Source organism: Streptomyces sp. NPDC037410 (assembly GCF_055602235.1).
Genome location: NZ_JBVJWR010000004.1, coordinates 254899 through 309084 on the forward strand (window position 1 = coordinate 254899; position 54186 = coordinate 309084).

Genomic DNA, 54186 nt, shown 5'->3' on the forward strand with positions numbered 1-54186 from the left:
CCGGGGTGCGGACGCCGCACGGGCACGGAGTGCTCCCGATCTCCACGAGATCACCCGTCCGGTAGCGCACGAGTGGCCGTGACGGCAGATCCAGTGTGGTCACCACGAGTTCCCCGGCATCCGCCCGGCCTTCCTCGACCGGCCGTGTCCCCGTCTCGTCGTGGACTTCGAGGAGGTAGCTCTGGGGCTGCGTGTGCAGCGAACCGAACTCGCAGGTCACCGCGACGGTCCCGGTCTCCGACGAACCGAAGGTGGCGACGCGGGCGGTGGCGCCGGTGAGGCCCTCCAGGTGCCGGAGGAAGCTGGCGCCGGTCTGCTCGGCGATGAGCAGGAGCTTGGCGAAGTCGGGCGCCGCCTCCCCCTTCGACAGGGCGAACTGCAGGAGCTCGGTGAGCCGCGAAGGAGCACCCACATAGGTGGTGACGCCCAGCTCCCGCACGATGCGCAGGACCCGCGAGTAGTCGCCGGTGACCTGATCCACCCACAGCCGGACCGACGGAAGCCCCAGGTATTCGAGGACCTTCTCGAACTGGTACCCGGCGGGTGCGAACGGCCCGTTGATCAGAATGAGGGCCGAATCCCCCTCGTGCAGGACGCGCCCCCACATTTCACCGATGTTTACGGTGTTGACGATGAGGTCGTCGACGGCCTTGGGTGCGGCGACCGGGTCTCCGGTCGTGCCCGAGGACTCGTAGTAGTGCAGGAAATGCTGCATCGGTCGCGTCAGCGCCCCCCGGGGAGACATGCGCAGAGCGGAACGCGGAAGAAGCGGAACCGCGGAATAGAAATAATTCAGCAGGCGCGTCGGAGCCTCGTGAAGCATCCCCTGAAGAAATTCTTCATCCCGCCATTCCCTCAGGCTATCGCCGTGAATTTCCGAGCGGGCGGCCTCGTGCAGAATCCGCGCCAGTTTTCTCGCCTGAAGCTCTGGAAGATCGCTCCGGCCAGCCAGTGTCGAACGTACGTCGGCCAGGTGGACCTGCATGAGATCCGAGGCGGCGACAGCGGACGTGCCATCACGCATGAGCAGCATGGGCCTTACCTCCTGCCTGGAATCTAGAGCATCAGACCAGGCGAAATGCAAATCGCCGTCAGTGGGCAGGCTGGAGGGGGTGAACGCAATTCCAGACCATCACACCGTCACCTTTGGAAAACATCTGATGTCGAGCGAGGGGGGCGCGCGGGGAGCGCGGCCATGGCGCGTCGGGGGGCGCGAATAACTGATACGGAAAGACGATGTGGCGCCTGTCCTACCGTTTTCGGGTCGCCTTGTTTTCGGTTGGCTGAAAAATGGGCGGCGGCGTTTCGTGTATCCGATTCCCGGTTAGCTAGCCTCGGGGCGAGGGCGATCAGGTGTTTGCTTATTCACCGCAATCGTCGTTCTCGCTCTGCCCCGAAACCCCGAGCAAAAGGAGAGATCCATGGCCACTGCCACCGCCGATCCGCTGGCCCGCAAGTACCAGCGCGTCTTCGAGCACCTCGACGCCGACGGCAACGGCTTCATCGAGCAGTCCGACTTCGTCTCCTTCGTCGACCGCCTGGCGAAGGAGTACAAGCTGCCGAAGAAGGACCAGAAGGTCCACGCGATCACGGCGGCGTTCGACATGCTCTGGAACGAGCTGGTACGCCACGCGGACACGGACGGCGACAACCGCATCTCGGAGGAGGAGTACATCGCGTCGGTCCGCCTGACGGTCGACGACACCACCCGCTTCAACGCGACGGACGCCCTCGCGAACGCCCTGTTCGACATCATGGACGTCAACGGGGACGGCCAGATCAGCAAGGACGAGTTCATCCGGCTGCAGCAGAACGTCTGGCACATCAGCGCCCCCGACGCGATCGACACCTTCATCGCCCTCGACACGGACAAGGACGGCACGCTGTCCCGCCAGGAGTGTGTGAAGGGCTGCCGGCAGTACTTCAACTCCAACAACCTCGACGAGCCGGGCAGCTGGTTCTTCGGCCGCTTCTGAGGGTCTGGACATTGACGGAGCCCCAGGTCCCCGACCTGGGGCTCCGCTCACGAGCGGATGAGGGGAATCGCACGGAATGGCAACGGAATGACGGACGACGCGGACAGCCGGCTGCAGACCTCCGCGCGCGGCTGGCTGACCCTCCAGCTCGCCACGCTGGGCTTCGCGGGCCTGTGCGGGGCGCTCAAGAGCGGCGGTACGGGCGGCTCGGGCGCGCCACGCGCGGTGGAGGCGGTGGCCGGGGTGCTCGTGCTGCTCGCTCTCGGTGTCGCGTGCGCGGCGACGTACCTCGTGGCGCGGATCGCCTGGCCGGTGCACGCGCCGCAGACGGCGGACGCACCGCGGACGGCGGACGCGGTACGGGCAGGGCGGCGGCTCCGCCTCGGCATCGGCCTCACCTTCCTCGCGGTGGTCCTGGTCGCGGTCGCGGCGAGCACGGCGTGGTGGCCGCAGGAAGAGCCCTCTCCGGCGGGGGCCGGGGCGTTGGTCGAGGTCTCCACCACCTCGGGCACCTGGTGCGGCACGCTGCGGCCGAGCGGCGGGGACGTCCCGGGTCTGGAGGTCGCGGACGGCGGGCAGACGGTGGACATCCCGCTGGGCGAGGTGACGGCGCTCCGCCCGGTCGGCACCTGCGGCGCATGACGTGCCCATGTGATCCAGTTCACTTCACCGGGGCCGATGAGTTCTGCTCCCTGCCGTCGGTCATAGGGGCGACACCACCGAAGCGAGGAAGGCCCCGCCATGACCGACATGCTCACCGCGCCCCGCCCCGTCGTCCCCGCCGCACCCGTGCCGCGAGCGGCGACGCGGTGGGCCGTGGCCGGCGGCGTGCTGGGGGGCCCGCTGTTCCTGGCGGCCGGGCTCGCCCAGGGGTTCGCGCGGGACGGCTTCGACTTCACGCGGAACGCGATCAGCCAGCTCGCCCTCGGTGAGGCGGGCTGGATCCAGACGGCGAGTTTCGTGCTCACCGGCGCGCTGCTGATCGCCGGGGCGACGGGTCTGAGGCGGGCGCTGCGCGGCGGCCCCGGCGGGACGTGGGGCCCGGCCCTGGTCGGCGTCTTCGGCGTCTCCTTCTGGATCGCGGGCGCCTTCCCGGCGGACGCCGGTGCGGGCATTCCGGCCGGGGCGCCCGAGCAGACCGTGATGAGCGGGCACGGCGCCGTCCACATGTTCGGCGGAATGATCGGCTACCTGGCCCTGTGTGCCGCGTTCGTCGTCCTGGCCCGCCCGCTCGCCGCCCGGGGCCTGCGGGTCTTGGCCGTCGCGTCCCGCGTCGTGCCCGTGGTCGTCCTCGCCGGTTTCATGGCGTCGGCCGCGTCGGTCCTGGCGTTCACGGCCGGTGCCGGTCTCGGCCTGCTGTGGCTGAGCGCGGTGACGGCCCGTCTGGCCGACGCGGCGGCTGACCGCTGGCCGACCGCCGTGCTCTGAGGCATCATCACCACCACGACCAAGATCATCACCATCTGGAACGGGGCACCCATGACCGACGCCGTGAAGGGTCCTGCCAGCTACTTCCCCTCCATCGAGAAGAAGTACGGCCGTCCGATCGCCGAGTGGAAGGACCTCATCCGCTCCTCCCCTCTGGCCAAGTACATGGAACTGGTCAACTGGCTCAAGTCCGAACACGGCCTCGGTCACGGCCACGCCAACGCCCTCGTGGCCCACACGCTCGCCGAGGACAGCGGCAAGTGACCGGGGCTCCACGACGCGGCCCGGCCCGAAGGTGGCCCAGCCGTATCGCCTGCAATTGGCCTGTGGAGTCGGCCACTTGCGCACTACGGTAAGCGCAATGACGACAAGATCTGCATCGCCCGACAAGCCCGCCTCCGCGCGCGTGCCCCTGGCCGAGGCGCCGATGCGTCAGGCCCGTAACTCCGCCGCCCTCTGGATCGCGACCGGCCGGTCCCGGGGCCATGAGGTCGTCCGGCGCCGCGGGTTCGTCGCGGTCGAGGGCGACGAGCGCGCCGGCACCCGGATCCTGATCCAGGAGCCGGACCTCGACGCGGGCGAACGGGACGAGGCGAGCGAGCTCGTACGCCGCGCCGCGGGCCCCGTGATCGCCGAGGACCCGTTCGGCTCGACCGACCTGAGCCACCTCGGCATGCGCAACTGGCAGATGCCGGTCATGCTGCGCCCGCCCGGGCCCGTCGCCGCACCGGCGCTGGACGTGATCCAGGTGAAGCTGCCCGAGGACCTCCCGACGGCCGAGCGGATCGTGATCGAGGGCTTCGAGCTGGACGGGTTCACGCCCCACCGCCCCGGCGAGCTGTTCCCGGCGGCGTTCCCCGAGCAGCCGGGCGTGGACGTGTTCCTCGCCCTGTGCGACGGCGTGGCCGCGGGGGCCTGCGTCAGCGTCGTGGACGACGGCATCGGCAGCCACTACTGGGTCGGTACGTCGCCGGACTTCCGCTCGCGCGGCGTGGGGCGGGCCGTCATGCTCGGCTCCATGGCCCACCTGGCGGACCTCCCGCTCACCCTCACCGCGTCGAAGCTGGGCAGGCCGCTGTACGAGTCGCTGGGCTACACCGTCGCGGCGCCCTCGACCTGGTGGGCCTCGCAGTGACACTCCCGGGCCAGGGCCTGTCCGGCGGATCAGGGTCGGACAGGCCCTAGCCCGCCGCCCCTGCGGGCAGTGCGCCACCACCATGCCGTGCGCGGGAGGCTCAGGCCCCCGCGACCAGCATCGCGCCCATCGCCAGCATGGTCGTGGCGACCAGGCCGTCCAGGACCCGCCAGGCCTTGGGGCGGGACAGGACGCCGGACAGCAGGCGGGCGCCGAAGCCCAGGGCGAAGAACCAGCCCAGGCTGGCCAGGGCGGCGCCCGTACCGAAGGCCCAGCGCAGGTCGCCGCGGTCGGAGGCGAGCGAGCCAAGGAGGAGAACGGTGTCCAGGTACACGTGCGGGTTCAGCCAGGTCATCGCCAGGCACGTGAGGACCGCCCGTCGGGCGGACCCGGCATCGGGTCCGCCGCCCGTGAGAGCGGCCGCCGGATCGGGGCGCAGCACCCGCCGGGCGGCCAGGAATCCGTAGCAGAGCAGGAACGCCCCGCCCACGAGACCGACCGCGGTCAGCGCCGCCGGCCAGGCCGTGACCACCGCGCCCACCCCGGCGACGCCGAGCGCGATCAGCACCGCGTCGGAGACGGCGCAGATGGCGACGACCGAGAGGACGGCGTGGCGGCGGACGCCCTGGCGCAGGACGAAGGCGTTCTGGGCCCCGATGGCCACGATGAGGGAGAGGCCCGTACCGAACCCGGCGAGTACGGCGGCGGCGATGCTGCTGGTCATGCCTTCGACCGTACGAACCACCCGGGAATGAGTACAGCTAAGGATTCTTACGTACCCTTAGCCGTACTTATGGACGAGCTTCCCCTGGACCAGGTCAGGACCCTGCTCGCGGTGGTCGACGAGGGCACCTTCGACGCCGCGGCCGCCGCCCTGCACGTGACCCCCTCCGCCGTCAGCCAGCGCGTCAAGGCCCTGGAGCAGCGCACCGGGCGGGTCCTGCTGATGCGTACCAAGCCGGTGCGGGCCACCGAGTCCGGCGAGGTGGTGGTCCGGTTCGCCCGGCAGCTGGCCCGGCTGGAGCGGGACGCGCGCGCCGAACTGGGCCTCGCGGCGGAGCGGGGCCCGGCACGGGTCCCGGTGGCGGTCAACGCGGACTCCCTCGCCACGTGGTTCCTGCCCGCCCTCACCCGGGTGCCGCAGGACCCTCCGGTCTGCTTCGAGCTCTACCGGGAGGACGAGGCCCACACCACCGCCCTGCTGCGGGAGGGGCAGGTGATGGCGGCCGTCACCTCCTCGCCCGATCCGGTCGCCGGCTGCACCGTGCGCCTCCTCGGGCTCGCCCGCTATCTGGCCGTGGCCACCCCGGAGTTCACGGCCCGGTACGTGACCGGCTCCCTCGCCGAGGACCTGAGCGAGGCCCCCACCGTGGTGTTCGACCGGCGTGACGAACTCCAGGACACCTTCGTCCGGTCCCTGACCCGGGGCCGGTCGGGGGCCGGCCGGATCCGGCACATGGTGCCGGCCTCGGACGGGTTCCGGGACGCGGTGGCCGCGGGCCTCGGCTGGGGTCTGGTGCCCGAACCGCAGGCCGCGCCGCTCCTGCGGACCGGCCGGCTCGTGGAGCTCGCCGCCGGCCGGCCCATGGACGTCCCGCTGTACTGGCAGCAGTGGAAGCTGGACTCGCCCGCCCTGTCCGCGGTCGCCGAGGCGGTCGCGGCAGTCGCCGCCGAGTCGCTGCTGCCCCGGGGCGGCTGAGCGGCCGCGCGCCGCGAGAGGCCGGACCGCTATGGGGGCGTGGCGGGGAGCCAGTGGTGCTGGACGGCGAGCGCGCCGGCCTGGAAGCGGCTGCGGGCGCCGAGGCGTTGCATGAGGTCGGAGGCGATGCGGCGGGCGGTGCGCTGGGAGATGCCGAGGCGCTTGGCGATGGCGTCGTCCGTGTGCCCCTGGGCGAGGAGGGTGAGCGTGGTGACCTCCTGGGGAAGGGCTGAGTGAGGGGGCGGGCAACGGCACCTTCGGCGCCCGTGTGCAGGCCGGCACCAACTGGGACAACATGCACGACCTCGCCGGCGCCGACGTCAACTAAGGACGGCAAGGACGACATCCTCGCCGTCGAGTCCTCCACCGGGAACTACTACGCCTACCCCGGCAACGGCAACGGCGGCCTGGGCGCCCGCGTCCAGATCGGCACCAACTGGTAACCCCTGCACCGCCCGACCCAGGCCGTCTCGCGCGGTTGGCAACGCCCGCAGAGGCTGCGGGCAGGTGTCGGTGCCGAAGATGCCGACCGCGGACCGTTACCATCGACTACGGATAGTGAAGACCGGCGCTGAACTCCTTCTGACCCCTGAACCCGGATGACGCGCCGGAGGACCTGTGCGCAGCCAGGCACCGTATTCCTCGAAGCCCGTGCCCGACCTGCTGGTCGCCACCGCCCTCGATCTGCCCGTCGGCAGCCCGGGCGGCAGCGTCGAGCTCTTCCTCGACCTCTACACCGGCACGGACCCGCTGATCCCCGCCCGCGCCTTCATGCTCGCCTCACGCGGCCGCCGCCGGCTCCCGGCCGGTCTTGACCTGCTGGCCGTCTCCGGGAAGTGTCTGGACGGCGCCGCCTTCCACCGCTACGTCGCCGCGCTCCGGCGGGCCGTGGAGAAGAGGGTCGATCCCGGCCGGATCGGCGTTCTCCACCTCCAGCACCTTACGTTCGGCGCCACACCCGCCCTGATCCGAGCCTTGCCCGGGCACCCGCGGATCGCCCTGGTCCACGGCACCGACCTGCACCACGCGGAGTCGCACCGCGACCAGCTCCAGGTGCTTCGCGAGACCGTCCGGCTCGCCGACGCCGTCGTGGTCCCCACCGGCGCGATGGCCGACCGTCTTCTCCGTCTCGCACCCGCCACCGACCGGCGTGGGATCGTGCACATCCCTTGGGGCATCCCCGACCACCTCGTCACCGGCCCGCCGCGCCCGCCCCGCCCGTACTCCGGCCGCCTGAGGCTGCTGTACGCCGGGCGGCTGACCGCGCAGAAGGGGGTGCAGATGCTGCTGCGGGGGCTGTCCGGCATCAGTGGTGTCGTGTTGAGCATCGCCGCGCCGCAGGCCCAGTTCGAGACACTCTCGCCCGCTGTGACGCGGTCAGGAGTGGCGGTGCGGTATCTCGGCTGGCTCCGGCGCGCGCGGCTGTGGGAGACCTTCGCCGACCACGACCTGCTCGTCATGCCCTCCACCGCCCATGAGGCGATGGGCCTGGTCGCGCTGGAGGCGCAGGCGTGCGGCCTGCCGGTGCTGTACCAGCCCGTACCCGGGCTCCGGGACGTGCTCGGCTCCGCCGGGAGCGCCACGGACTTCGCCGATGCCGAGGCGCTGGCCCGTGACCTTCGCCGGCTCTGCGACGCGCCCGGCCTGCTGCTCGCCCTGCGGGAAGCCGGCTTGCGCAACGCCGCCCGCTACCCGCTCAGCGCCACCGCGAAAGCCCTCGCCGAACTCGGCTGCCGGACCGGCTGACACCGCCGGGTACGCCGCGAGACGGCCGACGCGGTCTCCGTCGCCTTCGACGTGCCACCCGGCCTCGTCGCCGAACCGCACAGCCGCTGCACCGTCGGCCCGGCGGTGCCCGTCCGGACTCGCGGGCGGGCGGTACCGAGAGGACCGGGTAACGTCTTTGTCATGTTCTTCCAGGCGCCGATTCACGGGTGAGAGCGTGACGGGCCCCGCCGACGCCCTTCGTCGTCGTACCCGTCCCCCACCGTGAACCCGTAGATCACTTCACCTCATCACCGGGAGAACCCGTGACCGACAGCAAGAACATCAACAACCCCGTGGGCCAGGGCGGCGGACAGCGCAAGAGGCTGTCCCGCGCCGAACGGCAGAACAACGGTCCGCACCGCAACCTCGACCGCCAGGGCGCCGCCGACCGGAAGGCGGAGCTGGTGCGCAAGATGCGGGAGAAGGCTCGCGCGGCGGAGGACGCCGCGCAGACGGACGACGACACCGCACAGAACTGACACACCGGCGCCAAGCTGAACGACCTGATGGTCGCCGAGCGGATCCCACCTACTCACATCCCCTGCGGTTCCAGTGGCGCCGTACCTCCTACCGGGGGAATCCAAAGCAGCAGTTCACCCGGGAGAGTGGTCGCCGCGCCTGTCCAAGATCGCCGTCTGGAACGGTGGTCCGGAATGCCGCGCTAACGCGGCAACGGACGCGAGCAACAGGGAGAGCCGTGTACGAGTGGCTGCGGGAAACGCTGGTGGACAGGCTCAGGCTGCCGGGTGACGCCGTGACTGCCGAGGCGACGTCGGACGCGGCGGGGCTCGACTCCCTGGCCGTGACCGAACTGAGCATGATCGTTCACGAGCAGTGGGGCGTCGAGATCGACGAGGACGAACTCGCCGCGTGTGCCACGGTCGGCGAGGTGGCGACCCTGCTCCAGCAGCGCTGCCAGCAGCCCGCGACCCGGTGACGGCCGCGCGGAACGCCGGTGGGCCGGCGGCGGTGCTGTGCGGCCTGGGCGCATGGCTGCCGACCACGGTGGTGCCCAACGACGAGATCGCGGAGCGGCTGGGGGTGACGGACGACTGGATCCGCCAGCGCACGGGGGTACGCGGCAGGCGCCGGGTGGACCCGGGGACGGCGACCATCGACATGGCCGTGGAGGCGGGGGCGCGGGCCCTGAAATCACAGGGGCACGGGCAGGTGGACGCCGTTCTGTTGTCGACGGCGACGCCTGACCGGTTGATCCCTTCGTGCGCGCCCGAGATCGCCTCCCACCTCGGGCTGTCGGGTGTGGCCGCGCTCGATCTCGGCGCGGCGTGCTCCGGCTTCGTGTACGCCCTGTCGGTGGCCGCGGGCTACATCGCCGCCGGAACCGCGGAACGGGTTCTGGTGATCGGGGCGGACACGATGTCCGCCGTCACCGATCCCGGGGACCGGACCACCGCCGCGATCTTCGGTGACGGTGCGGGGTCGGTCGTGCTGCGGGCGGGGCGTGCCGACGAGCCGGGCGCTCTCGGGCCGTTCGTGCTGGGCAGCGACGGAACCGGCGCGGAGCTGTTGGGCACGGAGCGGGGAGGTTCTCGTACGCGGTACGGCTACACAGCCGAAGAACCGCGGCCTTACGTCCGTATGGAAGGCCGGCAGGTGTTCCGGCACGCGGTCGCGCGCATGGCGGAGGCGATCCGCGAGGCCGCCGACAGGGGCGGTTGGGGCCTGCCTGCCGTCGACCGCGTGGCGATCCACCAGGCGAACGCACGCATCTCGCAGTCTCTGTCGACCAGCCTCGCCGTGCCCGGGGACCGGTGGCTGTCGAACATCGAGCACGTCGCCAACACGTCCTCGGCGTCCGTTCCCCTGCTGCTGGACCACTCGGTACGGGACGGTTCCCTCGCGCCGGGGCAGCGCCTGGTGATCGCGGCCTTCGGCGCCGGCCTGACCTGGGGGGCCACCACCGTCGTCTGGCCCGAACTGACTCCGGGTGAATGAGGTGAACGTGACGGCGGACACGACGCGTGCAACGGTCTCCTACCCGGCGCTCGACCAGACGATCAGCGGGATGGAGGAGTCCGCCCACTACCTCCACATCGGGGCGGTCATGGAGATGCGGGGCGCGTCCCCTCGTATCGACGCGGTCCTTGACCACGTACGCCGGCGCCTTCCCTTGCTGCCGCCCCTGGCGGGCTGTCGCGATCACCTCGCCTCCCACGTGCGTGAACTTCCCGTGCCGGGCTGCCGCTCCGGCGACTGGACACGGGCTTACGACGCCTTGGTCAACGGTCCGGCGCCCGAGTGCGCGCAACGGCCCTGGGGAGTGTGGCTGGTCGCCGGTGAGGACGGGGACGGGTATCTCCTGAGCTACCGCTCCCACCACTCCCTCCACGACGGGGTCAGCCTGATGCGGCTGATCCGCCTGCTGTTCGCGCTCACCGAACCCGCCGCGCCCTCCTCGGCGCCGGAACGCCACAAGGAACCCCCCGCTCTCGGCGTACGCGTCAGCGGACGCCTGCGCACGGCGGCTGCCTCCACCCGTCTGCTGGTGCGGGCACCACGGCGTCCTCTGCTGCCCGGCGTGCCGGACAACCGGCGCGTGCTCACGTCGGCCGTTGTGCCCGTCACACGGCTTCGTGCGGCTGCGCGATCGCTGGAGTGTTCCGTCCTGGACGTACACGTCGCCGCCCTGACCCGGGTCGCCGAGGAGGCCGACCCCACGGGCTGGACGGCGGAGGGCCGGCGGACCCGTGGCATCGTCCTGCCCGTGTCCCTGGACCCGGGCGGCGCGACCCCCTACACCGGGAACCGCTTCGCCCTGGCCCTGGTCGACCTTCCGTGGGAGCGGCGCGACCTCGGCGCACGCGCCAGGACCATCGCCGGCCGCACCGGGCGGCTTCGGGACCCCGGATTCCGCTGGGCCATGGGAGAGGCGATGGGACGGCTCGGCGTCGCCGGTGTCGGGACGCTCTCCGGGCGGGTGTTCGCACGTGCCGGCATGCAGACCACCGTCCTGGGCTTCACCGCGGACCTCGGCTTCGCCGGCCACCGGGCCCGGCGTTTCACCAACCTGAACTGCCTTCCGGCCCCGTTCCCGTACCAGTCGGCGCTCACCCTGTGGCGCAACGAGGCAGTCTGTTCCTTCACGGCGGACACCGCGCTGCCCGCTGCCGAGAAACTGGCCGACCTGTGGCTCCAAGCGGTCGACGTGCTGGCCCCGGCCGCGCCCTCCGCCTCCACCACCACGTGACGCACCGACCGCCGCACCTCTGCTACCGCACCGTGCGCACCGCCATGCGTCTGATCAGCCGCACCCACTGCCTCACGACGGTCACGGGCGTCGACCACATCCCGGCCACCGGCCCCGTCCTCCTGGCCGGGAACCATCTCGCCGTCTGCGACACGCTCTTCCTCTACGCCGCCGTCCCCCGCGGTGTCGTCATCCTCGGCAAGGAGGAGTACTTCACACGACCCGGCGTCCGAGGGAGACTGCTGGCGCAGTACTACCGCCGCCTCGGCGTCCTGCCGGTCGACCGGTACGGAGGGCCGTCGGCCGCACGCACCGTCCTGGACACGGGCCGCGGGGTCCTGGACGGCGACGGCCTCCTCGCGCTCTACCCCGAGGGCACCCGCTCACCGGACGGCAGGCTCTACCGAGGCCGCCCGGGCGCCGCCGCCCTCGCCCTCATCAGCGGCGTCCCCCTCATCCCCTTCGGCATCAGCGGCACCGATCACGTGCAGCCCATCGGCACCACGAGGCTGCGACGCCACCCCGTCCGGATCCGCTTCGGACCGCCGCTCGCCGTCCAGGCCCACGAGCGCCGCGCCGACGGCTTCCCGACCACCGCGGCGCTGCGGGAGACCACGCTCCACCTCATGCGGCGCATCGCTGATCTGTCCGGGCAGGAGTTCGTCGACCTGCCCGCCCCTCGCAAGGCGCCCCCGGCCTGGCGCTCACCCCACGAGGAAGGCTGACTCCGTCCGTTCCCCGACCTCGGTCCCCGCCCACGACAGCACGCGCCATCCGGTCGCCGGCGTGCCCTCCACGACGACGACACCCGTGTTGGGCACCTCGTTCTCCAGGGCGTACCCGATACAGACGTTGTCGGTGCGCGCCGCGGCCCAGATCCGGATCGCCGTGCCGTGGGTCACCAGCGCGGCGACGCGGGCCCCGCAGCCCGCCGCCTCGGCCATCACCGCGTCGAAGCGGCCGAGGAAGTCCCTCCCGTCGGACGCCCCCGGCATCGGAACGTCGGGACGCCCGCACGCCCACGCCGAGGCGACCGCCGCGTACCTGCTGACGTCGTCCCCCTCGGTGCTCAGCTCCCAGACACCCGCCTCCAGCTCCCGGAGACCGTCACGCACGGCCGGCCGCAGCCCGAGGGCCGAGGACAACGGATCCGCCGTCTGACGGGCCCGCGTGAGAGGCGAGACGAACACCGCCCCGATCGGCTCCTCCCGCAGAACGTCCACCAGCGCCTCGGCCTGCCGGTGACCGGCCTCCGTCAAGGGCGATCCGGGAGCCGCCGTATCGAGGGCGCCCCCCAGGTTCGCGGCCGTCTGGCCGTGGCGGATCAGCAACAGGCGCATGTGCCCTCCCAGGACGATCGACCACCATCAGGCCGCTCACCCCTCTAACGGCACCCACGACACCGGACGTGGCGCTCCCCATGGGGAATTCACTCGGAAAGACCGGTTGCCGACGACGAAGCCCCGGGTCCATGACCTGGGGCTTCCGCGTCTACTTGGCCGGGCGGATCTCGGGTGCCACCGCGTTCAGGCCCAGGAGCCGGAAGTAGTTCTCGCCGAGGGCGATGTGGCGGAACGCCTCGTTGCCGAGAGCCTTGTTGATACGGCTCGTGACCTCCAACTCCTCCTTGTAGACGGCGTAATCCTTGTTGGCGGCCGCGACGAAGTCGGTGCCGGGGATGGCGCGCGTGGGGTAGGCGTCGAGGAGGGCGGCGTGCTGTGCGCGGACTCCGGGCTTGCTGAAGCAGGCGTCTTCCAGCACACGCCAGCTCAGGTCGAGGGTCAGGTTCGGGTGCCGGTCGAGGAGCTTGCGGACGATGGAGATGTGGTGGGCCGGGTCCATGGTGGTGAGCTCCTTGGAGAGGCCCATGTGCGCCCAGACGATCTTGTTCCGGGGGTAGCGGGTGAGTACCTCACGGAACAGATACAGGTACTTGGTGGGTTCGGCGTCGGTGCCGAGGTCGGCGTGGATGGTGAGGGGGATGCCGCGCTTCTCCAGCTCGCTCATGAAGGGCGCCCAGCCGCGGATGTCCTCCAGCGTGGCGGGCTCGTGGTGGTTGGGCAGGAGAGCGCCCTTGACGAGGTTGACCTCGCCGGCCCAACGGAACAGACCGGGGAACTCCTTGTCGTACAGGGCGATGTCGCGGGGAACCGTTTCGGGGTTGGCGACGTCGAGGGAGGTCATCGACAGGGTCAGGTGCGGGTCCGTGGGCTTGGACTCGACGTAGTTCTCGCCGTTGACGATGTCGTTCCTGACGCTGGGCAGGACCGGGGTACCGGGGCAGTCGAGGTAGTAGGTGCAGGTGCAGGTGCAGGTGCAGGTGGAGGAGGCGGGGAGTTTCTGCCCGATGCCGAAAACGTTGGCGTACCGTACGCCGCTCTTGCGCAGGGAGACGGGCACGCTGCTACTCCGGAGGACTCGTTCCGCGATGCGAACGAAATGGCGGAAATGCGAACAAATCTCCATGGAGTGTGCGTAGTTCTCCTCCGGTGCGTGCCCCGGACGCGCCGGAGTCGCCGATTTCTCACCCGGCCGGACTTCCGGACGGGCTCGACGCTCCCCTTGATCACCGGGGTGACCGGGTCACCTGTCTCCCACGGCATCTCGGGGGCGGGGACGCCGGCCCGGGCCGGTTGAACGGTCGATGCCCGACTCGCTGGATGCCGCCGCCTGCACCGGCCCTACGGACGGAACGCACCAAGCCCCAGGTCGCTGACCCGGGGCTTGGCCATTGCTCGGGAATCATCCGGCACTTGGGCCCGTGCGTAGCCTCCGCGCCGGCCCTTCTCGGGGGTGAGACCGGAGGTGAGTCCGGAGGGACCGAATCGACCGGCGGTTCGGCCGCGGCGAGGTCAGGCCGCCGCGTCCACCCGTGCACCGCTCCGGGTCTCCTGCCGTACGACACGGCGCTGCCGGGACGGCATGCCCATGGTCGGGTTGGCGGCGCTCCAGGCCGCGCCCTTGCAGATCATTTCCTTGACGAAGGTGGCCATGCGGCCCGTCATGGCCTTCTCGACCGCGCGGTCGTCGGCGGTGACGGTCTGGATCAGGGCGTCGCTGCGGCCGAGGGAGATGCACTGCTTCGAGTAGTGGATGGATACCTGGGGCACCTTGGTGCCGGCGAGCCGGGCGGCGAGGGCGTCGGCGGCCTGCCAGGCCATGGGGATGCCCGAGGCGCAGGACATGCGGAGGGGCTTGTCGCCGGGGCCGATCGCCATGGCCGCGTCGCCGACGGCGTACACGTCCGGGTGGGAGACCGAGCGCATCGTGGTGTCGACCACGATCCGGCCGTCGTCGGCGAGCTCCAGGGTGGTGGCCGCGGCGATCGGGTGGACGGCGAAGCCGGTGGTCCAGACGGTGACCGCGGCCGGGACGGTGCCGTCGGTGGTGGTGATCCGGTCGGCCTCGACGCCGGTGACGGTGGTGTGTTCGCGGACCGTGACGCCGAGCTTGTCCACGACCTTCCGCAGGTGGGTGCGGCCCTTCTCGGAGAGCCAGTCGCCGAGCGCGCCGCGGGCGACCAGGGCGACGTCGAGGTCCGGGCGGGCCTCGGCGATCTCGGTCGCGGACTCCAGGCCGGTGAGGCCGCCGCCGACGACGACCACGGACTGTCCGGCCTCCAGGCCGGCCAGGCGCTCGCGGAGACGGAGCGCTCCGGGGCGGCTGGAGACCTCGTGGGCGTGCTCGGCGGTGCCGGGGACGCCCTGGTCGTTCCAGCCGCTGCCGAGGGCGTAGACGAGGGTGTCGTACTCCAACTTCTCGGCGCCGTTCGCGGCCTCGACCGTCACCGTCCTGCGGTCGGCGTCGACGGCGGTCACCCTCGCGAGCTTCAGCTCGACGCCGGTGCCGGCGAACATCTCGCCGAAGGGCCGGGGAGCGAGCTCCTGGCCGGCCGCCAGCTGGTGCAGCCGGACGCGCTCGACGAAGTCGGGCTCGGGGTTGACCAGAGTGATGGCCACGTCCTCGCGGTGCAGCCGCTTGGCGAGGCGTCCGGCAGCGACGGCTCCGGTGTAGCCGGCTCCGAGGACAACGATGCGGTGCTGCATGGGCCTGCTCCTGTCTGCGTGGGTTCCGCCGCTGTCTTGCGCGGTTTCGCCACTTGAACCGGGCAGCCCGCAGTTTCCTGACAGGATCGGGATGTGAAGCAGGTCACACCGGGCCGGAGGGTGCGGAGCGGGGGATTCCCATGGCCCGCGGCGCCCCTTGCTCGGTCGCGCGGACGAGCTCGTCGGGGTTGACCGGAACGGTGTCGTTCAGGCGGATTCGAGGATGGGGCGGATCTCGACGGTCTCCGGGGTGGGGAGGCTCCTGGCCAGTTCGACGGCTTCCGCGCGGTCGGCCACGTCGACGACGAACCAGCCGCCGAGGGTCTCCTCGCCGGCGTGCGCGGGCCCGTCGGTCACGGTCGACGCCCCGTCGGCCGTCCTGCGCACTGTCGCGGGAAGGACGTGCTCGGTCTCCAGGGCCTCGCCGCCGACCAGTTTCCCGGCCGCGGCGAGGCCGCCGATCCAGCCTTCGTACTCCTTGCGGTAGGCGGCCCGGTCGGCCCGGATCCGGCGGCGTGACTCGTCCGTTTCGAAGATCACGAGTGCGTACTTCATGGAAGTTCCTCTCCGGCCGCCGCACGGGCGACCACTGCTGACGCTGCGGGAAGGGGGGGGCAGTCTGCTCAGGTGGTGCTGTCCGCCGGGGCGATGCGGGCGAGTACGCCGATCTCCAGCGCGGTCCACACGGCGCCGTCGGGACCCGGGGTGATGCCGTGCGGTTCGGAGTGGGGGGTGGGCAGGTCGTGGACGGTGAGGGAGCCGTCGGGGGTGATCGTGCCGACGCGGTTGCCGCCCCATTCGGTGAACCAGGCGGTGCCGTCGCCGTCGACGGTGACGGCGTGCGGTCGGGCGGTGCGGTCGGGCAGCGGGAACTCGCTGATCCGTCCGTCGGGCGTGATCCGGCCGATCTGGCCGGCGGCGATCTCGGTGAACCACAGCGCGCCGTCGCGGCCCGCCGCGATCCCGACCGGCGCTGCCGCCTCCGTCGGCAGGGGATGGAGGGTGACGGCGCCGTCCATGCCGATCCGCCCGATGGCGTTGGCCTGGTTGAGGGTGAACCACATCCCGCCGTCGCCGCCGGCGGTGATCGCCGAGGGGAACGCACCGGTGACGGGGAGCGGGAACTCGGTGACGTGGCCGTCGACGGTGATGCGGCCGATGCGGTCGGCGGCGGTCTCGGTGAACCACAGCGCGCCGTCGGGCCCCGCCGCGATGCCGAACGGCCCGCAGCCGGGCGTGGGCACGTCGAATTCGTCGATCACGCCGTCGGTGGTGATCCGCCCGATCCGGTCCGCCTTGTATTCGGTGAACCACAGCGCGCCGTCGGGACCGGGGGTGATGACGGTCGGCCCGCTGTCGGGATCGAGGCGGTGGCTCGTCGGCTCCTCGCCGGGGACGAGCCGGCCGATCCGGCCGCCGTGGACGAGGGTGAACCACAGCGCGCCGTCCGGTCCCGTGGTGAGGGCGTAGGGGCCGGCCGCGCCGTCGGCCACCACGTGCTCCTCGACGGACATCCGGGCCACATGATGCGCATGGTTCAAAGGGACTTCCCCCGTCCGTGGTCGGTGGCGATGCGTTCGATGTCGGCCGGGGTTCCGGCCATGATGGTGCGGGCGTGTTCGGTGACCAGTTCGGCGGGCCAGTCCCACCACGCGGCGTGCCGCAGCCGCTCGACGTCGGCGTCGTCGAAGCGCTGCCGGATCGGTCGGGCCGGGTTGCCGCCGACGACGGTGTAGGGCGGGACGTCGGCGGTGACCACGGCGCCGGCCGCGATGATGGCGCCGTCGCCGATCCGTACGCCGGGCATGACGGTGGCCCGGTAGCCGAACCAGACGTCGTTGCCGACGACCGTGTCGCCGCGGCTGGGCATGGCGGTGACGATGTCCAGCGTCTGCTCGGTCCACCGGCCGCCGAACATGGTGAACGGGTACGTCGACACGCCCATCGTCGGGTGCTCGGCGCCGGCCATCAGGAACGTGGTCCCCGCGGCGATCGCGCAGTACTTGCCGATGACGAGGCGCTCCGGGCCGTAGGCGTAGAGGACGTTGCGGTGCTCGAAGTCCGTGGCGCCGTCCGGGTCGTCGTAGTAGGTGTACTCGCCCTCGGCGATGTTCGGCGAGGTGACCAGCGCCTTGAGGAACACCACCCGCTCGTGGGCGGGCAGCGGGTGGAGGGTGGTGGGGTCAGGTGACAAGGGCGGGATCCTTTGCTGGGTCGTGGGATGTGGATATCGCATACGGTCCGGGCCGGGCGTTGCCGGGGCATGGCCCGGATGCGGCGAGACGCGGTGGGACCTCAGGCGTTCTCGGGGGCGGCCGGGGTGGCCCATTCGACGAACTGGACGATCACGCCGTTGGGGTCGGTGACCTGGAAGAGGCGCTCGCCCCAGGGCTCTTCGCGCAGCGGCATGGTGATGTCGACGCCCTCGGCGCGCAGCCGCTTCTCCTCGGTCTCGATGCCGGTGGTGGTGAAGGCGAGGATCAGGCCGGAGGCGTGCTGGTCGCGCTGGTCGGCCGGCAGCACCTCGGTGCCGCGCGCGAGCAGGACGACGTCCATCGCGGCGTCGTCGCGCGTCAGGGAGGCGAATCCGTCGGCGGCGGCCTGCTCGGTGTAGCCGAGGTGGGCGGTGAAGAACCGCTGGGAGGCGGAGACGTCGTCGACGGTGAGCGAGACGGTGGACGCGGTGATCTGCAAGACGGTTCTCCTCGGTGGTTTCGGGAAAGCGGGCGGGGTGCCGAGGCGTGGAACACGACCAACCTCGCCCCGTATGAAACTTACGACGGGGGTAAATTTAGACCGAGCGCCATCGGGGTGTCAATGTAAAAATGCTACGAGGGTAAGATTGCTCCATGACTTCTCACGCCACCTCGCCCGCACCCCCTGCCGGCCTGCGGGAATCCAAGAAGCAGGAGACCCGGCAGCTCATCTCCGACGTCGCCACCCGCCTGTTCCTCGCCCAGGGCTTCGAGTCGACCACCATCGCCGAGATCGCCGCCGCCGCACGGATGGCGAAGAAGACGGTGACCAACTACTTCCCGCGCAAGGAGGACCTGGCCCTGGACCACCAGGACGCCTTCGTCGCCTCCCTGGCCGTCACGGTGACCGGCCGTCGGACCGGCGAGTCGGCCCTGACGGCCCTCCACCGCGCCTTCGTCGACGCGGCCGGGAAAGCCGACCCGGTCGTCGGCTTCTCCGGCCCCGACTTCGCCCGCATGATCGCCGACAGCCCCACCCTCTCCACCCGGCTGCGGGACCTGCACGACCTGCGGGAGGTCGCCCTCGCGGACGCCCTGGCCGATGCCACGGGCGCCCCCCGCGACGACATCACCCCGCGCGCCGCCGCCGCCCTGCTCGGCGCGGTCCACCGCACCCTGTTTCGCCGCATCCAGGAACTCACCCTCGCCGGCCAGGGCGACACCCGGATCTCCGCCACCGTCCTCGCGGAAGCGGACAGCGCCTTCAGCCTGTTGGAGCCCTCGCTCGCCCACTACGCCGCGGCGTGAACAGAGGGACGTACGTCGGCGTTCCGGCGGTACGCGACCGGAAGTGCGGCGATGCGCGCGATCGGCGGCTCCGTTCCGCCTGTGCATCGGCTCGCTCATGGCGCGCAACTGGCACGGCCTCCGAGGGGCCCAGGAAACGACGAAGCCCCAGGTCGCTGACCTGGGGCTTCGTAAGAAGAGCGGATGACGGGAATCGAACCCGCGCTATAAGCTTGGGAATCACCCGGCCCTGGGGTGCGCGCACGCCATCTGACCTGCGGAAACAATCTCTCCCTGCTCCGATCTGGCCACCTCGTTGGCCCCTTTGCTGACCGCTGTTTACCGCCCCTACTGGCACGTTGCGGCACGGCTTCCCGTGCGAGTCAGGCGAGGTGCTGGCCGGGAGCGTGATCGCGTTGGCCGATGCGGGCGATGTCCAGCGCAGGCCAAAGCGACCTCGCCGCCTGTTTCGGGGGCGCGTGTTGTTCGCGGTTGCCTGCCTCGGGCTGCCATGGTTACAGTTATTGCAGATGGTTGCTTCGCTGGGGTAGTGGATGGGAGGCCGACATGGCTCGAACGAGCGTTCTGGCCCGTGCTGAAAAGGTCGAGCCGAACCCCTCGCATCAAGGTGCGCTCGCCGCGACCGCCCGGATGGCGCCGGAGCAGGTCGAGGTATTGGTCCGCACCCCTGATGGTGTCGAACTGGTGCTGCCAGCGGAGCTGGTCCGGCTTCTTCTCGCCTCAGCCGGCGAGCTGGCCCGGGGGCATGCAGTCACAGTGCTGGCGTCCGAGGTGCAGCTGTCGCCCACTGAGGCTGCTGAGCTTCTGGGCTTGTCTCGACCGTTCGTTGCACGCCTGCTTGATGCCGGTGACATCCCCTCGACGAATCTGCCCGGCAGTAGTCACCGCGTGGTGCGCCTCGCGGACGTCCTGGCGTTCCAGCAGCGGCGCGAGCGCCGTCGTGAGGGGCGCCGCCAGATCGCTGATGTGCTTGACGATGCCGGGTTGCCGTACTGATCGCGATGGCGCGGTAAGTGTCGAAGGGGAGGAAGAGCGAACGTGGCGGCGCGGGTCTTCGTGGACACCAACGTCCTGTTTCCGTTCTCAGTGATGGACGTGATGCTGGCCCTCACGGAGGACTCCATCCACGAGATCGTGTGGTCCGAACGACTCCTGGCGGAGTGGGAACGGGTCATCGTCCGGGAGGGTAGACGTTCTGCGGACTCGGCTGCCGCTGTTACTCGCGCCATCCGGCGGTTCTTCTCCGACTGCGAGGTCCCGGCAGCCGCCTACGCGCACCTTGTGGACGAGATGCCGGGTGATGATCCCGACGACCGGCACCACGCGGCGGCAGCGGTGGCCGCCGGGGCCGGCGCGCTCATCACGTGGAACCTTGGTGACTTCCCTGCCGACGACTTGGCGAAGCGCGGAGTGCAGGTGATCGACCCGGACGAGTATCTGTGCGCACTGTACGGAGAGTTGCCGAGTGAGGTCGTGCAGACCGTGGTCAGGCTGGCGGCAGAGAAGCGGAATCCGCCGGTCGCGATTGCTGATGCCATCACCCGACTTGCGAAGGCCGGTGTGCCACGCTTCGCCGACCTCTTGGCCGGACATCTCGGGTAGCGCGCGGGGCGAGATGCCGTTCAGTGTCGGGCGCGAGGTGGTGCACAGGTGGTGCGCGGCTTCCGAATCGGTCTAGACAACGACGAAGCCCCAGGTCGCTGACCTGGGGCTTCATTCAAGAGCGGATGACGGGAATCGAACCCGCGCTATAAGCTTGGGAATCACCCGGCACTTGGGCGTACAGAGTGTCTCTGACCTGCGAATACGCGCATCAGGATGTCCGTTGTGGGGTCCCGCGGTGCACCGCTGTTGACCGCTGAATTCTGCTCTGACTGGCACGAAATGGCACGGCGGGGGCACGTGTCTGGTGAGGTCCGGGTGTGAGACGGGTGCTTGGCCCGTCGGGTCCGGCTGATCAGCTGTTGCCCGTGGGGCCCAGCCCGGAACCGGGGACAGGCGTCGCAAGCATCAGCGCCGAGTCCGCATGGATTGTGATGCGCACCGGTGTGAAGGTGGTGGCGTCCACTGGCGACTCCCCGGTGCCGGGATTGCGGGCGTAGCGCGGATGGGCGCCTCCGCTGATCTGCCAGCGCATGCGGTGACCGACGGCGAAGCGGTGGGCGGTGTGACTCATCGGCACAGTGATCTGCGACGGCTCCTGCCCGTCCGTCCGCAGTCGGCCCAGCCCGTCGCAGATGTTGACGGAGCGGCCTTGCGCGTCCACGTCGCACAGGCGGGTGAAGACGTCGGCGTGGCCGGTGTCCGTGGAGATGCTCAGCCGTGCGGAGACCGGGCCGAGGATGTCCAGGGGCTCGGTCAGCGGGGGACCGGTGAAGGTCAGTACGTCGTCCCGAGTCTCCAGGGTGCTGTTGTCGCGAGGACCGGCCGTACGGGAGAGCAGCGGGCCGCCGAGCGAGGGGGTGGGGTCGCTCGGGTCGTAGCGGAACGACGCCGATGGTGCGGATTCCGTGTGGGCCTGTTGGGTGAGGTGCCCCTGCGCGGTGGGGAACCACTGGCCGCCGACCGTGGCCGGCGGCCAGTCGTCGAGGTCCCGCCAGTCGTCTTCGCCGCCGACGTGCACGCGCACCCTTGTGGGACGGAGGCCAGAGGGATCGGCGTACAGGTGCGCGCGAAGCCAGGCGAGGCTCTCGGCGAACACCTCGGGCCACCCCTGCTGCAGCGCGGACGTGTGGGTCCAGGGGCCGACGAGCAAGGCGGTCTCGCACCCGGCCTCACGTAGTCGGCGGTACTGCTCGAAGGTCTGGTCGGCCAGCGCGTCGTGCCATCCGGTGATCAGACTCGTGGGCACGCCGTGCCGCTCCGCCACCTCACCCAGGGACGCGCCGTGCCAGTACGCGTCCTTGGCGTCCGGGTGTGTCATCACATCGTCCAGCCAGGGCACTTCGCCCCCGAGGGCCGACGCGTGCGCCCCGCGCAGCGGCTGCGCGGTGGTGACATCACGCAGGCGCCGCTGCAGACGCAGAGTCGCCTTCACGAACGGTGCCATGCCCTGGTGCTGGTAGGTCATGCCCACGCCGACGGCGAGGGCGGTCTCCAGGTTCAGCGCACCGTGCGCGTGGAACAGGGCGTGGGGATCGTGCAGCCCCACCTGCACCACCATTGCCTTCAGTTCCGGCGGCGGGTCCACGGCGAGGGCCCACTGCACGTATCCCAGGTAACTGGGGCCGACGGTGCCCAGCGTGCCGTTGAACCAGGGCTGCTCGCGCAGCCAGGACACCGTGGCCCGGCCGTCGGCGGCCTCGTTGCGCCACAGGTCGAACGTGCCTCCCGAACCGCCGGTGCCGCGGCAGCTCTGCACGATCACGTGGAAGCCCTGTTCGGCGAAGAGCAGGCCGTACATGGGGGACCACGGCAGGCCCCTGCCGTACGGCGAGCGCACCAGGAGGGTGGGGAAGTCGCCCTCGGCGCGCGGAAAGTAGTGGTCCGTGATCAGCGGGCTGCCATCGGCGGCCGGCACCACCAGTCCCGGCTCCCACCCGACATCGTGCAGCTTGGCCGGGAGACGGCGCCACGTCGCCCTCATCATCCGCGAGGAAAGAGGCGGCTTCCCGGAAGGCGGTGTCCAGGTCGGACTCAGCACAGAACCCTGCGTGCGTGACGTCATCGTTCCCCTCCCTGATTCTCGTACTGTGTACGAGAATAGAATAGTCGACTGAGGCCCACAAGGGCTGTCGATCAAGGAAGGAGCGTGGAGCATGCCGCGTGACGGCGGGGCCGACGCCCCGGGCGTCGACCCCCAGCAGCTCTGGCTGACCTCTGGCCGGCCGCGCAGGGGCCGCAAGCCCACCTACAGCCGGGAGGCGATCACCGAGGCGGCCGTCGCCCTGGCGGACGCCGAGGGGCTCGAAGCGGTCACCATGCGGAAGGTCGCCGAACGGGCCGGAGCCGGCGTCATGTCGCTCTACAGCTACGCCCCCGACAAGGAGACGTTGCTGCACCTGATGGTCGACCACGTCAGCGGCGAACTGCCGACCACGGGCGCGCTCACCGGCGACTGGCGCGCCGACCTGAAGGCCATCGCCCGCCTTCAGCGCGCCCACATGCTGCGACACCGCTGGCTGCCCGCCGCGCTGTCCACCCGGCGCGTCCCCGGACCCAACACCCTGGCCTTCCTGGAACACGCGCTCTCCGCCCTGCGGCCCGCCGGGCTGGACGGCATGGCGAAGATGGAGATCTTCGCCCAGCTCACGGGATTCGTAGCCGGGCACGTCGGCCATGAGATCGCGCAGGCCGAAGCCTCGCAATCCCCCGACCGGGCCGCGGCCGAAGCCCGCTACCTCGTCGCCGTCGCCACGGACGGCCACCACCCGGAACTCGCCGAAGCCATTTCCGCCCCCGGGCGCCCCGTCACCCCGGAGGCCACCTTCACCCGGTTCCTCAATCGCCTGATCGACGGCCTCGACACCGACTGATTCGCCTGCGCCCCCACGGCTCTGTTGCTCCTGGCTGTCGCCCTCGACGACCCGGGCGCGGGAGATGCCCAACTGCGCGTAGGGGCCTGTCGGATGTCCACGCTTTGGTTCTGCGTACGTTCTGCGGACGCGGGGCGCGCAGAGGGCGCGGCAAGGGGCGGGGGGGCTGGGCAACGAAGAAGGCCCAGGTCGCTGACCTGGGCCTTCTCTCTAGAGCGGATGACGGGAATCGAACCCGCGCTATAAGCTTGGGAATCACCCGGCACTTGGGCCCGCAATGCGCTTTGACCTGCGGAAACGTTAGCCTGGCGCTGCTTCTTCGCCGTCTCCTCGGCTCCTTTGTTGTCCGCGGCTGACCGCCCCTACTGGCGCGTTGTGGCACGACGGCGGATCAGCCGCGCCACTCGACCAGGACGAGAGTGGCGTCGTCCGAGGTGGCTTCGCCGCGTGCTCGCCTGAGCGTGTGGGACAGGTCCCGTGCCACCGCGCGGACGCCTCGGTCCGTCTTCTCCAGCTGGTTCACCCAGTCGATCAGCTGGTCCTCGCCGAACTGCTCCTGCCCGCTCTCGTGTTCCTCGACCAGGCCGTCGGTGAAGCAGAGGATCCGGTCCCCGGGCGCGAGCGTCACCTCGCTGACCTGTGGTTGTGCTCCGCCGAAGCCGACAGGGAGGGTGGTGGGGCTGTCCAGGCGGCCCATGACGCGGTGCTCCCGGATCAGGACGGGGGCGGGGTGTCCGGCGTTGACCCACTGGAGACGGCCGGTGGTCGTGTCCAGCCGCAGCATCTGCGCGGTGACGAAGTGGTCGGGGGCGAACTGCTCGGCCACCGCCCGGTCCATGAAGAGGTAGATCTCGGACAGCTCGACGCTGATGCGGCGGGCGTGCCGGTACGCGCCGATGGCCACGGTCGCCATGGTCGCCGCGTCCAGGCCATGACCCATGGCGTCGATCATGGCGAGGTGGAGGGTGCCGCCGTTCAGGGCGTAGTCGAAGCTGTCGCCGGCCACGTCATAGGCGGGCTCCAGGACTCCGGCGACGGCGACGCGCGGCATGGTCATGGTCAGCGGGGGCAGGAGCGACCACTGGATCTCCGCGGCGACGTTCATCGGCTCGCTGCGGCGGGTGCGGAAGAAGAGGTCGGTGTAGCCGTTCTTGGTCTGCAGGAGTTCGCCGACCAGGCCCGCGATCCGGCGAAGGATGCGGCGGACGTCGTCGTCGACCGTGTCCAGGGTGACGGCCAGCACCCCGGCCTGGTCGCCGCCGTCGAGCAGCGGTGCGTGGACGCGTACTCCGTCGGTCATCGCCAGCTCGATCGGGAGCGACGTGAGGAAACACCTGCCGGCATCCGAGCCGTCGATGGACAGCGGCTCGCCGCCCGTCAGCCCTTCGGAGAGCAGGGGAACGAGCCTCTGCTGCTGATAGTCCTGGAGCAGGATCTGCGGATTCCTGCCGCCCAGCCGGGCCACCGCCTCGGCGACGACCAGCCCGATCCGGTGGGGCGGCAGCTCGTGCGCCCGGTCCAGGATCGTTCCCAGGAGCCCCTCCCCGAAGCTCTCCGAGCGATCGGGATTCCCGAGCCGTCCGACGGTCATCCCGTTGCCTCCAACCGAGCGGCGATGACCTCGCCCGGTCCTGCCTTACGGGGTGGGTGCCGCGACCGCGCGGCGACCGGTACCGGAGCGGCCCGCACCAGCGATGTGGCCTCCAGGATGCTTCTCGGCGGCAGGTCACGCCACCCGGCCACCGTGCGGGGACACCGGTTGCACGTCCCTCTCCGGGGACTTTCGGGCCCGCCGGGTTCGGGGGCGGACCGTCTCAGTCGCCTTCTTCCTCCTCCTCCGCTTCCATGAGGCGGATGCCCTGGTGGGTGAGCGAGACCATCGCGGGTGTGTTTCCCGGCTCCCAGTCGACGGTGACCAGTCCCTCGCCCGCGAGGTAGGAGCAGGCGGCGGCGAGGTCCTGCTCCGGGATGCGCAGGTCGTGGTTGAGCGCGGCTCCGGTGATGCCGAGCAGGCGGTTTCCTTCGGCGGCCGCGTAGAGCGCCTGGAGGATCTGTCGGCGGTACCGCTGCCGCTCGTGGAGTGTCGCCATGGCCGCGTGGTCCTGTCGTCGTGCGGTGGTCGTTCTTGGCCGGTCAGGGTTCCTCGGTGTGGGGTCCGGGGCCGGTGGGCTGTCTGCTGGTGGCGAGCCAGGTGCGGGCGGGTCCGGCGGCGGTCTCGGTGTCGACGGTGAGGTGGAGCCGTGTGCCGCCGCCCGGCGCGGGGTAGCTGCGCTGCTCCGCGCCGGCGAAGCACCGGCGGATCACTTCGGCGACCGCGCGGGCGGCCTCGGGGGCGGCGGAGACGATACGGATCTTGGCGTGTCCCCCCTGCGGCAGGGGCTCGTTCTCGGTGGGGTGCAAGACGGCGTGCTCCGTTCGGGACAGAAGTTCGGGACAGAAGTTCGGGACAGAAGCGAGAGGCCGGCGGGTGGGTTGTCCCGGGTGCCGGGTGCCCCACCCGCGGCCTTCGGCCGGAGGAGTGGTCTGAGGTCAGGGCCAGGTGCCCGTAGGCCGGCGATCGGCGATTCGCTCGGGCGGCCCGGGGTGGCTGTGGCCGGGGGGACGGCGGAGGGAGGGGTAGGGGCCGTCGAAGTGGTGGGCCGCTATGCGTGCGTCGTGCTGGGCGTTCAGCCGGTGGATCAGGCGTGTGCCGAGCGCGATCAGAAGTGCGGCTGCCACGAGCGTGATCACGGTCTCCATGTCCTCACCTCCCGGTGTGTCCCGGCAGCGGAATCATCCGCGCGCCGACGACGGGGTGCGGCTGGGGAGTCGGGGCGGCCCCGCCGTCGGTCTCCCAGGCGTCTTCGCTGCTCCGTGCCTCCCGCATGCGGCGGCCGGTCGCGGCCTCGCCGGACATCAGCGAGCCCGCGGTGAGGATGCTGCCGGGGAGTGCGGCGGCGGTCATCAGCCGGGCCGCGGAGGCGGGTTCGGTCTCGGGGGGTATCACGAGCAGGTCGCAGCGGCCGGTCGTGTAGGACAGCAGGATGATCTTGTCCGGGTCCTGCTCGGTGAACCAGCCCACGTGCAGCACGTGGCCGGTGGCGGCGACCTTGTGCGGGACGACGGGCCAGTGGTCGGGGTTCACCAGGACACGGGTGATGCGGCCCCAGCGTCCTTCGAGGGCATCGGCCAGCGGCGGCAGCTCGGCTGCCAGGTCGCGTGAACGGGGCCACCAGGCGCCGTCGAGCCGACCGGTGAGTGTGGTCTTAGGGGTGAGCGACAAGCGGGCCGGAAGTCCTGGGGTGAGGGCGCGGTTCGCTGTCCTGTCGAGGGTGGTGGTCATGGCGGACCTGCCCCCGGGCTGCCCGTCGGCAGCCCGGTTTTTCGTGTTCCCCGGAAATGTCACCTGCGTGGAAGCTGGTGCTCGAAGTACTTCCGGTACTTCCAGGGTACGTCCGATCAGTCCGTTTTCGGCCTGATACGGGGATATACCTCCGGTTCGTAGGGACGAGTGTCCGGCGACGGGCGGACACGAGGGAGCCGGGGTTACCGTGAAATGACGGCACAGTCGCCCCGCCGGGGGGCCGTCGCCCCTCTCGGGCGCGGCCGTGACGGGCCGCGGCATCGCACTCGTAGACGAGCGGATCCACCATGACCGACTCCGACATCCCGCCCCCGTTGCTCCTGCCGGACGAGATCCACCAGGCGGTGCGCCCCGGTACGGCTCTGCTCCGGCTGGAGACGACGCACTCCCGGCAGGGCGTCCTCGACGGGGCGTGGTGGCCGCGCACTCGCGACGTGGAGCAAGAGGTTCCCACGCTGGTGGCAGCCCTGACGGAACACCTCGGGCCCATCACCCGGGTCGGCCTGGACGCCACCGCGTGGAACGAGATTCCGACCCGGCTGGTCATCGACGACCGGGTCGTCCACCTCGACTCCTTCCCCGTCGGCGACGACACCGTCCTGATCACCCGTGGCGACAAGGACCACTTCGCGCTGATGGTGGTGCCGCCGGACACGGAGCCCGATGCCGCCCGTACGGCCATGGCCCGCGCGGTCCACGCCGACAACATCACGCAGGCCACCGAGCTCCTCGTCGCCCCGCTTCCCCCACCGACGACCGAGGACGGAGGAGCGGCGTGATCCAGACGGCGGACATCCGCGAGTGGCGCAATCAGGACGTGGTGGACCCCGGCGGCCACAAGATCGGCGAACTGGAATCCGTCTACGTCGACACCAGTACCGACGAACCGGCCATGGCCACGGTCCGCGTCGGCCTGCCCACCCGGCACCGCCTGGTGTTCGTCCCCCTGGAGGGGGCGACGGTGGGGCCGGGGTACGTGCGGGTCGCCCACGACAGGAAACTGGTGAAAGGGAGCCCCTCCATCGGCACGGACGGTGTCCTGCCCTTCGAGGAGGAGGAAGCCGTCTTCCGCCACTACGGCCTCGCTTACGAACCCGGTGCGAACGGCGAACGGCAACTCGCCCGACGCTGAGCACCCGACCGCCGGGGAGGCGGCCCCCATGACACTCTTCCTCGCCCTGATCATCGTCGCGATCATCCTGGGCCTCATCGGCGCCGTCGCCGACGGACTCCTGTTCCTGCTCTTCATCGGCATCGCGGTACTCGTGGCAGACCTCCTCTACATGGCCCTGCGCACCCGCCGCTCCGCCCGCCACCGCCCGCTCCGGTGACCTCGGGGACGGTCTCCGCATCATGCTGCGTATCGTCGACACCCGATCGGCCGCCCCGTGGAGATTCCCTCCGTACGCCGCCATCCGCTGAGCGGTTGCGTCCACCCGCCGGCCATCGGCGGTGTTCACCATCCGAACGGAACGCTCCGCGCCGCTGCCGACGTACACGTCCACGCGTACGGGACCGCCGCACAGGGCGCGGTCGGCGGGGTCCGCGTCGACGTGGGCCGGGCGGCCCGGCATCCCCGGAACGGGGCGTCCCGGACCGTGCCCACCTCTTGGCCTCGGGGCCCCTGGACGCCGCCGTCCCGGAGGGGACCGATCCGCTGGCTGTGAGGATGCTGCTGCTCGGCCGCGCCTACCGCACACCGGTCACGGTCACCGGTACTGCGCTCGAAGAGGCCCCGGCGGACGCTCGGGCACTGGCGGCAGCTGGTGGCCGACTGGGCAAAGGCGCCGTCCAGGCCGATCCCCGCCGATGTGCTGCGGCACGCCCATGACGTGTCGGCCGATGATCTCGGCGTCCCCGCCGTCCTGGACACGCTTGGCACCGTGGTGACGCGCGTCGACATCCCGTCCGGTGCCAAGTTCGAGAGGTTCGCCTTCCTCGACCGCTTCCTCGTACTGGACCTTGCGCGCGAGGTGGGTCACCAGCACCGGGCGGCGACATGACGTAGGGCGACGCGGGCCTCATGGCGGCGGTCGTCACAACGGCCTCAGCGCATTCACTCCGCCGAGGCCGCCCTTCCGGATCGTCACACGTGAGCGTGCTCGATCCATGTCCCATTCTACGACTGCGGGCCGGACAGGTCGGGAGGGAAGGCGGGCCATCGGGCGGTCCGGTTCAGCCGCGTTCTTCTTCGACCTCCATACGGCGGATTCCCTGGTGGGTGAGGGAGGCCGAGGAGGCGGTTGCCTTCGACCGCTTCGTACACGACGTGGAGTACCTGTTCTCGACAGGTCTCGCTGCTGGCGGTCACCGGCGACCAAGTCTTGCGATCTCCGTCCGGCGGATGCAACGCGACGCCCTGCGCTGCGGGCGGGCATTCACTGTCGAGTCGAACCTGAAGGGCGGGGAAAGGAGGTGTGTAGTCGCTTCCGGCGCGCCTCGACCGACAGGGCCGTGACCTGCCGGCTCGGGCGGCCTTGGCGCTGTCCCGCCGGGTGCGGCGGTCAACCTCGATGAGGCATGACGTCGACGGCGGGTGCGGCTGCGAGCCTCAAGGTCGGGCGTCGGTCTGGACGTAACAGAGCCCGGCGCGGTGGCTGTGGACCGACCGGGCTCTGGACGTGTGGACGAGTGCTGTTCCGGTCAAAGCGGCTCGTCGTGAAGGTCCTCTTCGCGCAGCAGGTCGTCCTCGCGGCGCGAGGCCTCCTTCTGGTCCTGCTTCTGTCCCCGTTCGCGGGACTGCCTGCCCGGCTGGGGGTGCGCGGGGTCTCCCGGTCGCTGGTGACCTCGCGCCTCGCGGCCCTTGCCCGGCTCCTGATGCTTGTCCTGCTTACCGCCCATGACAGCGACTCCTCCTGATGCGTGGGTACGGCCTCCCTCGGGTCACGCTCACACGGACAGTGACCGTCTGCATCAGGTCGACCGCGAAGCGGGGCATACGGGTGACGCCCGTCCCGATGTGGCGGCGTCGGAGGCGGCCATCCCTTCCACGGGGAAGGTGTCGCGGACGGCGGTGAGGGGTTCGCGGGCGGGTGAAGCGGAGCTTGTCGGTGAGGAGGACGGCCGCCGTGACGCCTGGCCTCCGGTAACGATCGAGAGTCGTACCGGGAGCAGGCCGGATCAGTCGGCGGCAGACTCGTCAGCCGTGAGATCGGTTCCGCATAGATCGCCGAGCCGGTGAGCGATGTCCCTCAGCGGAGCCCGTAGCGCCGCCGGCTCCGCACGTAGGTCGGTCGCAAGGGGCCACCTCTGTTCGTGTGCGGTGGTGCTCATGTTGGCCGGGCGTTGCGCCTCGTGCTGCTGGAGCGCAGGATGCCATCGGCTCAGGAAAGGACGCAGGTGGCGGTTCAGCAGGAACCGCCGGAGGTCGTCCTGCCGGCCCGGGTCCGGGTCGTGTCGGCGTACGGCGCGGGCCACGAGCGGGTGGATTACCCAGGAACGCGGTGTCATGGGTTCGGGCAGGAGCTGGCCCTGGCCCAGTAGCCGCTCGATGGCGAGCTGCCGATGGTCACGGTGGCCCTCCAGTTCCGGCGTTCGTTCGTGGCTTTCTCCTGTTCGCACGGTGCTGATCAGAAGGATGCCGTGCCGGGGCTCATGCCGGCACGTTGTGGCACGACATGGCCGCCGAGGCGGAACGCGGAGGGCGCTTTATGGTGTCTTGCCGAACGTCGGCGTTGGCGGGTGATGGAGGAGCACGGTGGCGTACAGGATGTTGGGGCAGCGCTATGAGCTGGTGGAGCTGCTCGGACACGGCGGCATGGGAACCGTGCACCGTGCCGTGGACCACCGGCTGCGCCGTTCGGTCGCCGTGAAGACCCTGTCCGCCGAGCTGGCCCGGCAGCCGCAGTTCCTGGCCCGGTTCCAGCGGGAGGCGCATGCCGCCGCCGCGCTCAACCACCCCGGCGTGGCCACCGTGCACGATGTGGGCGAGGACGGTGTCGGCGGTGCCGTCGAGCCGTATCTGGTGATGGAGTACGTGGAAGGCAGGGCCCTGAACCAGGCTCTGGCCGACGGTCCGCTCCCGATCAATGCGGCACTCGACGTCACCGCCGGGGTGCTGGAGGCGCTGGAACACAGCCACGGGCACGGCATCGTGCACCGGGACATCAAGCCCGGCAATGTGATGCTCATGCGGACGGGCGCGGTGAAGGTCCTCGACTTCGGCATCGCCAAGGCCCTCACCGAGGCGGCCACCCGCCTGACCGGAACGGGAGTCGCGGTCGGTACACCCGCGTATCTGTCTCCGGAGCAGATCCACGGGAGTGACGTCGATCACCGCGCGGACCTGTACGCCGTGGGCTGTCTGCTGTACGAACTGCTGACGGGCCGCCCCCCGTACACCGGGGAATCGCCCTTCTCGGTCATGCACCAGCACCTTGCCGCGGAGCCCGTACCGCCCTCGCGGCTGCGCCCGGAGCTGCCGCCTGCCCTGGAGGACGTCGTGCTCAGGGCGCTGAGCAAGGCACGCGAGGATCGTTTCGCGGACGCGGCGGCGATGAAGGCGGCGCTCACGGTCGCGTCCCGTGCCACGGTTCTGGCCTCCTCGGTCCCGGCTTACGCGGTTGCGGCTCCCGGAGTTCCGGTTCCGGCAGCTCCGGTTCCTGCGGTTGTGGCTCCCGCAGCTCCGAGCCCCGCAGCCCCCAGCCCCACAACTCCTGAACCCGTGGCGGCGCCGCCGTCGGTCCCCGACGCCCAGCCTGCGCGCCACGCCCTGGCCCAGGTGGTCTTCCGCCCGACCGCCGAGGGCGCGGTCGCGCTCCTCGGTTGCCTGCTGTCGCTCGTGGAATTGAGCAGCCCTCCCGGCCCTCCTCTGCGGCAGCCGCACCACAACGCCCCCAGAGTCCGGGGACTTCGCTGGTCGGTGTCGCCCGTCAGTGGCTCCTCGGCCAGGTCAGCGCTCTGTGGGCCCTCCTCACCGGCCGCCCGGTGTCCTTGTATGCCGCCTCGGTGCTGCGCATCGGCTACGGGCTGCTCTACCTGGTCTTCCTGCTCCGCGAGTTCCCGCACCGTGGAGAGATCTGGGGACCCGAGTCCCCTTGGACGCCTGCGCTGGCGGAACAGCTCTTCGAACAGACGGGCTGGAACAGCGTCCTGATCCTGTCCGACAGCCCCGCCTATTTCGAGTTCTGCTACGCGATGGCCGTCGTCACGTCCGTACTGTTCATCCTGGGCTGGCGGACCCGCGTCATGTCCGTCCTCTTCGCCGTCGTGGTGATCTCGTTCCACGCGAGGTCGATCTTCATGACGGACGGGGGCGACAACCTGGTCCTGCTGATGGCCATGTACCTCGTCCTGACCGCGTGTGGTCGGCGCTGGTCCCTGGACGCACGCCGCGACCGGCTCAAGTCGGCTCGTGCGGGCGACGTGCCGGAGCCGGTGCGGGGCTTGTACGCGCAGGAACTCCGCCACGCCCGCGTCACCTTGACCACCGTGGTGCACAACTGCGGCGTCTTCGTCATCGCCGCACAGGTCTGCTTCCTCTACGGATCGGCAGGCCTGTACAAGGTCCAGGGTTCCACCTGGGGCGGCGGCACCGCTCTGCACTACGCGCTGAACCTCGAACTGTTCCAGCCCTGGCCCGCGCTCTCCCACCTCGTGGACGATTTCCCGATGGTGATCGCGATCACCGGCTACGTCACGGTGCTCGTCCAGGTCGCCTTCCCGTTCGTACTCTTCGGCCGGCTCAAGTATCCCGTTCTTGCCGTGCTGCTCGGGATGCACATCGGCATCGCCGTACTCATGGGGCTGCCGCTCTTCTCCGGCGCGATGATCATCGCGGACGCCGTGTTCCTGCCCGACCGCTTCTACGCCTTCCTGCCCCGACTGTGGCGCCGTGCGGCACGGCGCACCGGAATGCGGCAGGCGGCACCCGGCCGGGCCACAGGATCGGGATCCGTACCCGCGCAGGGAAGACCGGAGCTACCCGCCCCGCAGGACCAGGTCGTTCCGAGTGGAGGGTGAAAGCGGTTCAGTCCACGCGATGGGCCCTGTGGCGGTAGATGGTGCGGGAGGAATCCCCAAGAGGCCTAGACAACAACGAAGCCCCGGGTCGCTGACCTGGGGCTTTGCTATGGAGCGGATGACGGGAATCGAACCCGCGCTATAAGCTTGGGAAGCTCATGTTCTACCATTAAACTACATCCGCGCAGCGGACGGATGATCCGTTCCGCATCGTTGCACACTGTACCCCATGCGCCACTTGAGGCGAAGCTCCCGCCGTGTGGTGTGCCATGGGTGCCCCCTTCATCCCCTAATGTGGCTGATCGTCCACCACGTGTGTAGGGGAAGGGACTTGATGGTTTCGATGGAGCGCACCGTCGTCCGTTGTGCCGAAGGGCATGTGTTCAGTACCGCCTCGTTCCCGCTTCAGCAGCTCGGTGCCGGGCGGATCGGGCCCGGGCGGCTCATCCGGTGTCCGCGGTGTGCGCGGTTGCGGCATGCGGTGCCGGTGGAGGTCGGGCGGCGCTGACGCGTGAGGTGCCGGGGCGCGGGTGCCTGCCGATCGGGGCAGGTCCGCGCCTTCTGCGTATCGTGCGTATCGTGGGGGCGTGCTTCTCTCAGACAAGGACATCCGGGCCGAGATCGATGCCGGGCGGGTGCGCATCGACCCGTACGACGAATCCATGGTGCAGCCCTCGAGCATCGACGTGAGGCTTGACCGCTTCTTCCGGGTGTTCGAGAACCACCGCTACCCGCACATCGACCCCGCCGTCGAGCAGCTCGACCTGACGCGTGAGGTCGAGCCGGAGGGCGACGAGGCGTTCATCCTGCACCCGGGCGAGTTCGTGCTCGCCTCGACCTACGAGGTCATCTCCCTGCCGGACGACATCGCCTCGCGGCTGGAGGGGAAGAGCTCCCTCGGGCGGCTCGGGCTGGTCACGCACTCGACCGCCGGGTTCATCGACCCCGGTTTCTCGGGGCACGTGACCCTGGAGCTGTCGAACCTCGCCACCCTGCCGATCAAGCTCTGGCCGGGGATGAAGATCGGCCAGCTGTGCATGTTCCGGCTGAGCTCGCCCGCCGAGTTCCCGTACGGGAGCGAGCGGTACGGCTCCCGGTACCAGGGCCAGCGGGGGCCGACGGCCTCCCGTTCGTTCATGAACTTCCATCGGACCCAGGTGTGAGGCGGTCGCAGGCATGAGTGAGGTACGCGAGAACCTGACGTACGAGGGCTTCGGCACCGCCGTCCGCGAGCTGGCGCAGACCATCGCCGACGACGGCTACGAGCCCGACATCGTGCTCTCCATCGCCCGCGGCGGCGTCTTCGTCGCCGGCGGTCTGGCGTACGCGCTGGACTGCAAGAACATCCACCTCGTGAACGTCGAGTTCTACACCGGGGTGGGGACCACCCTGGAGATGCCCGTCATGCTGGCGCCCGTGCCGGACGCGATCGACTTCTCCGACAAGAAGGTCCTGATCACGGACGACGTCGCCGACACCGGCAAGACGCTCAAGCTCGTCCACGACTTCTGTGTCGACCATGTCGCCGAGGTCCGCTCCGCGGTCATCTACGAGAAGTCCCACTCCCTCGTGAAGTGCGAGTACGTGTGGAAGAAGACCGACGAGTGGATCAACTTCCCCTGGTCGGTCTTGCCGCCCGTCGTGAAGCGTGAGGGTCAGGTTCTCGACGCCTGAGGCCCAGAGAAGAGCAAAGGCCCCCGCCGAACCCGGCGGGGGCCTTTTCGTGTGTCGTTACAGCGTGCCCAGCTTGATCAGGCTCAGCAGGGCCACCAGCTGGATCGCCGACGCGCCCAGGGCCTTCGGCCAGGGGAGGTCGTGGGAGCGGCTCACCATGACCGTGAGGAGCGCGCCCGCGGCCAGCCAGGTCGCCCAGCCGAGGATCTGGACCAGGCCGTTCTCGCCGCCCAGGAAGAGTGCGAAGACCAGGCGCGGCGCGTCCGTGATCGACATGATCAGCATGGACAGGCCGACGGTCGGCTGCCAGGCGCCGTCGCCGCCCAGCTGGCGCGCGAGGGTGTGGGTGACCGCGCCCAGGATCAGGCCGCCGAGCACGAAGCCGAGGGCGGTCATCAGGACGTACGGGATCGTCGTCGAGATCGTCGCGTTGAGCGCCTCTTCGCGGGCCTTGTCGAAGCCGAAGATCGCGAGGAGCCCGTAGAGGAACGTGACGATCAGCGCCGGGCCCCAGACGGCGTAGTCCCGCATCTGCAGGAACGTGTCCGCAGGGCGCACGACGATGCCGCTCAGGAGCTGCTTCCAGGGGAGCCGGGGGCCCGTCGGTACGGGGGCGGCGACGGGCCCCGCCTGGGCGTACGGGTCGTCGACGCTGAACATCTGGGTGTGGCCCGGGTTGTTCGCCGCCGCGTGCTGCTGGTGCCCCTGCCGGCCGTAGGGGTCGCCGAAGTACTCCGGCTCTCCGTACGCCTGCTGCTGCTGCCTCTGCGGCGGCTGCTGCCACTGCTGCTGCGGGTACGGCGGCGGGGCCGCGTTGTACCCGTACGGCGCCTGCTGCGGTTGTTGTTGTTGCGGGGGGCGGTTGTCCCGGCCGCGTCCGTTCCTGAATCCAGCCACGCCTTGAACGTACCCGGTTCCAGCGTGTGGTCGCTCCCCAGGCCGGTCCTTGCCACTGAGCTGTGACATCCCCTAGGGGGGACGAGGGGGCGCCTCCTTCGTCGTACGTACGTCGTGCGTATGACGTGACTACGACGTGCGTACGGCGTACGGACGCGAAAGGGCCGCCCCGCGCTTCAGCAGCGCGGGGCGGCCCTTCCTTGCGTATCCGGGATCAGACCGCCGGCTCCGGCTCCTCGGCCGCCGGCTCCTCCTCCGGCTCGACCGGGGTCTTCACCGAGTCGAGGAGCAGCTGGGCGACGTCGACGACCGTGACCGACTCCTTGGCCTTGCCCTCGTTCTTCTTGCCGTTGACCGAGTCGGTCAGCATGACGAGGCAGAACGGGCAGGCCGTCGAGACGATGTCCGGGTTGAGGGACAGGGCCTCGTCGACGCGCTCGTTGTTGATGCGCTTGCCGATCCGCTCCTCCATCCACATCCGCGCGCCGCCGGCGCCGCAGCAGAAGCCGCGCTCCTTGTGGCGGTGCATCTCCTGCTGGCGCAGGCCCGGGACGGCGGACATGATCTCGCGCGGCGGCGTGTAGACCTTGTTGTGACGGCCCAGGTAGCACGGGTCGTGGTAGGTGATGAGGCCCTCGACCGGGGTCACCGGGATCAGCTTGCCCTCGTCGATGAGGTGCTGGAGCAGCTGGGTGTGGTGGATGACCTCGTACTCGCCGCCGAGCTGCGGGTACTCGTTGGCGATGGTGTTGAAGCAGTGCGGGCAGGTCGAGACGATCTTCTTCGCCGACTTCGGCTTCTTCGTCGACTCGTCCTCGTCGTCCTCGCCGAACGCCATGTTCAGCATCGCGACGTTCTCCTGGGCGAGCTGCTGGAACAGCGGCTCGTTGCCCAGGCGGCGGGGGGAGTCACCGGTGCACTTCTCGTCGCCGCCCATGATCGCGAACTTGACGCCCGCGATGTGGAGGAGCTCCGCGAAGGCCTTGGTGGTCTTCTTGGCCCGGTCCTCCAGGGCGCCGGCGCAGCCGACCCAGTAGAGGTAGTCGAACTCTGAGAGGTCTTCGACGTCCTTGCCGACGATCGGGACCTCGAAGTCGACCTCCTTGGTCCACTCGACGCGCTGCTTCTTCGCCAGGCCCCAGGGGTTGCCCTTCTTCTCCAGGTTCTTGAGCATCGTGCCCGCCTCGGACGGGAACGCGGACTCGATCATCACCTGGTAGCGGCGCATGTCGACGATGTGGTCGATGTGCTCGATGTCGACCGGGCACTGCTCGACGCAGGCGCCGCAGGTGGTGCAGGACCACAGGACGTCCGGGTCGATGACGCCGTTCTCCTCGGCGGTGCCGATGAGGGGGCGCTCGGCCTCGGCGAGGGCGGCGGCGGGGACGTCCTTGAGCTGCTCCTCGGTCGCCTTCTCGTTGCCCTCCATGTCCTTGCCGCCGCCCGCGAGCAGGTACGGCGCCTTGGCGTGGGCGTGGTCCCGGAGGGACATGATCAGGAGCTTCGGGGAGAGCGGCTTGCCCGTGTTCCAGGCGGGGCACTGCGACTGGCAGCGGCCGCACTCGGTGCAGGTGGAGAAGTCGAGGATGCCCTTCCAGGAGAACTGCTCGACCTGGGAGACACCGAAGACGGCGTCCTCGGCCGGGTCCTCCCAGTCGATCTCCTTGCCGGCCGTCGTCATCGGCTGGAGCGCGCCGAGGGCGGTGGAGCCGTCGGCGTTGCGCTTGAACCAGATGTTCGGGAAGCCGAGGAAGCGGTGCCAGGCCACACCCATGTTGGTGTTGAGCGAGACCGTGATCATCCAGGTGAAGGACGTGACGATCTTGAGGCACGCGAAGAAGTAGGTGAGGTACTGGATCGTGCTCAGGTCCAGGCCGTCGAGCAGCGCGATCAGCGGGTACGAGGCGAAGAAGCCCGGCTCCCAGCTCGTCACGTGGTGCTGGACGCCTTCGAGGGCGCGGAGCGTCATGATGCAGACGCCGACGATCAGGATGACGGCCTCGACGAAGTACGCCTGGCCGGTCTTGGAACCGGCGAAGCGGGACTTGCGGCCCGCCTTGGTCGGCTTGCTCAGCTGGCGGATGACGATGAGCGTCACGATGCCGAGGACCGTCATCGTGCCGAGGAACTCGGTGAAGATCTCGTACGGCAGCCAGTCACCGATGATCGGGATCAGCCAGTCGGCCTGGAAGAGCTGGCCGAAGGCGTTCACGATGGTGAGGAGCAGCGAGAAGAAGCCCACCGCGACGAACCAGTGCGCGAAGCCGACGATGCCCCAGCGGTTCATGCGCGTGTGGCCGAGGAATTCCTTGACCAGCGTGATGGTGCGCTGCTTGGGGTCACCGGTGCGTGTGCCGGCGGGGACCGGCTGACCGAGCCGCACGAAGCGGTAGATCTGCACGGTGGCGCGGCCGAACAGCGCGACGGCCACCACCGTGATGGCGATCGACACGATGATCGCGGCGAGTTGCATGACGGGCTCCTCGGGCGGGCCTACTAAGCGGTAACTTATTGAGTTCCTGCTGAGATTACCCGGTCACGGCGCCGCGCTGTAGCGGCGCTCGCGGTGATATGTGTCGCTCAGGCAAACCTTGCCGCGCGACGCCTGCGTACAGCTGGAAGCGTACGCGCAAGGATCAGCAGATCCATCCCCAGCCAGTGGTGGTCCACATAGTGGAGATCGAGCAGCTCGCGCTCCTCCCACGGCAGGTCCGAGCGGCCGCTGATCTGCCACGGTCCGGTCAGCCCGGGGCGTACGGAGAGCCGGCGGCGGCCCTCGCCCGCGCACTCGCGGTGCGCCGGGGTCAGCGGGCACGGGCCGACGAGCGACATCCGGCCCGCGACGACGTGCAGCAGCAGCGGCAGCGCGGCCAGCGGGCTCTTCGTGCGGAAGGTCAGCATCGTGAAGGGTCGTCCGCCGAGGCCGGCCACCGTCCGGCGGCGCAGCACCGCACCGCCGCCGCCGAGGGTGACGGAGAGGGCGGTGCCGGCGATCAGGGGTGCGAGGACGAGCAGCAGGAGCGCCCCGGCCGTCACGTCGAACGCGCGCTTGGCCGCCGATGAGCGGTTGGCCGTCAACGCCCGCTGGACAGCCGACGCGCCCATGACCGTCAACGTCCCCTTGACCGTCGACGACCGCTTGACCGTCAATGCGCCCTTGACCGTCGACGACCGCTTGGCCGTCGACGCGCCCTTCGCCGTCGACACGCGCTGCGCCGTCATGCGGTCTCACCCTCCGGCGGGAATCCTGGCATATGTCCGGACCCTTTCATGTGAACCAGGGCAAACCGGGGAACGACGCGGAGCGGCGCGTCCTTTGAGCGTCCCATCGGGCGAAGAGTTGAGTCGACTCGGCTCAGGTCTGTTGACGAAGGCGACCTCCTCGTGCATCCTTGAGTCAGTTCCACTCAAGTCAGTCAGCTGGAGGAATCGAAATGGCACGTGCGGTCGGCATCGACCTGGGCACGACTAACTCCGTCGTCAGCGTTCTGGAAGGCGGCGAGCCCACCGTCATCACCAACGCCGAGGGTGCCAGGACCACGCCGTCCGTCGTCGCCTTCGCGAAGAACGGCGAGGTGCTCGTCGGCGAGGTGGCCAAGCGTCAGGCCGTCACCAACGTCGACAGGACCATCCGGTCGGTCAAGCGCCACATGGGCACCGACTGGAAGATCGAGATCGACGGCAAGAGCTTCAACCCGCAGCAGATGAGCGCCTTCATCCTGCAGAAGCTCAAGCGCGACGCCGAGGCGTACCTGGGCGAGAAGGTCGTCGACGCGGTCATCACCGTCCCGGCGTACTTCAACGACTCCGAGCGTCAGGCCACCAAGGAGGCCGGTGAGATCGCGGGCCTCAACGTCCTGCGCATCGTCAACGAGCCGACCGCGGCCGCCCTGGCCTACGGCCTCGACAAGGACGACCAGACGATCCTCGTCTTCGACCTCGGTGGCGGCACCTTCGACGTGTCCCTCCTGGAGATCGGCGACGGCGTCGTCGAGGTGAAGGCCACCAACGGTGACAACCACCTCGGTGGTGACGACTGGGACCAGCGCGTCGTCGACTACCTGGTGACGCAGTTCCAGAACGGCCACGGCGTGGACCTGGCCAAGGACAAGATGGCTCTCCAGCGTCTCCGCGAGGCCGCGGAGAAGGCGAAGATCGAGCTCTCGTCCTCGACCGAGACCACGATCAACCTGCCGTACATCACGGCCTCCGCCGAGGGCCCGCTGCACCTGGACGAGAAGCTCACGCGCGCCCAGTTCCAGCAGCTCACCTCGGACCTGCTCGACCGCTGCAAGGTGCCGTTCCACAACGTCATCAAGGACGCGGGCATCGCCCTGGGCGAGATCGACCACGTCGTCCTCGTCGGTGGCTCGACCCGTATGCCGGCCGTCGCCGAGCTCGTCAAGGAGCTGACGGGTGGCCGCGAGGCCAACAAGGGCGTCAACCCGGACGAGGTCGTCGCCATCGGCGCCGCGCTCCAGGCCGGTGTCCTCAAGGGTGAGGTCAAGGACGTCCTGCTCCTCGACGTGACCCCGCTGTCCCTCGGCATCGAGACCAAGGGCGGCATCATGACCAAGCTCATCGAGCGCAACACCACGATCCCGACCAAGCGGTCCGAGATCTTCACGACGGCCGAGGACAACCAGCCGTCCGTGCAGATCCAGGTCTACCAGGGCGAGCGCGAGATCGCGGCGTACAACAAGAAGCTCGGCATGTTCGAGCTGACCGGTCTGCCGCCGGCCCCGCGTGGCGTCCCGCAGATCGAGGTCGCCTTCGACATCGACGCCAACGGCATCATGCACGTGACCGCGAAGGACCTGGGCACGGGCAAGGAGCAGAAGATGACCGTCACCGGTGGCTCCTCGCTGCCGAAGGACGAGGTCGACCGGATGCGCCAGGAGGCCGAGCAGTACGCGGACGAGGACCACCGTCGCCGCGAGGCCGCCGAGTCCCGCAACCAGGGCGAGCAGCTCGTCTACCAGACGGAGAAGTTCCTCAAGGACAACGAGGACAAGGTCCCCGGTGACGTCAAGGCCGAGGTCGAGGCCGCGCTCGTCGAGCTGAAGGAGAAGCTCAAGGGCGAGGACACCGCCGAGATCCGCACCGCCACCGAGAAGGTCGCGGCCGTCTCGCAGAAGCTCGGCCAGGCGATGTACGCCGACGCCCAGGGCGCCCAGGCCGCCGGTGACGCCGGCCAGGCCCAGGCGCAGGACGACGACGTCGTCGACGCCGAGATCGTCGACGAGGACAAGCCGAAGGGCGGCCAGGCGTGACCGAGGAGACCCCGGGCTTCGAGGAGAAGTCCGACGTCCCCTCCGGCGCCACCGCTGACGACGCCGCCGAGGCCGTCGAGACCTCCGAGGAGGACTCGACGGCCCCGGCCGGGGACGCTACGGACGTAGCCCTCCTGGCGCAGCTGGACCAGGCCCGTACCGCGCTCACCGAGCGCACCGCGGACCTCCAGCGGCTCCAGGCCGAGTACCAGAACTACCGCCGCCGCGTGGAGCGGGACCGGGTCACGGTCAAGGAGATCGCCGTCGCGAGCCTCCTGTCCGAGCTCCTTCCCGTGCTCGACGACGTCGGCCGGGCCCGGGACCACGGCGAGCTCGTGGGCGGGTTCAAGTCGGTGGCCGAATCGCTGGAGACCGTCGTCGCCAAGATGGGTCTGCAGCAGTTCGGCAAGGAGGGCGAGCCCTTCGACCCGACGATCCACGAGGCCCTGATGCACTCGTACGCGCCGGACGTCACCGAGACGACCTGCGTGGCGATCCTGCAGCCGGGGTACCGGATCGGCGAGCGGACCATCCGGCCCGCCCGCGTGGCCGTCGCCGAGCCCCAGCCGGGGGCGCAGGCGAAGGGGGACGAGCCGGAAGACGCCGGCAAGTCCGAGAAGTCCGAGAAGGACAGCGAGTAACAGCCGTACCCGGAAGCGGGAGGAGGGACGTCGATGAGTACGAAGGACTTCGTCGAGAAGGACTACTACAAGGTTCTCGGCGTCCCCAAGGACGCCACCGAGGCCGAGATCAAGAAGGCGTACCGGAAGCTCGCCCGCGAGAACCATCCGGACGCCAACAAGGGTGACGCGAGCGCCGAGTCGCGCTTCAAGGAGATCTCCGAGGCGAACGACGTCCTCGGCGACCCCAAGAAGCGCAAGGAGTACGACGACGCGCGCGCCCTGTTCGGGAACGGCGGCTTCAGGGCCGGCGGCCCGGGCGCCGGCGGCTCGTTCAACTTCGACCTGGGCGACCTCTTCGGAGGCGCCCAGGGCGGGGCGGGCGGCGGCTTCGGCGGCGGTGGCATCGGGGACGTCTTCGGCGGCCTGTTCAACCGCGGCGGGGGCGCGGGCACCCGCACCCAGCCGCGGCGCGGCCAGGACATCGAGTCCGAGGTGACGCTCAGCTTCACCGAGGCCATCGAGGGCGCGACCGTGCCCCTGCGGATGTCCAGCCAGCAGCCGTGCACGGCGTGCTCGGGCACCGGCGACAAGAACGGCACGCCCCGGGTGTGCCCGACCTGCGTCGGCACCGGGCAGGTCTCGCGCGGCAGCGGCGGCGGTTTCTCGCTCACCGACCCCTGCGTGGACTGCAAGGGCCGCGGCCTCATCGCCGAGAACCCCTGCGAGGTCTGCAAGGGCAGCGGGCGGGCCAAGTCCTCCCGCACCATGCAGGTCCGCATCCCGGCGGGCGTGAGCGACAACCAGAAGATCCGGCTGCGCGGCAAGGGAGCGCCGGGCGAGCGCGGCGGGCCGAACGGCGACCTGTACGTCGTCGTGCACGTCGACGCCCACCCGGTCTTCGGCCGCAAGGACGACAACCTCACCGTCACGGTGCCGGTCTCCTTCTCGGAGGCGGCGCTCGGCGGCGAGATCAAGGTCCCGACCCTCGGCGGCCCCGCGGTGACCCTCAAGCTGCCCGCGGGCACCCCGAACGGCCGGACCATGCGCGCCCGTGGCAAGGGCGCGGTCCGCAAGGACGGCACGCGCGGCGACCTCCTCGTGACGGTCGAGGTGGCGGTGCCGAAGGAACTGGACGACAAGGCACGCGAGGCCCTGGAGACCTTCCGCGAGGCGACCGCCTCCGAGGACCCGCGGGCCGAGCTGTTCCAGGCCGCGAAGGGAGCGTGACCCGGTGGAAGGACGCAGACGGCAGCCCGGATTCAGCAACAGGGCATTCGAACTGACCGACGAGTCGCCGGTGTACGTCATCTCGGTGGCGGCCCAGCTCTCCGGTCTGCACCCGCAGACCCTCCGCCAGTACGACCGCCTCGGGCTCGTCTCTCCGGACCGCACGGCCGGCCGGGGCCGCCGCTACTCGGCCCGTGACATCGAGCTGCTCCGCCAGGTGCAGGCGCTGTCGCAGGACGAGGGCATCAACCTGGCCGGAATCAAGCGGATCATCGAACTGGAGAACCAGGTCGCGGCGCTCCAGGCCCGGGTGGCCGAGCTGTCGGCGGCGGTCGAGGGCGCGGCGGCGACGCTGCGCCAGCGCGAGGCCCAGGTGCACGCCTCGTACCGCCGGGATCTGGTGCCGTACACCGACGTGCAGCAGGCGAGCGCCCTCGTGGTGTGGCGCCCGAAGCGCGGCGAGTAGCCCTTCACCGGTCATGGAAGAGGCCCCCTCCCTTGTGGAGGGGGCCTCTTTCAGCTGTCCCGTTCGAGGATCCCGGACTGGGCGATCAGATAGCCGAGCTGCGCGCGGCTGCCGCTGCCGAGGGCGGCGGCGAGCTTGGCGATGTGCGCCCGGCAGGTCCGTACGTTCATCCCGAGCCGGCGGGCGATGGCCTCGTCGACGTGCCCCTCGACGAGGAGCTTGGCGATGGAGCGCTGGACGCCGCCGATGCCGTCGCTCTTGATGTCGTACGGGATCTCCTCCCGTATCGGCACGGCCAGCTGCCAGAACTGGTCGAAGACGCCGCCGAGGTAGGCGACGAGGCCGGGGTGGCGCAGCTCCAGGGCGACCTGGCGGTCGCTGCGGGCCGGGATGAAGGCGACCTCGCGGTCCACGATGATCAGCCGGTCGATGATCTCTTCGAGGGTGCGGACCTGGACCTCGGGGCCGACGTGCTCCAGATAGGTCAGCGTGAGCTCGGTGTGGCGCGCGGTGTGCTGGTAGAGCGTCCGCATGCTGATGCCGCGCCCCAGGAGCGGGGAGACGCGGTCGAGGGCCTCGCTGAGGGCCTGGGCGGGCCGTCCGCCGCCCGGCTGGACGGTGAGGAGCTCGTGGCGGCAGTTGGCCACGACGCGGTCGAGGGTCGAGTTGATGCGGTCGATGCCCTCGAGGACGCTGATCGCGTGCGTGGTGGGGGAGTCGTGGGCGCTGATCGCCATGAACGGCTCGAACGCGTCGGAGAGGGCGACGGTGCGCCGCCGGCGGTCGAGGATCTCGCGTTCGATCGGCTGGAGCAGCTGGGCGAGTGCCGCGGAGGGGGGAACCGGACGCAGCCACTGCGCGTCGTCGGGGTCGGGGTGGAGCAGGGACAGATCGAGCAGGCAGGGTGCCTCGACCGCCTCTGACCGGGGTATTCGCCCGGTGCGCAGGGCGGCCGCGTACAGCTCGGAGCCCGCTTCGCACAGTTCGGCGTGCGAATGAGGGTGACCTGTTTCGTCCGCTTGTTTCCGCATATGTACACCCCCAGGCTCCTGCATCTCAGGAACATGATGCCTGGGTTTGGTGGTGCAGGCGCAGAGAGTAAGCCATCGTCTTACTCGCGGGGGTTGGAAGTAGACGTTGCCTTCAAGTGAGGTTGCTCGGTGATGATGAAGAAGCTCATACGCGCGGCGGCCGGAGTCGCCTTCATCGCGGCCGCCACAGTGGGCGCGGGAGTGGCCCTCGACCCGGGCTGGCACTCGGGGACGGCGGACGTGCAGGCCGCTCAGCTCGACCCGGGCTGGAGTCTCGCCGCCCCCACGCTCCTCGGTGACCCGGGCTGGAGCGTGGCCCCCCAGCAGGACCCCGGCTGGAGCTAGTCGGGACATGAATGTTCCCGATGACCCCAGGTTCCGCCGGGAGATGGCTTCGGCCTACCGCTCCGGCTGGCACTTCGTCGATCTCGCCACGGCAATCCCCCATCGTGGCGACTCGCTGAAGGTCACCCTCTTCGGAGAGCCGATCGTCGTCGCCCGCGAACAGGACGAAGACGTCCGTGCGTACCGCTGTCTGCGCCGTCCCCGCGGCGCTCCGCAGCCCATCCGCTGTGCCATCCGGTACGGCATGATCTTCGTCAACCTCGATCAGCGCGACCACCAGCTGATCGAAGCAGAGGCCATCACCGCCACCCCCCGCAGTGCCTGAGCGATTCCCCCGTCGTTGTAGATCGCTCCGGCACTTCCCCCACACAGCGGCGCCATCGCGGACCTGAAACGCGATGGCGCCGCTGTGCGTCTTCCCGCCGTCCGTCAGGCGCGGCCCATCGCCCGGGTGAGGGCGATCTCGATGACGACCCGGTCCGGGTTCGGCGACGGCGTGCGGCCGTAGCGCGCGGCGTAGCGGCCGACGGCGTCCGCGACGACGTCCGCCTCCGTACGGATGCGGGCGACGCCCTCCAGGGTGGCCCAGCGCCCCTTGTCGACCTGGCAGACCGCGACCCGCGCGCCGTCCGCGCCCGCCGCCAGGATGTTGGCGACCTTCCGGCTGTTCTTGTTGGTGATCACGCGCGCGTACCCGCCCTCGGGGTCGTACGTGACGCCGACCGCGACGACGTGCGGCGTGCCGTCCGCGCGCGGGGTGGTCAGGGTGCACATGTGGTACTCGCGCCAGAAGCTCAGGTACGAGTCGGAGGGGTTCCTGGGGTCTGTGGCCATGCCCGGAAACTACCCGGGGCCGAGCTCCCTCCGAAACATTGAGTCGGTTCGGCTCAACTTTGTGTACCCTGGAGAAGTCATAGAAGGAGAGGACCCACGAGAACCCAGGAGGAGCACCGCACGTGGACGCCGAACTGACCAACCGGAGCCGGGACGCGATCAACGCGGCGAGCAGCCGCGCCGTGTCCGACGGACACGCCGACCTCACGCCTGCCCATCTGCTGCTCGCGCTGCTGACCGGTCAGGACAACGAGAACATCACCGACCTGCTCGCCGCCGCCGGCGCCGACCAGGCGGTCGTGCGCGCCGGTACGGAGCGCCTCCTCGCCGCTCTGCCGAGCATCACGGGGTCCACGGTCGCGCCCCCGCAGCCCAACCGCGACTTCCTCGCCGTCCTCGCCGACGCCGACAAGCGCGCCAAGGAGCTCGGCGACGACTACCTCTCGACCGAGCACCTCCTCATCGGCATCGCCGCCAAGGGCGGCCGCGCCGGTGAGATCCTCGACGAGCAGGGCGCGAGCGCGAAGAAGCTTCTCGACGCCTTCGAGACGAGCAGGGGAGGACGCCGGGTGACCACACCCGACCCGGAGGGGCAGTACAAGGCGCTGGAGAAGTTCGGCACGGACTTCACCGCCGCCGCGCGCGAGGGCAAGCTCGACCCGGTCATCGGCCGCGACCACGAGATCCGCCGCGTCGTCCAGGTGCTCTCCCGCCGCACCAAGAACAACCCGGTCCTCATCGGCGAGCCCGGCGTCGGCAAGACCGCCGTCGTCGAGGGCCTCGCCCAGCGGATCGTGAAGGGCGACGTCCCCGAGTCCCTGAAGAACAAGCGGCTCGTCTCGCTCGACCTCGGCGCGATGGTCGCCGGCGCGAAGTACCGCGGCGAGTTCGAGGAGCGCCTGAAGACCGTCCTCTCCGAGATCAAGGCGAGCGACGGCCAGATCATCACCTTCATCGACGAGCTGCACACCGTCGTCGGCGCGGGCGCCGGCGGCGACTCCGCCATGGACGCGGGCAACATGCTCAAGCCGATGCTGGCCCGCGGCGAGCTCCGCATGGTCGGCGCGACCACCCTCGACGAGTACCGCGAGCGGATCGAGAAGGACCCCGCCCTGGAGCGCCGCTTCCAGCAGGTCCTGGTCGCCGAGCCGACCGTCGAGGACACCATCGCCATCCTCCGCGGCCTCAAGGGCCGGTACGAGGCCCACCACAAGGTGCAGATCAACGACTCCGCCCTGGTGGCCGCCGCGACCCTCTCCGACCGGTACATCACCTCCCGCTTCCTCCCCGACAAGGCCATCGACCTCGTCGACGAGGCCGCCTCCCGGCTCCGCATGGAGATCGACTCCTCGCCCGTCGAGATCGACGAGCTCCAGCGCTCCGTGGACCGGCTCCGCATGGAGGAGCTGGCCCTCAAGAACGAGACGGACGCGGCGAGCAGGCAGCGCCTGGAGAAGCTGCGGCGCGACCTCGCCGACCGCGAGGAGGAGCTGCGCGGCCTCACCGCCCGCTGGGAGAAGGAGAAGCAGTCCCTCAACCGGGTCGGCGAGCTCAAGGAGCGCCTCGACGAGACCCGCGGCCGCGCCGAGCGCGCCCAGCGCGACGGCGACTTCGACTCCGCCTCCAAGCTGCTGTACGGGGAGATCCCGGGCCTGGAGCGCGAGCTGGAGGCCGCCACCGAGGCGGAGGCCCAGCAGGAGGCCGCGAAGGACGCGATGGTCAAGGACGAGGTCGGCCCCGACGACATCGCGGACGTCGTCGGCTCCTGGACCGGCATCCCCGCCGGCCGCCTCCTGGAGGGCGAGACGCAGAAGCTGCTCCGCATGGAGGACGAGCTCGGCAGGCGGCTGATCGGCCAGTCCGAGGCCGTGCAGGCCGTCTCCGACGCGGTGCGCCGCACCCGCGCCGGGATCGCCGACCCCGACCGGCCCACCGGCTCCTTCCTCTTCCTCGGTCCGACCGGTGTCGGCAAGACCGAGCTGGCGAAGGCGCTCGCGGACTTCCTCTTCGACGACGAGCGGGCCATGATCCGCATCGACATGTCGGAGTACGGCGAGAAGCACTCCGTCGCCCGGCTCGTCGGCGCGCCCCCCGGCTACGTGGGTTACGAGGAGGGCGGCCAGCTCACGGAGGCGGTCCGCCGCCGCCCGTACAGCGTGGTCCTGCTCGACGAGGTGGAGAAGGCGCACCCGGAGGTCTTCGACGTCCTGCTCCAGGTCCTGGACGACGGTCGCCTGACCGACGGACAGGGCCGGACGGTGGACTTCCGCAACACCATCCTGATCCTGACGTCGAACCTGGGCAGTCAGTACCTGGTGGAGCCGCTGACCTCGGAGGACGTGAAGAAGCAGCAGGTCCTGGAGGTCGTGCGGGCGAGCTTCAAGCCCGAGTTCCTCAACCGGCTCGACGACCTGGTCGTCTTCTCGGCGCTCGACCGGACCGAGCTGGGCCGGATCGCGCAGCTCCAGATCGACCGGCTCGCCAAGCGCCTCGCCGAGCGGCGCCTCACCCTGGACGTCACCCCGGAGGCCCTGGAGTGGCTCGCCGAGGAGGGCAACGACCCCGCGTACGGCGCGCGGCCGCTGCGCCGCCTGATCCAGACGGCGATCGGCGACCGGCTCGCCAAGGAGATCCTGGCGGGCGAGGTCGTCGACGGCGACACGGTCCGCGTGGACCGCTTCGAGGACGGGCTGATCGTGGGAGCGGCTACACGTTGAAGGACGTGAGGTGTACGAGGGCGGTGCCGCCGTCCTCGTACACCACCTTCACGTTCACGTAGAGAGCCTGGTCGTAGTCCGCGTCCAGGCACAGGTCCCGATCGCAGGACATCGGCGGCCTGCCATCCGGATAGGTGGCTTTCAGCCAGCCGGCGACCCCGGCGCGCGGCATCCGGAAGTCCACGGTGACGTACGAGTCCTGCCAGTGCGCCTCGGTGCACCGGGCGTCCTCGGCGCCCGCCGGAAGCCTGCCGCGCGAGAACTCCATCGCCGCGGCGCAGTCCACCGGCTGAGGCTTCCCGGCCTCGCTGAACGAGTAGGCACCCCAGACCAGCAGCGTGACCGGCAGACCGCAGAGCGCCACCAGCCCCACGACGAGCCAGACCCACCACCGGGATTTCATCTTCGTGTCCCCCATGGGCCCGAGATCATGTCAGCTGGGAGCGGATCTTGCCGCTTCCGGACCGGCGGGGCTTGCCACGTACCGCCCGGCATGGGGGAGGATGGCGAGCATCCGTACGAAGGGAAATACACGGTGAGCATCGACCCGTCCTCGATTCCGAATTTCGGGGGCCAGCCCCAGCCTCAGGCCGCAGGACCGGCGGGCCCCGTCGTCCCCGACCAGGACCTCGTCAAGCAGCTCCTCGAGCAGATGGAACTCAAGTACGTCGTCGACGACGAGGGTGACCTCGCGGCGCCGTGGGAGGAGTTCCGCACGTACTTCATGTTCCGCGGCGAGGGCGAGCAGCAGGTCTTCTCCGTGCGGACGTTCTACGACCGCCCGCACTCGGCCGACGACCGCGCGAAGGTCCTCGACGCGATCGACGACTGGAACCGCCGCACCCTGTGGCCCAAGGTCTACACGCACCTGCACGAGGAGGAGGACGGCTCCGCCACCCTCCGCCTCATCGGCGAGGCGCAGATGCTGATCGGCACCGGCGTCGCCCTGGAGCACTTCGTGTCCTCCACGGTCAGCTGGGTCCGCGCCTCCATCGAGTTCGACAAGTGGATCGTCGAGCAGTTCGGCCTGGAGTCCCCCGAGGAGAAGACCTCGGGCGAAGACGACGAGGCCTGAGCCCCTCCGGGATCAGATCGCCATGCGCGCGAGCGTCAGGGCGTAGGCCCCGTAGCAGTACGAGAGCCCGGCCAGGGCCGCGACCACCAGGACCGCGGCCCTCGGCCGGGCTTTCGTCAGCGCCGCCGCGAGCGGCAGCAGCAGCGGGAAGGCCGGCAGCAGGAAACGCGGCTTCGACTCGAAGAAGCCCGAGCCGCCGACGGCGATGAGCACGAGCACCGCCGTGTACACGAGGACCGGCGGCGGCAGCCGCTCCGTCCACACGGCGAGCGCGAAGAGCAGGACGCCCGCGCCGGTGACGAGCAGCGCCATCACGAAGCCGAACTGGGTGGGGCCGCCCAGCATGTCCCGTACGAAGACGAGGGCGCCCTTCCCGAAGTCGAACCGGGACGTCCAGCCGGCCTGCACGGCGAAGTAGCCGCCGAGTGGGTCGCCGCGCCGGACGCCCACCCAGAGCACGTACGAGACCCAGCCCGCCGGGGCGAGCAGGCCCGCCGCCCACACCCGTGGCCCGGACCGGCCGCGGGTCCGCCACAGCTCGCAGACCGCGGCGGCCACGACGGCGGCGGCGACCGCGACCCCGTTCGGCCGGGTCAGCCCGGCGAGGCCCGCGAGGACGGCCGCCGACAGCCAGCGGCGGGTGAGCAGCGCGTACAGCGCGAACGCGGCGAACGCGGTCATCAGCGGTTCGGTGTACGCCATGGTCAGCACGATCGAGTGCGGCAGCAGGCCCCAGAGGAGGACGAGCACGGTGGCGGTCCGGCGGCCCCGCAGCCGCTCCGCGAGCAGGTAGATCCCCCCGGCGGCGGCCCCGGCGGCGAGCCAGGACAGCAGCAGCCCGGCCGTGCCCCCGGTGACGGGCAGCACGGTGGTGACGGCCCGGACGAGCGCCGGGTAGAGCGGGAAGAAGGCCAGGTCGTTCAGGACCATGCCGTGGGCGCCGTGGAGGACGCGCCCGTACCCGTGCGCGGCGATCCCGGCGTACCACCGGGAGTCCCAGGAGCCCGCGAGGAGCGCCCGGGGCGAGCGGCCGGTGTGCAGGGCCCACAGGGTGAGGACGAGCAGACCGGTCAGCCGGGCGGCGGCGAAAAGACCGAGCGCGGGTGCCGCCCGGCGCAGCGGGCCCCGGAACCGCAGACGGTCACGGGGCCCGCTGCGGACCGCGGCCGGGGGTGCCGGGCGGTCGAGGGTCTCGGCGGACAGGGTGCACCTCCGGGCGAGGGAAACCGATCATTACCCGGTAAATCGGTCTACCTGACGATCGGCCCGGCACGGGGAGGGCGCGCGCGCCGGCACCCCCGCCCGGCGCAACGGCCCGTGGTTCAGGCGAGCCGCTTGAGGCGCGAGACCGCCTCCTCCAGGACCTCGGTCTTCTTGCAGAAGGCGAAGCGGACGAAGGGCGCGCCGGCCTCGCGGTGGTCGTAGAAGACGGCGTTGGGGATGGCGACGACGCCGGCGCGCTCCGGCAGGGAGCGGCAGAAGTCGAAGCCGTCGGTGGCGCCGAGGGGGCGGATGTCGGTGGTGACGAAGTAGGTGCCGGACGGGCGGTAGACCTCGAAGCCGGCCTGCGCGAGGCCCTCGCTCAGCAGGTCCCGCTTGGCGCTCAGGTCGGCGCGCAGGCCCTCGAAGTAGGCGGCGGGCAGGCGCAGGGCCTCGGCGATCGCGTACTGGAAGGGCCCCGAGGAGACGTAGGTGAGGAACTGCTTGGCCGAGCGGACGGCGGAGGTCAGCTCGGGGCTCGCGGTGATCCAGCCGACCTTCCAGCCGGTGAACGAGAACGTCTTCCCGCTCGAACCGATGGTGACCGTGCGCTCCCGCATGCCGGGGAGGCTCGCGATCGGCAGGTGCTCGGCCCCGTCGAAGACCAGGTGCTCGTACACCTCGTCCGTGACGACGAGGAGGTCCCGCTCGGCCGCGAGCTCGGCGACGGCGGTCAGTTCGGCCCGGGTGAGGACCGTGCCGGTGGGGTTGTGCGGGGTGTTGAGCAGGATCAACCGGGTCCGGTCGGTGACGGCGGCCCGCAGCTCGTCGAGGTCGAGGACGTAGGCGCCCTCGTGGGGGCGGAGGGTGACGGGGACCCTGGTGCCGCCGGCCATCGCGATGCAGGCCGCGTACGAGTCGTAGTACGGCTCCAGGGCGATCACCTCGTCGCCCGGCTCGACGAGGGCGAGGAGGGCCGCCGCGATCGCCTCGGTGGCGCCGGCCGTGACGAGGACCTCGGTGTCGGGGTCGTACGCGAGGCCGTAGCGCTCCCGCTGGTGGTCGGCGATGGCCGACCGCAGCTCGGGGACGCCGGGGCCGGGCGGGTACTGGTTGCCGCGGCCGTCCCGCAGCGCGCGGACCGCGGCCTCCCGGATCTCCTCCGGGCCGTCGGTGTCGGGGAAGCCTTGGCCGAGGTTGATCGACCCGGTCCTGGCGGCGAGCGCGGACATCTCGGCGAAGATCGTCGTCCCGAACTCGGCGAGGCGGCGATTGAGCAGCGGTCGTGTCATGACGGCCATCCTGGAGCCAAGCTCTGGACTTGCTCAAGTGCGCTTTGACGGGGCGTGAGACCGGGCATCTCCCTCGCACAGAAGAACGGGGGTAGTACCGATGGACTTCATCATCATGATCGTCTTCGCACTCGTCGTGATCGGCCTGTTCTCCGCCACCCGGAAGGCGGCCGGCGGCAGGAAGCGCCGTGGCGGGCGCGGGCGTGGCAGGGGTGGCAGCGGCAGCAGCTGGGCCGACGGGGGCGGCGGTGGCGGCTGCGGCGGCGGCAGCTCCTGCGGGTCGGGCGGTGGCTGCGGGTCCGGCTGCGGTGGTGGTGGCTGCGGTGGCGGCAGCTGATTGAACAAGTGAACTGCAAGGTCCCCGAAGGGGTTGGAAAACACGGCAAGTTGGGTAAAAACGCTGCGAGTCGCCCGGGGTCCATGGTTCTCTCGCTCCTGACAGAGACAGCCCTCGGACCGTGTGTGGACCCGAGCCGGCGATTCCCCACTCCCGTAGAAACCCTTCTCCGGGGCGCCCCCGGCCCACCCGTCAAACCGTGTTTGCGGAGCCGACCCATGCTCACCACCCTGAAAACCACCTACACCGATACGCGCGCGTCCGATCTGGCCTGGGCCCTCGGGCGCGAGCCGCTGCCCGCGCTCGCCGTGCTCGATCTCGAACTCACCGGCGCCAAGCTCCAGTTGAGGCTGCTCGGCGCCTCCCACCAGGTCCTCCTGGAGGAGGACGGGCGCCACTGCTCGGAGACCGTGGCCTGTATGCCGGGCAGCAGCACCCCGCTCCCGCTCGGCGTGTCCAAGCGCGTCGGCGCCTGGGAGTACGAATTCGGGGCGCGCGTCGAGTCGCTCACGCCGGGCGCCTTCGCGGGCCGCGCGCAGGAGCTGCTCGCGCTCGTCGCCGACCACCCCAACGGACTCGCCGGGACCTTCCCCGGCTCCCCGCACGCCTTCACGGCGATGCTGGCCCAGCGTCACGAGGGTCAGGTGCGGTGGCGCACCTGGCACGCCTACCCGCAGGAAGGGCAGTTGGTGGTGACCAGGACCCGGATCGGCGCACGTATGCCCGCAACGCTCTGATGCGCCCTCTCGGAGCCCCATGTGCACTCGTGTGGGTGACAAAGAGTGCGACAGTCGTGACGTAGCGTTACGGGCATGATCGAGCCGACCGTGACCATGCCACCCACGAGGGTGCGCCGGCCGCCCCCGCGGCGGTCCGTGCGGCCGCCGCGCGAGGCGGTGCGGTTCCCGGTCCTCGTGGTCGTGTTCGTCTGCGCCGCCTGCGGCCTGGTCTACGAGCTCGAACTGGTCGCCCTCGCCTCGTACTTGATCGGCGACTCGGTCACCCAGGCCTCCGTCGTGCTCTCCGTGATGGTCTTCGCCATGGGCATCGGCTCGCTCCTCGCCAAGGGGCTGCGCTGCCGCGCCGCCGTCGGCTTCGGCCTGCTCGAATCCGGGCTCGCGCTGATCGGCGGCTGCTCGGCGATGGTGCTGTACGCGGCCTTCGCCTGGCTCGGCGAATCGCGGTACGTGCTCGTGGCGTTCTCGCTCGCCATCGGGGTGCTCATCGGCGCCGAGATCCCGCTCCTGATGGCGCTCATACAGGGCGCGGGGCGAGGACCCGGGGCCGCTTCCCCGGGGGAGGCGTGCAACGGGACGCGCCGCGCCGGACGGCAGGCCCCGCTCGGCGAGCAGGACGACGCCGCGGGGACGGTCGCCGACCTCTTCGCCGCCGACTACGTCGGCGCGCTCGTCGGCGGCCTCGCCTTTCCCTTCCTGCTGCTGCCCTGGCTCGGCCAGCTCACCGGAGCGCTCGTCACCGGCGCCGTCAACGCGGCCGCGGGCGGCGGCCTCGTCCTCTGGGTCTTCCGCCGCGACCTGACCCGCCGCTCCCGCGCCCTGCTCGTCACCGTGAACCTGTGCGTCCTGACCGTCCTCGCCACCGCGACCGTCCTCGTCGACGACTTCGAAGAGGCCGCGCGCCGCGCCGTGTACGGGGAGCGGGTGCGGGTCGCCGTCCGCACCGACCTCCAGGAGGTCGTGGTGACCGGGGGCCGCGCGGAGCTCCCCGACCTGTTCCTCGACGGGCGCCTGCGGGTGGCCGGCCGCGACGAGTACCGCTACCACGAGGCCCTCGTCCACCCCGCGATGGACGGCGCGCACACCCGCGTCCTGATCGTCGGCGGCGGCGACGGGATGGCCGCCCGCGAGGCCCTGCGCTACGCCGGGGTCCGCTCCGTCACCGTCGTCGAGCTCGACGCGGGTGTCGTCCGCCTCGCCCGCACGGACCCGGCGCTCGCCGCGCTCAACGCACACGCCTTCCGCGACCCGCGCGTCCACGTGGTCTACGCGGACGCCTTCAACTGGCTGAGGGGCGCCGCCGACCGTCTGCAGGAACGGTACGACGTGGTGATCTCCGATCTGCCCGACCCCGGGATCACCCCCAGCACCAAGCTCTACTCCGAGGAGTTCTACGGCCTCGTGGCCCGCGTCCTGACCGCCACCGGACGCTTCGCCGTGCACGCAGGATCGGCCACCGACCGGCCCCGCACCTACTGGACCGTCGACGCCACCCTGCGCGCCGCCGGCTTCGCGACCCGCCCGTACAGCGCGTCCGGCCGCACCCCCGGCTTCGCCGCCGGCCCCGACCGCGCCGACCGCGCCAGCGGTACGGGGCGGGGCCCGGCGGACTGGGGCTTCCTCCTGGCCGTACGGGGCGGCCGGCCGCCCGCCCTCGGCCTCGCCCCCGACGCGCCCCGGCTGCGCTCGCTCACCGCCGGGACCCTGGAGGCCGCGGCGCGCCGCGCCGAACGCACCCGCGGCGGCGAACCCCCGCCGTCGACCCTGGTGCACCCCCGGTACGGCGCCTGACCCGTCTGCCGGGCGCAAACAGGCGACGCCGCGCCCCCGCCTGAGTAGGCTCGGCTTCCATGGAGCATGAGGTGTTCGTTCCCGTCCCGGCCGAGTCCCTGCGCGCGACGCTCACGGACCCGGCCC

At 70.6% G+C, this 54186-nt stretch carries 61 protein-coding genes, 1 tRNA gene and 2 pseudogenes (2 of these 64 cut by a window edge); 38 read left to right on the plus strand and 26 right to left on the minus strand.

Features of this window, described 5'->3' with window-relative positions; translation table 11 throughout:
• On the minus strand, positions 1–715 hold the 5' portion of the coding sequence (locus ACZ7HT_RS08770) for a phenylacetate--CoA ligase family protein (protein ID WP_471161714.1). 437 nt of this gene lie to the left of the window's left edge; the window shows 715 of its 1152 coding nt (coding positions 1–715); its start codon is at positions 713–715; the stop codon falls past the left edge of the window.
• Between the two features lie 99 nt (positions 716–814).
• Here ACZ7HT_RS08770 and ACZ7HT_RS08775 point away from each other — a divergent pair, with 99 nt between their 5' ends.
• The 6 genes from ACZ7HT_RS08775 (at position 815) to ACZ7HT_RS08800 (ending at position 4539) form a co-directional block, all read left to right on the plus strand.
• Positions 815–1060 (plus strand): hypothetical protein, encoded by a 246-nt coding sequence (locus ACZ7HT_RS08775; RefSeq protein WP_471161717.1) that lies wholly within the window; start codon positions 815–817, stop codon positions 1058–1060.
• A gap of 361 nt (positions 1061–1421) precedes the next feature.
• On the plus strand, positions 1422–1976 hold the full coding sequence (locus ACZ7HT_RS08780) for an EF-hand domain-containing protein (RefSeq protein WP_471161720.1): 555 nt from the start codon (positions 1422–1424) through the stop codon (positions 1974–1976).
• Positions 1977–2063: 87 nt separating this feature from the next.
• Positions 2064–2618 (plus strand): hypothetical protein, encoded by a 555-nt coding sequence (locus ACZ7HT_RS08785; RefSeq protein WP_471161723.1) that lies wholly within the window; start codon positions 2064–2066, stop codon positions 2616–2618.
• 99 nt (positions 2619–2717) lie between these two features.
• Positions 2718–3404 (plus strand): DUF998 domain-containing protein, encoded by a 687-nt coding sequence (locus ACZ7HT_RS08790; RefSeq protein WP_471161726.1) that lies wholly within the window; start codon positions 2718–2720, stop codon positions 3402–3404.
• 51 nt (positions 3405–3455) lie between these two features.
• Positions 3456–3668, plus strand: coding sequence for a DUF4287 domain-containing protein (locus ACZ7HT_RS08795; RefSeq protein ID WP_471161728.1), 213 nt, complete (start codon positions 3456–3458; stop codon positions 3666–3668).
• A 97-nt stretch (positions 3669–3765) separates the two neighbouring features.
• Positions 3766–4539: a GNAT family N-acetyltransferase gene (locus ACZ7HT_RS08800; protein ID WP_471161731.1), complete on the plus strand. Its 774-nt coding sequence runs from the start codon at positions 3766–3768 to the stop codon at positions 4537–4539.
• A gap of 100 nt (positions 4540–4639) precedes the next feature.
• Here the strand turns inward: ACZ7HT_RS08800 and ACZ7HT_RS08805 are convergent, their stop codons facing one another.
• Positions 4640–5263, minus strand: coding sequence for a LysE/ArgO family amino acid transporter (locus ACZ7HT_RS08805; RefSeq protein WP_471161734.1), 624 nt, complete (start codon positions 5261–5263; stop codon positions 4640–4642).
• Between the two features lie 69 nt (positions 5264–5332).
• On the opposite strand from ACZ7HT_RS08805, the gene ACZ7HT_RS08810 reads away from it, so the two are divergent.
• Positions 5333–6238, plus strand: a complete 906-nt coding sequence (locus ACZ7HT_RS08810) for a LysR family transcriptional regulator ArgP (protein ID WP_471161737.1) — start codon at positions 5333–5335, stop codon at positions 6236–6238.
• Between the two features lie 29 nt (positions 6239–6267).
• Here ACZ7HT_RS08810 and ACZ7HT_RS08815 read toward each other — a convergent pair.
• Positions 6268–6453 (minus strand): annotated as a pseudogene (locus ACZ7HT_RS08815) (response regulator transcription factor); the annotation flags it as partial.
• A 51-nt stretch (positions 6454–6504) separates the two neighbouring features.
• On the opposite strand from ACZ7HT_RS08815, the gene ACZ7HT_RS08820 reads away from it, so the two are divergent.
• The 7 genes from ACZ7HT_RS08820 to ACZ7HT_RS08850 all read left to right on the plus strand — a co-directional run bounded on the left by ACZ7HT_RS08820 (position 6505) and on the right by ACZ7HT_RS08850 (position 11938).
• A complete protein-coding gene (locus tag ACZ7HT_RS08820) occupies positions 6505–6681 on the plus strand; it encodes an FG-GAP repeat domain-containing protein (RefSeq protein WP_471161742.1) in 177 nt (58 codons plus the stop codon).
• Between the two features lie 175 nt (positions 6682–6856).
• Positions 6857–7984, plus strand: coding sequence for a glycosyltransferase family 4 protein (locus ACZ7HT_RS08825; RefSeq protein ID WP_471161745.1), 1128 nt, complete (start codon positions 6857–6859; stop codon positions 7982–7984).
• Between the two features lie 284 nt (positions 7985–8268).
• Entirely contained in the window at positions 8269–8484 is a 216-nt protein-coding gene (locus tag ACZ7HT_RS08830) for a DUF6243 family protein (RefSeq protein WP_471161747.1), read from the plus strand.
• Positions 8485–8702: 218 nt separating this feature from the next.
• Positions 8703–8942, plus strand: a complete 240-nt coding sequence (locus tag ACZ7HT_RS08835; RefSeq protein ID WP_471161753.1) for an acyl carrier protein — start codon at positions 8703–8705, stop codon at positions 8940–8942.
• Positions 8939–9961 carry a beta-ketoacyl-ACP synthase 3 gene (locus tag ACZ7HT_RS08840; RefSeq protein ID WP_471161755.1) on the plus strand — a complete coding sequence of 341 codons (1023 nt, stop codon included), beginning with the start codon at positions 8939–8941 and terminating at the stop codon, positions 9959–9961. Before ACZ7HT_RS08835 ends, ACZ7HT_RS08840 begins: the two co-directional genes overlap by 4 nt.
• 7 nt (positions 9962–9968) lie before the next feature.
• A complete protein-coding gene (locus ACZ7HT_RS08845) occupies positions 9969–11213 on the plus strand; it encodes a WS/DGAT/MGAT family O-acyltransferase (protein WP_471161758.1) in 1245 nt (414 codons plus the stop codon).
• Positions 11210–11938: a lysophospholipid acyltransferase family protein gene (locus ACZ7HT_RS08850; RefSeq protein WP_471161761.1), complete on the plus strand. Its 729-nt coding sequence runs from the start codon at positions 11210–11212 to the stop codon at positions 11936–11938. The genes ACZ7HT_RS08845 and ACZ7HT_RS08850 overlap by 4 nt, the downstream gene beginning before the upstream one ends.
• Here ACZ7HT_RS08850 and ACZ7HT_RS08855 read toward each other — a convergent pair.
• The 7 genes from ACZ7HT_RS08855 to ACZ7HT_RS08885 all read right to left on the minus strand — a co-directional run bounded on the left by ACZ7HT_RS08855 (position 11918) and on the right by ACZ7HT_RS08885 (position 17953).
• On the minus strand, positions 11918–12553 hold the full coding sequence (locus ACZ7HT_RS08855) for a histidine phosphatase family protein (RefSeq protein WP_471161764.1): 636 nt from the start codon (positions 12551–12553) through the stop codon (positions 11918–11920). The two genes, ACZ7HT_RS08850 and ACZ7HT_RS08855, sit on opposite strands and share 21 nt — an antisense overlap.
• Positions 12554–12704: 151 nt before the next feature.
• Entirely contained in the window at positions 12705–13613 is a 909-nt protein-coding gene (locus ACZ7HT_RS08860; RefSeq protein WP_471161767.1) for an amidohydrolase family protein, read from the minus strand.
• Positions 13614–14065: 452 nt separating this feature from the next.
• Entirely contained in the window at positions 14066–15259 is a 1194-nt protein-coding gene (locus ACZ7HT_RS08865; protein WP_471161770.1) for an NAD(P)/FAD-dependent oxidoreductase, read from the minus strand.
• Positions 15260–15466: 207 nt separating this feature from the next.
• On the minus strand, positions 15467–15814 hold the full coding sequence (locus ACZ7HT_RS08870; protein WP_471161774.1) for a YciI family protein: 348 nt from the start codon (positions 15812–15814) through the stop codon (positions 15467–15469).
• 68 nt (positions 15815–15882) lie between these two features.
• A complete protein-coding gene (locus ACZ7HT_RS08875; RefSeq protein ID WP_471162179.1) occupies positions 15883–16773 on the minus strand; it encodes a Vgb family protein in 891 nt (296 codons plus the stop codon).
• A 23-nt stretch (positions 16774–16796) separates the two neighbouring features.
• On the minus strand, positions 16797–17495 hold the full coding sequence (locus tag ACZ7HT_RS08880; RefSeq protein ID WP_471161777.1) for a CatB-related O-acetyltransferase: 699 nt from the start codon (positions 17493–17495) through the stop codon (positions 16797–16799).
• 59 nt (positions 17496–17554) lie between these two features.
• Positions 17555–17953: a VOC family protein gene (locus tag ACZ7HT_RS08885; protein ID WP_471161780.1), complete on the minus strand. Its 399-nt coding sequence runs from the start codon at positions 17951–17953 to the stop codon at positions 17555–17557.
• Positions 17954–18108: 155 nt separating this feature from the next.
• On the opposite strand from ACZ7HT_RS08885, the gene ACZ7HT_RS08890 reads away from it, so the two are divergent.
• The 3 genes from ACZ7HT_RS08890 (at position 18109) to ACZ7HT_RS08900 (ending at position 20364) form a co-directional block, all read left to right on the plus strand.
• Entirely contained in the window at positions 18109–18762 is a 654-nt protein-coding gene (locus ACZ7HT_RS08890; protein WP_471161783.1) for a TetR/AcrR family transcriptional regulator, read from the plus strand.
• 546 nt (positions 18763–19308) lie between these two features.
• Complete coding sequence (locus tag ACZ7HT_RS08895) at positions 19309–19758, plus strand: helix-turn-helix domain-containing protein (protein WP_471161786.1); 450 nt, start codon at positions 19309–19311, stop codon at positions 19756–19758.
• Between the two features lie 42 nt (positions 19759–19800).
• A complete protein-coding gene (locus tag ACZ7HT_RS08900; protein WP_471161789.1) occupies positions 19801–20364 on the plus strand; it encodes a VapC50 family PIN domain-containing toxin in 564 nt (187 codons plus the stop codon).
• A 355-nt stretch (positions 20365–20719) separates the two neighbouring features.
• Here the strand turns inward: ACZ7HT_RS08900 and ACZ7HT_RS08905 are convergent, their stop codons facing one another.
• Positions 20720–22348, minus strand: a complete 1629-nt coding sequence (locus ACZ7HT_RS08905) for a CocE/NonD family hydrolase (RefSeq protein WP_471161793.1) — start codon at positions 22346–22348, stop codon at positions 20720–20722.
• 172 nt (positions 22349–22520) lie between these two features.
• Between ACZ7HT_RS08905 and ACZ7HT_RS08910 the strand changes: the two genes are divergently transcribed.
• Positions 22521–23237, plus strand: coding sequence for a TetR/AcrR family transcriptional regulator (locus tag ACZ7HT_RS08910; RefSeq protein WP_471161796.1), 717 nt, complete (start codon positions 22521–22523; stop codon positions 23235–23237).
• Positions 23238–23628: 391 nt separating this feature from the next.
• On the opposite strand, the gene ACZ7HT_RS08915 is transcribed toward ACZ7HT_RS08910, so the two are convergent.
• From ACZ7HT_RS08915 to ACZ7HT_RS08935, 5 genes are all read right to left on the minus strand, one after another.
• The gene (locus ACZ7HT_RS08915) at positions 23629–24828 is read right to left on the minus strand and encodes a PP2C family protein-serine/threonine phosphatase (protein ID WP_471161799.1); all 1200 of its coding nucleotides are present in this window, start codon (positions 24826–24828) and stop codon (positions 23629–23631) included.
• 223 nt (positions 24829–25051) lie between these two features.
• Positions 25052–25327 carry a hypothetical protein gene (locus ACZ7HT_RS08920; RefSeq protein ID WP_362005756.1) on the minus strand — a complete coding sequence of 92 codons (276 nt, stop codon included), beginning with the start codon at positions 25325–25327 and terminating at the stop codon, positions 25052–25054.
• A 43-nt stretch (positions 25328–25370) separates the two neighbouring features.
• A complete protein-coding gene (locus tag ACZ7HT_RS08925; protein ID WP_471161802.1) occupies positions 25371–25637 on the minus strand; it encodes a hypothetical protein in 267 nt (88 codons plus the stop codon).
• A gap of 129 nt (positions 25638–25766) precedes the next feature.
• Positions 25767–25976 (minus strand): hypothetical protein, encoded by a 210-nt coding sequence (locus tag ACZ7HT_RS08930; protein ID WP_471161805.1) that lies wholly within the window; start codon positions 25974–25976, stop codon positions 25767–25769.
• A 4-nt stretch (positions 25977–25980) separates the two neighbouring features.
• A complete protein-coding gene (locus ACZ7HT_RS08935) occupies positions 25981–26559 on the minus strand; it encodes a DUF5994 family protein (protein ID WP_471161808.1) in 579 nt (192 codons plus the stop codon).
• A gap of 308 nt (positions 26560–26867) precedes the next feature.
• On the opposite strand from ACZ7HT_RS08935, the gene ACZ7HT_RS08940 reads away from it, so the two are divergent.
• The 4 genes from ACZ7HT_RS08940 to ACZ7HT_RS08955 all read left to right on the plus strand — a co-directional run bounded on the left by ACZ7HT_RS08940 (position 26868) and on the right by ACZ7HT_RS08955 (position 28583).
• Positions 26868–27359: a DUF5994 family protein gene (locus ACZ7HT_RS08940; RefSeq protein WP_471161811.1), complete on the plus strand. Its 492-nt coding sequence runs from the start codon at positions 26868–26870 to the stop codon at positions 27357–27359.
• Complete coding sequence (locus tag ACZ7HT_RS08945; protein WP_471161813.1) at positions 27356–27712, plus strand: PRC-barrel domain-containing protein; 357 nt, start codon at positions 27356–27358, stop codon at positions 27710–27712. Before ACZ7HT_RS08940 ends, ACZ7HT_RS08945 begins: the two co-directional genes overlap by 4 nt.
• 28 nt (positions 27713–27740) lie before the next feature.
• The gene (locus ACZ7HT_RS08950) at positions 27741–27911 is read left to right on the plus strand and encodes a hypothetical protein (protein WP_181924584.1); all 171 of its coding nucleotides are present in this window, start codon (positions 27741–27743) and stop codon (positions 27909–27911) included.
• A 435-nt stretch (positions 27912–28346) separates the two neighbouring features.
• A complete protein-coding gene (locus ACZ7HT_RS08955; RefSeq protein ID WP_471161817.1) occupies positions 28347–28583 on the plus strand; it encodes a hypothetical protein in 237 nt (78 codons plus the stop codon).
• Positions 28584–29223: 640 nt separating this feature from the next.
• On the opposite strand, the gene ACZ7HT_RS08960 is transcribed toward ACZ7HT_RS08955, so the two are convergent.
• Positions 29224–29421 carry a hypothetical protein gene (locus tag ACZ7HT_RS08960; RefSeq protein ID WP_471161820.1) on the minus strand — a complete coding sequence of 66 codons (198 nt, stop codon included), beginning with the start codon at positions 29419–29421 and terminating at the stop codon, positions 29224–29226.
• A gap of 916 nt (positions 29422–30337) precedes the next feature.
• Between ACZ7HT_RS08960 and ACZ7HT_RS08965 the strand changes: the two are divergent.
• Both ACZ7HT_RS08965 and ACZ7HT_RS08970 read left to right on the plus strand, forming a co-directional pair.
• Positions 30338–31003: pseudogene (locus ACZ7HT_RS08965) on the plus strand (protein kinase domain-containing protein); the annotation flags it as partial.
• 431 nt (positions 31004–31434) lie between these two features.
• Positions 31435–32541 (plus strand): HTTM domain-containing protein, encoded by a 1107-nt coding sequence (locus ACZ7HT_RS08970; protein ID WP_471162182.1) that lies wholly within the window; start codon positions 31435–31437, stop codon positions 32539–32541.
• Between the two features lie 110 nt (positions 32542–32651).
• Here ACZ7HT_RS08970 and ACZ7HT_RS08975 read toward each other — a convergent pair.
• A tRNA-Gly gene (locus tag ACZ7HT_RS08975) sits at positions 32652–32725 on the minus strand.
• Positions 32726–33128: 403 nt separating this feature from the next.
• Here ACZ7HT_RS08975 and dcd point away from each other — a divergent pair.
• Together dcd and ACZ7HT_RS08985 are read left to right on the plus strand one after the other, a co-directional pair.
• Positions 33129–33704 carry a dCTP deaminase gene (dcd, locus tag ACZ7HT_RS08980; RefSeq protein WP_056653242.1) on the plus strand — a complete coding sequence of 192 codons (576 nt, stop codon included), beginning with the start codon at positions 33129–33131 and terminating at the stop codon, positions 33702–33704.
• A 13-nt stretch (positions 33705–33717) separates the two neighbouring features.
• Positions 33718–34215, plus strand: a complete 498-nt coding sequence (locus tag ACZ7HT_RS08985) for a phosphoribosyltransferase (protein ID WP_030209937.1) — start codon at positions 33718–33720, stop codon at positions 34213–34215.
• Positions 34216–34272: 57 nt separating this feature from the next.
• Here the strand turns inward: ACZ7HT_RS08985 and ACZ7HT_RS08990 are convergent, their stop codons facing one another.
• The 3 genes from ACZ7HT_RS08990 to ACZ7HT_RS09000 all read right to left on the minus strand — a co-directional run bounded on the left by ACZ7HT_RS08990 (position 34273) and on the right by ACZ7HT_RS09000 (position 38334).
• Positions 34273–35112 (minus strand): Yip1 family protein, encoded by an 840-nt coding sequence (locus tag ACZ7HT_RS08990; RefSeq protein WP_471161825.1) that lies wholly within the window; start codon positions 35110–35112, stop codon positions 34273–34275.
• Positions 35113–35326: 214 nt separating this feature from the next.
• A complete protein-coding gene (locus tag ACZ7HT_RS08995) occupies positions 35327–37585 on the minus strand; it encodes a (Fe-S)-binding protein (protein ID WP_471161828.1) in 2259 nt (752 codons plus the stop codon).
• A gap of 107 nt (positions 37586–37692) precedes the next feature.
• Positions 37693–38334: a sugar transferase gene (locus ACZ7HT_RS09000; protein WP_471161831.1), complete on the minus strand. Its 642-nt coding sequence runs from the start codon at positions 38332–38334 to the stop codon at positions 37693–37695.
• Positions 38335–38546: 212 nt separating this feature from the next.
• On the opposite strand from ACZ7HT_RS09000, the gene dnaK reads away from it, so the two are divergent.
• Genes dnaK through ACZ7HT_RS09020 form a run of 4 tightly spaced genes read left to right on the plus strand, consistent with a single transcriptional unit; the run spans position 38547 to position 42701 of the window.
• Positions 38547–40385, plus strand: coding sequence for a molecular chaperone DnaK (gene dnaK / locus ACZ7HT_RS09005; RefSeq protein ID WP_471161834.1), 1839 nt, complete (start codon positions 38547–38549; stop codon positions 40383–40385).
• Positions 40382–41026 (plus strand): nucleotide exchange factor GrpE, encoded by a 645-nt coding sequence (gene grpE / locus ACZ7HT_RS09010; protein WP_471161836.1) that lies wholly within the window; start codon positions 40382–40384, stop codon positions 41024–41026. Before dnaK ends, grpE begins: the two co-directional genes overlap by 4 nt.
• A gap of 33 nt (positions 41027–41059) precedes the next feature.
• Positions 41060–42235 (plus strand): molecular chaperone DnaJ, encoded by a 1176-nt coding sequence (dnaJ, locus tag ACZ7HT_RS09015; protein WP_471161839.1) that lies wholly within the window; start codon positions 41060–41062, stop codon positions 42233–42235.
• Positions 42236–42239: 4 nt separating this feature from the next.
• On the plus strand, positions 42240–42701 hold the full coding sequence (locus ACZ7HT_RS09020; protein WP_471161842.1) for a heat shock protein transcriptional repressor HspR: 462 nt from the start codon (positions 42240–42242) through the stop codon (positions 42699–42701).
• Between the two features lie 50 nt (positions 42702–42751).
• Here the strand turns inward: ACZ7HT_RS09020 and ACZ7HT_RS09025 are convergent, their stop codons facing one another.
• The gene (locus ACZ7HT_RS09025) at positions 42752–43732 is read right to left on the minus strand and encodes a helix-turn-helix transcriptional regulator (protein WP_471161845.1); all 981 of its coding nucleotides are present in this window, start codon (positions 43730–43732) and stop codon (positions 42752–42754) included.
• A gap of 132 nt (positions 43733–43864) precedes the next feature.
• Between ACZ7HT_RS09025 and ACZ7HT_RS09030 the strand changes: the two genes are divergently transcribed.
• Positions 43865–44077 carry a hypothetical protein gene (locus tag ACZ7HT_RS09030; protein WP_471161848.1) on the plus strand — a complete coding sequence of 71 codons (213 nt, stop codon included), beginning with the start codon at positions 43865–43867 and terminating at the stop codon, positions 44075–44077.
• A gap of 7 nt (positions 44078–44084) precedes the next feature.
• Positions 44085–44402 carry a Rieske (2Fe-2S) protein gene (locus ACZ7HT_RS09035; protein WP_078953989.1) on the plus strand — a complete coding sequence of 106 codons (318 nt, stop codon included), beginning with the start codon at positions 44085–44087 and terminating at the stop codon, positions 44400–44402.
• Between the two features lie 104 nt (positions 44403–44506).
• Here ACZ7HT_RS09035 and ACZ7HT_RS09040 read toward each other — a convergent pair whose 3' ends face one another.
• Complete coding sequence (locus tag ACZ7HT_RS09040; RefSeq protein WP_471161851.1) at positions 44507–44911, minus strand: pyridoxamine 5'-phosphate oxidase family protein; 405 nt, start codon at positions 44909–44911, stop codon at positions 44507–44509.
• Positions 44912–45033: 122 nt separating this feature from the next.
• Here ACZ7HT_RS09040 and clpB point away from each other — a divergent pair, with 122 nt between their 5' ends.
• Positions 45034–47628, plus strand: coding sequence for an ATP-dependent chaperone ClpB (gene clpB, locus ACZ7HT_RS09045; protein ID WP_471161854.1), 2595 nt, complete (start codon positions 45034–45036; stop codon positions 47626–47628).
• Here clpB and ACZ7HT_RS09050 read toward each other — a convergent pair.
• On the minus strand, positions 47618–48046 hold the full coding sequence (locus ACZ7HT_RS09050) for a hypothetical protein (protein WP_471161857.1): 429 nt from the start codon (positions 48044–48046) through the stop codon (positions 47618–47620). The genes clpB and ACZ7HT_RS09050 overlap by 11 nt on opposite strands.
• Positions 48047–48163: 117 nt before the next feature.
• Between ACZ7HT_RS09050 and ACZ7HT_RS09055 the strand changes: the two genes are divergently transcribed.
• Complete coding sequence (locus tag ACZ7HT_RS09055; RefSeq protein ID WP_471161859.1) at positions 48164–48703, plus strand: type III secretion system chaperone family protein; 540 nt, start codon at positions 48164–48166, stop codon at positions 48701–48703.
• Between the two features lie 12 nt (positions 48704–48715).
• Here ACZ7HT_RS09055 and ACZ7HT_RS09060 read toward each other — a convergent pair whose 3' ends face one another.
• Together ACZ7HT_RS09060 and ACZ7HT_RS09065 are read right to left on the minus strand one after the other, a co-directional pair.
• The gene (locus ACZ7HT_RS09060; protein WP_471162185.1) at positions 48716–49906 is read right to left on the minus strand and encodes a glycosyltransferase family 39 protein; all 1191 of its coding nucleotides are present in this window, start codon (positions 49904–49906) and stop codon (positions 48716–48718) included.
• Between the two features lie 119 nt (positions 49907–50025).
• Positions 50026–51204 (minus strand): pyridoxal phosphate-dependent aminotransferase, encoded by a 1179-nt coding sequence (locus ACZ7HT_RS09065; protein WP_471161862.1) that lies wholly within the window; start codon positions 51202–51204, stop codon positions 50026–50028.
• Positions 51205–51295: 91 nt separating this feature from the next.
• Between ACZ7HT_RS09065 and ACZ7HT_RS09070 the strand changes: the two genes are divergently transcribed.
• The 4 genes from ACZ7HT_RS09070 to ACZ7HT_RS09085 form a co-directional block, all read left to right on the plus strand.
• The gene (locus ACZ7HT_RS09070) at positions 51296–51532 is read left to right on the plus strand and encodes a hypothetical protein (protein ID WP_471161864.1); all 237 of its coding nucleotides are present in this window, start codon (positions 51296–51298) and stop codon (positions 51530–51532) included.
• 218 nt (positions 51533–51750) lie between these two features.
• Positions 51751–52269 (plus strand): DUF2617 family protein, encoded by a 519-nt coding sequence (locus ACZ7HT_RS09075; protein WP_471161867.1) that lies wholly within the window; start codon positions 51751–51753, stop codon positions 52267–52269.
• Between the two features lie 75 nt (positions 52270–52344).
• Complete coding sequence (locus tag ACZ7HT_RS09080; protein WP_471161870.1) at positions 52345–54060, plus strand: spermidine synthase; 1716 nt, start codon at positions 52345–52347, stop codon at positions 54058–54060.
• Between the two features lie 59 nt (positions 54061–54119).
• Positions 54120–54186: the 5' portion of an SRPBCC family protein gene (locus ACZ7HT_RS09085; RefSeq protein WP_471161873.1), read on the plus strand. Its footprint extends 752 nt past the window's final position; the window shows 67 of its 819 coding nt (coding positions 1–67); the start codon lies at positions 54120–54122; its stop codon lies off the right edge, out of view.

What these genes read in the sequence shown, in the direction of transcription:
- ACZ7HT_RS08780 (WP_471161720.1), top strand. Translation starts at nt 1,422, where the DNA reads ATGGCCACTGCCACCGCCGATCCGCTGGCCCGCAAGTACCAGCGCGTC.
- ACZ7HT_RS08785 (WP_471161723.1), top strand. Translation starts at nt 2,064, where the DNA reads ATGACGGACGACGCGGACAGCCGGCTGCAGACCTCCGCGCGCGGCTGG.
- ACZ7HT_RS08790 (WP_471161726.1), top strand. Translation starts at nt 2,718, where the DNA reads ATGACCGACATGCTCACCGCGCCCCGCCCCGTCGTCCCCGCCGCACCC.
- ACZ7HT_RS08795 (WP_471161728.1), top strand. Translation starts at nt 3,456, where the DNA reads ATGACCGACGCCGTGAAGGGTCCTGCCAGCTACTTCCCCTCCATCGAG.
- ACZ7HT_RS08800 (WP_471161731.1), top strand. Translation starts at nt 3,766, where the DNA reads ATGACGACAAGATCTGCATCGCCCGACAAGCCCGCCTCCGCGCGCGTG.
- ACZ7HT_RS08805 (WP_471161734.1), bottom strand. Translation starts at nt 5,263, where the DNA reads ATGACCAGCAGCATCGCCGCCGCCGTACTCGCCGGGTTCGGTACGGGC.
- ACZ7HT_RS08810 (WP_471161737.1), top strand. Translation starts at nt 5,333, where the DNA reads ATGGACGAGCTTCCCCTGGACCAGGTCAGGACCCTGCTCGCGGTGGTC.
- ACZ7HT_RS08855 (WP_471161764.1), bottom strand. Translation starts at nt 12,553, where the DNA reads ATGCGCCTGTTGCTGATCCGCCACGGCCAGACGGCCGCGAACCTGGGG.
- ACZ7HT_RS08865 (WP_471161770.1), bottom strand. Translation starts at nt 15,259, where the DNA reads ATGCAGCACCGCATCGTTGTCCTCGGAGCCGGCTACACCGGAGCCGTC.
- ACZ7HT_RS08870 (WP_471161774.1), bottom strand. Translation starts at nt 15,814, where the DNA reads ATGAAGTACGCACTCGTGATCTTCGAAACGGACGAGTCACGCCGCCGG.
- ACZ7HT_RS08875 (WP_471162179.1), bottom strand. Translation starts at nt 16,773, where the DNA reads ATGTCCGTCGAGGAGCACGTGGTGGCCGACGGCGCGGCCGGCCCCTAC.
- ACZ7HT_RS08880 (WP_471161777.1), bottom strand. Translation starts at nt 17,495, where the DNA reads ATGCGATATCCACATCCCACGACCCAGCAAAGGATCCCGCCCTTGTCA.
- ACZ7HT_RS08890 (WP_471161783.1), top strand. Translation starts at nt 18,109, where the DNA reads ATGACTTCTCACGCCACCTCGCCCGCACCCCCTGCCGGCCTGCGGGAA.
- ACZ7HT_RS08895 (WP_471161786.1), top strand. Translation starts at nt 19,309, where the DNA reads ATGGCTCGAACGAGCGTTCTGGCCCGTGCTGAAAAGGTCGAGCCGAAC.
- ACZ7HT_RS08905 (WP_471161793.1), bottom strand. Translation starts at nt 22,348, where the DNA reads ATGAGGGCGACGTGGCGCCGTCTCCCGGCCAAGCTGCACGATGTCGGG.
- ACZ7HT_RS08910 (WP_471161796.1), top strand. Translation starts at nt 22,521, where the DNA reads ATGCCGCGTGACGGCGGGGCCGACGCCCCGGGCGTCGACCCCCAGCAG.
- ACZ7HT_RS08915 (WP_471161799.1), bottom strand. Translation starts at nt 24,828, where the DNA reads ATGACCGTCGGACGGCTCGGGAATCCCGATCGCTCGGAGAGCTTCGGG.
- ACZ7HT_RS08920 (WP_362005756.1), bottom strand. Translation starts at nt 25,327, where the DNA reads ATGGCGACACTCCACGAGCGGCAGCGGTACCGCCGACAGATCCTCCAG.
- ACZ7HT_RS08930 (WP_471161805.1), bottom strand. Translation starts at nt 25,976, where the DNA reads ATGGAGACCGTGATCACGCTCGTGGCAGCCGCACTTCTGATCGCGCTC.
- ACZ7HT_RS08935 (WP_471161808.1), bottom strand. Translation starts at nt 26,559, where the DNA reads ATGACCACCACCCTCGACAGGACAGCGAACCGCGCCCTCACCCCAGGA.
- ACZ7HT_RS08940 (WP_471161811.1), top strand. Translation starts at nt 26,868, where the DNA reads ATGACCGACTCCGACATCCCGCCCCCGTTGCTCCTGCCGGACGAGATC.
- ACZ7HT_RS08950 (WP_181924584.1), top strand. Translation starts at nt 27,741, where the DNA reads ATGACACTCTTCCTCGCCCTGATCATCGTCGCGATCATCCTGGGCCTC.
- ACZ7HT_RS08960 (WP_471161820.1), bottom strand. Translation starts at nt 29,421, where the DNA reads ATGGGCGGTAAGCAGGACAAGCATCAGGAGCCGGGCAAGGGCCGCGAG.
- ACZ7HT_RS08985 (WP_030209937.1), top strand. Translation starts at nt 33,718, where the DNA reads ATGAGTGAGGTACGCGAGAACCTGACGTACGAGGGCTTCGGCACCGCC.
- ACZ7HT_RS08995 (WP_471161828.1), bottom strand. Translation starts at nt 37,585, where the DNA reads ATGCAACTCGCCGCGATCATCGTGTCGATCGCCATCACGGTGGTGGCC.
- ACZ7HT_RS09000 (WP_471161831.1), bottom strand. Translation starts at nt 38,334, where the DNA reads ATGACGGCGCAGCGCGTGTCGACGGCGAAGGGCGCGTCGACGGCCAAG.
- dnaK (WP_471161834.1), top strand. Translation starts at nt 38,547, where the DNA reads ATGGCACGTGCGGTCGGCATCGACCTGGGCACGACTAACTCCGTCGTC.
- dnaJ (WP_471161839.1), top strand. Translation starts at nt 41,060, where the DNA reads ATGAGTACGAAGGACTTCGTCGAGAAGGACTACTACAAGGTTCTCGGC.
- ACZ7HT_RS09025 (WP_471161845.1), bottom strand. Translation starts at nt 43,732, where the DNA reads ATGCGGAAACAAGCGGACGAAACAGGTCACCCTCATTCGCACGCCGAA.
- ACZ7HT_RS09030 (WP_471161848.1), top strand. Translation starts at nt 43,865, where the DNA reads ATGATGAAGAAGCTCATACGCGCGGCGGCCGGAGTCGCCTTCATCGCG.
- ACZ7HT_RS09035 (WP_078953989.1), top strand. Translation starts at nt 44,085, where the DNA reads ATGAATGTTCCCGATGACCCCAGGTTCCGCCGGGAGATGGCTTCGGCC.
- ACZ7HT_RS09040 (WP_471161851.1), bottom strand. Translation starts at nt 44,911, where the DNA reads ATGGCCACAGACCCCAGGAACCCCTCCGACTCGTACCTGAGCTTCTGG.
- ACZ7HT_RS09050 (WP_471161857.1), bottom strand. Translation starts at nt 48,046, where the DNA reads ATGGGGGACACGAAGATGAAATCCCGGTGGTGGGTCTGGCTCGTCGTG.
- ACZ7HT_RS09065 (WP_471161862.1), bottom strand. Translation starts at nt 51,204, where the DNA reads ATGGCCGTCATGACACGACCGCTGCTCAATCGCCGCCTCGCCGAGTTC.
- ACZ7HT_RS09070 (WP_471161864.1), top strand. Translation starts at nt 51,296, where the DNA reads ATGGACTTCATCATCATGATCGTCTTCGCACTCGTCGTGATCGGCCTG.
- ACZ7HT_RS09075 (WP_471161867.1), top strand. Translation starts at nt 51,751, where the DNA reads ATGCTCACCACCCTGAAAACCACCTACACCGATACGCGCGCGTCCGAT.
- ACZ7HT_RS09080 (WP_471161870.1), top strand. Translation starts at nt 52,345, where the DNA reads ATGATCGAGCCGACCGTGACCATGCCACCCACGAGGGTGCGCCGGCCG.